At 59.3% G+C, this 53,826-nt stretch carries 47 protein-coding genes, 1 tRNA gene and 1 pseudogene; 23 read left to right on the top strand and 26 right to left on the bottom strand.

What is annotated here, in order from left to right; translation table 11 throughout:
* Positions 1–187: 187 nt before the first annotated feature.
* A complete protein-coding gene (locus AAHA39_RS19365; RefSeq protein ID WP_139396554.1) occupies positions 188–472 on the top strand; it encodes a hypothetical protein in 285 nt (94 codons plus the stop codon).
* Positions 473–481: 9 nt separating this feature from the next.
* On the opposite strand, the gene AAHA39_RS19360 is transcribed toward AAHA39_RS19365, so the two are convergent.
* Positions 482–3,889, bottom strand: coding sequence for an ATP-binding protein (locus AAHA39_RS19360; protein WP_320656654.1), 3,408 nt, complete (start codon positions 3,887–3,889; stop codon positions 482–484).
* 122 nt (positions 3,890–4,011) lie between these two features.
* Here AAHA39_RS19360 and AAHA39_RS19355 point away from each other — a divergent pair, with 122 nt between their 5' ends.
* Positions 4,012–4,650 (top strand): response regulator, encoded by a 639-nt coding sequence (locus AAHA39_RS19355; protein ID WP_041210730.1) that lies wholly within the window; start codon positions 4,012–4,014, stop codon positions 4,648–4,650.
* Between the two features lie 4 nt (positions 4,651–4,654).
* On the opposite strand, the gene AAHA39_RS19350 is transcribed toward AAHA39_RS19355, so the two are convergent.
* The 4 genes from AAHA39_RS19350 to AAHA39_RS19335 all read right to left on the bottom strand — a co-directional run bounded on the left by AAHA39_RS19350 (position 4,655) and on the right by AAHA39_RS19335 (position 9,659).
* Complete coding sequence (locus AAHA39_RS19350; protein WP_320656653.1) at positions 4,655–5,728, bottom strand: hypothetical protein; 1,074 nt, start codon at positions 5,726–5,728, stop codon at positions 4,655–4,657.
* A 220-nt stretch (positions 5,729–5,948) separates the two neighbouring features.
* On the bottom strand, positions 5,949–8,357 hold the full coding sequence (locus AAHA39_RS19345; protein ID WP_320656652.1) for a TcfC E-set like domain-containing protein: 2,409 nt from the start codon (positions 8,355–8,357) through the stop codon (positions 5,949–5,951).
* A 71-nt stretch (positions 8,358–8,428) separates the two neighbouring features.
* On the bottom strand, positions 8,429–8,908 hold the full coding sequence (locus AAHA39_RS19340) for a CS1 type fimbrial major subunit (RefSeq protein ID WP_320656651.1): 480 nt from the start codon (positions 8,906–8,908) through the stop codon (positions 8,429–8,431).
* A gap of 46 nt (positions 8,909–8,954) precedes the next feature.
* Positions 8,955–9,659, bottom strand: a complete 705-nt coding sequence (locus AAHA39_RS19335; protein WP_320656650.1) for a hypothetical protein — start codon at positions 9,657–9,659, stop codon at positions 8,955–8,957.
* Positions 9,660–9,933: 274 nt separating this feature from the next.
* Here AAHA39_RS19335 and AAHA39_RS19330 point away from each other — a divergent pair, with 274 nt between their 5' ends.
* The 3 genes from AAHA39_RS19330 (at position 9,934) to AAHA39_RS19320 (ending at position 12,512) form a co-directional block, all read left to right on the top strand.
* A complete protein-coding gene (locus tag AAHA39_RS19330) occupies positions 9,934–10,671 on the top strand; it encodes an EAL domain-containing protein (RefSeq protein WP_320656649.1) in 738 nt (245 codons plus the stop codon).
* 226 nt (positions 10,672–10,897) lie between these two features.
* Positions 10,898–12,262, top strand: coding sequence for a prephenate-dependent tRNA uridine(34) hydroxylase TrhP (gene trhP / locus AAHA39_RS19325; protein WP_320656648.1), 1,365 nt, complete (start codon positions 10,898–10,900; stop codon positions 12,260–12,262).
* Between the two features lies 1 nt (position 12,263).
* Positions 12,264–12,512: a YfhL family 4Fe-4S dicluster ferredoxin gene (locus AAHA39_RS19320; protein ID WP_041210724.1), complete on the top strand. Its 249-nt coding sequence runs from the start codon at positions 12,264–12,266 to the stop codon at positions 12,510–12,512.
* 54 nt (positions 12,513–12,566) lie between these two features.
* Here AAHA39_RS19320 and AAHA39_RS19315 read toward each other — a convergent pair whose 3' ends face one another.
* The gene (locus tag AAHA39_RS19315; RefSeq protein WP_320656647.1) at positions 12,567–12,962 is read right to left on the bottom strand and encodes a DUF1090 domain-containing protein; all 396 of its coding nucleotides are present in this window, start codon (positions 12,960–12,962) and stop codon (positions 12,567–12,569) included.
* Positions 12,963–13,120: 158 nt separating this feature from the next.
* On the opposite strand from AAHA39_RS19315, the gene AAHA39_RS19310 reads away from it, so the two are divergent.
* Entirely contained in the window at positions 13,121–13,474 is a 354-nt protein-coding gene (locus tag AAHA39_RS19310; protein ID WP_041210722.1) for a DsrE/DsrF/TusD sulfur relay family protein, read from the top strand.
* Between the two features lie 160 nt (positions 13,475–13,634).
* Positions 13,635–14,717 carry a protoglobin domain-containing protein gene (locus tag AAHA39_RS19305; RefSeq protein WP_104014142.1) on the top strand — a complete coding sequence of 361 codons (1,083 nt, stop codon included), beginning with the start codon at positions 13,635–13,637 and terminating at the stop codon, positions 14,715–14,717.
* Positions 14,718–14,721: 4 nt separating this feature from the next.
* Here the strand turns inward: AAHA39_RS19305 and AAHA39_RS19300 are convergent, their stop codons facing one another.
* Both AAHA39_RS19300 and sohB read right to left on the bottom strand, forming a co-directional pair.
* On the bottom strand, positions 14,722–15,945 hold the full coding sequence (locus tag AAHA39_RS19300; RefSeq protein WP_201907321.1) for an MFS transporter: 1,224 nt from the start codon (positions 15,943–15,945) through the stop codon (positions 14,722–14,724).
* 200 nt (positions 15,946–16,145) lie between these two features.
* Entirely contained in the window at positions 16,146–17,153 is a 1,008-nt protein-coding gene (gene sohB, locus AAHA39_RS19295; RefSeq protein ID WP_182926006.1) for a protease SohB, read from the bottom strand.
* A gap of 221 nt (positions 17,154–17,374) precedes the next feature.
* Here sohB and AAHA39_RS19290 point away from each other — a divergent pair, with 221 nt between their 5' ends.
* Both AAHA39_RS19290 and AAHA39_RS19285 read left to right on the top strand, forming a co-directional pair.
* Positions 17,375–18,130, top strand: a complete 756-nt coding sequence (locus tag AAHA39_RS19290) for a YciK family oxidoreductase (protein ID WP_201911353.1) — start codon at positions 17,375–17,377, stop codon at positions 18,128–18,130.
* A gap of 130 nt (positions 18,131–18,260) precedes the next feature.
* The gene (locus AAHA39_RS19285) at positions 18,261–19,160 is read left to right on the top strand and encodes a LysR family transcriptional regulator (protein ID WP_104014138.1); all 900 of its coding nucleotides are present in this window, start codon (positions 18,261–18,263) and stop codon (positions 19,158–19,160) included.
* Between the two features lie 17 nt (positions 19,161–19,177).
* Here AAHA39_RS19285 and AAHA39_RS19280 read toward each other — a convergent pair whose 3' ends face one another.
* Positions 19,178–20,350, bottom strand: a complete 1,173-nt coding sequence (locus AAHA39_RS19280) for an MFS transporter (protein ID WP_042030068.1) — start codon at positions 20,348–20,350, stop codon at positions 19,178–19,180.
* Between the two features lie 186 nt (positions 20,351–20,536).
* Here AAHA39_RS19280 and AAHA39_RS19275 point away from each other — a divergent pair, with 186 nt between their 5' ends.
* Both AAHA39_RS19275 and AAHA39_RS19270 read left to right on the top strand, forming a co-directional pair.
* Positions 20,537–21,682 carry a MalY/PatB family protein gene (locus AAHA39_RS19275; RefSeq protein WP_320656646.1) on the top strand — a complete coding sequence of 382 codons (1,146 nt, stop codon included), beginning with the start codon at positions 20,537–20,539 and terminating at the stop codon, positions 21,680–21,682.
* Positions 21,683–21,742: 60 nt separating this feature from the next.
* Positions 21,743–23,041: a TAXI family TRAP transporter solute-binding subunit gene (locus AAHA39_RS19270; RefSeq protein WP_320656645.1), complete on the top strand. Its 1,299-nt coding sequence runs from the start codon at positions 21,743–21,745 to the stop codon at positions 23,039–23,041.
* Between the two features lie 73 nt (positions 23,042–23,114).
* Here the strand turns inward: AAHA39_RS19270 and AAHA39_RS19265 are convergent, their stop codons facing one another.
* Entirely contained in the window at positions 23,115–24,041 is a 927-nt protein-coding gene (locus tag AAHA39_RS19265) for a LysR family transcriptional regulator (RefSeq protein ID WP_104014134.1), read from the bottom strand.
* A gap of 172 nt (positions 24,042–24,213) precedes the next feature.
* Here AAHA39_RS19265 and AAHA39_RS19260 point away from each other — a divergent pair, with 172 nt between their 5' ends.
* The 4 genes from AAHA39_RS19260 (at position 24,214) to ygjK (ending at position 29,694) form a co-directional block, all read left to right on the top strand.
* Positions 24,214–25,470, top strand: a complete 1,257-nt coding sequence (locus tag AAHA39_RS19260) for an adenylosuccinate synthetase (protein WP_033115332.1) — start codon at positions 24,214–24,216, stop codon at positions 25,468–25,470.
* Between the two features lie 200 nt (positions 25,471–25,670).
* Positions 25,671–26,207, top strand: coding sequence for a YbhB/YbcL family Raf kinase inhibitor-like protein (locus AAHA39_RS19255; RefSeq protein ID WP_208737890.1), 537 nt, complete (start codon positions 25,671–25,673; stop codon positions 26,205–26,207).
* A gap of 10 nt (positions 26,208–26,217) precedes the next feature.
* Positions 26,218–27,018 carry an AraC family transcriptional regulator gene (locus AAHA39_RS19250; RefSeq protein ID WP_320656644.1) on the top strand — a complete coding sequence of 267 codons (801 nt, stop codon included), beginning with the start codon at positions 26,218–26,220 and terminating at the stop codon, positions 27,016–27,018.
* 195 nt (positions 27,019–27,213) lie between these two features.
* The gene (gene ygjK, locus AAHA39_RS19245; RefSeq protein WP_320656643.1) at positions 27,214–29,694 is read left to right on the top strand and encodes an alpha-glucosidase; all 2,481 of its coding nucleotides are present in this window, start codon (positions 27,214–27,216) and stop codon (positions 29,692–29,694) included.
* A gap of 85 nt (positions 29,695–29,779) precedes the next feature.
* On the opposite strand, the gene AAHA39_RS19240 is transcribed toward ygjK, so the two are convergent.
* From AAHA39_RS19240 to AAHA39_RS19230, 3 genes are all read right to left on the bottom strand, one after another.
* Positions 29,780–30,331, bottom strand: a complete 552-nt coding sequence (locus AAHA39_RS19240; RefSeq protein ID WP_033115328.1) for a hemerythrin domain-containing protein — start codon at positions 30,329–30,331, stop codon at positions 29,780–29,782.
* A 72-nt stretch (positions 30,332–30,403) separates the two neighbouring features.
* Complete coding sequence (gene ung, locus AAHA39_RS19235) at positions 30,404–31,081, bottom strand: uracil-DNA glycosylase (RefSeq protein ID WP_320656642.1); 678 nt, start codon at positions 31,079–31,081, stop codon at positions 30,404–30,406.
* Between the two features lie 69 nt (positions 31,082–31,150).
* Complete coding sequence (locus AAHA39_RS19230; RefSeq protein WP_320656641.1) at positions 31,151–31,891, bottom strand: substrate-binding periplasmic protein; 741 nt, start codon at positions 31,889–31,891, stop codon at positions 31,151–31,153.
* A 379-nt stretch (positions 31,892–32,270) separates the two neighbouring features.
* Here AAHA39_RS19230 and grcA point away from each other — a divergent pair, with 379 nt between their 5' ends.
* The gene (gene grcA / locus AAHA39_RS19225) at positions 32,271–32,651 is read left to right on the top strand and encodes an autonomous glycyl radical cofactor GrcA (protein WP_033115325.1); all 381 of its coding nucleotides are present in this window, start codon (positions 32,271–32,273) and stop codon (positions 32,649–32,651) included.
* A gap of 99 nt (positions 32,652–32,750) precedes the next feature.
* Here grcA and AAHA39_RS19220 read toward each other — a convergent pair whose 3' ends face one another.
* From AAHA39_RS19220 to hemA, 7 genes are all read right to left on the bottom strand, one after another.
* Positions 32,751–34,031, bottom strand: coding sequence for a dicarboxylate/amino acid:cation symporter (locus tag AAHA39_RS19220; protein ID WP_139394168.1), 1,281 nt, complete (start codon positions 34,029–34,031; stop codon positions 32,751–32,753).
* A 348-nt stretch (positions 34,032–34,379) separates the two neighbouring features.
* Entirely contained in the window at positions 34,380–35,234 is an 855-nt protein-coding gene (kdsA, locus tag AAHA39_RS19215; protein ID WP_041210704.1) for a 3-deoxy-8-phosphooctulonate synthase, read from the bottom strand.
* Positions 35,235–35,245: 11 nt separating this feature from the next.
* Positions 35,246–36,046 carry a SirB1 family protein gene (locus tag AAHA39_RS19210; RefSeq protein ID WP_033115322.1) on the bottom strand — a complete coding sequence of 267 codons (801 nt, stop codon included), beginning with the start codon at positions 36,044–36,046 and terminating at the stop codon, positions 35,246–35,248.
* Between the two features lie 12 nt (positions 36,047–36,058).
* Positions 36,059–36,448, bottom strand: a complete 390-nt coding sequence (locus AAHA39_RS19205) for a SirB2 family protein (RefSeq protein WP_081849396.1) — start codon at positions 36,446–36,448, stop codon at positions 36,059–36,061.
* 57 nt (positions 36,449–36,505) lie between these two features.
* Positions 36,506–37,345, bottom strand: coding sequence for a peptide chain release factor N(5)-glutamine methyltransferase (gene prmC / locus AAHA39_RS19200; protein ID WP_124241783.1), 840 nt, complete (start codon positions 37,343–37,345; stop codon positions 36,506–36,508).
* A 61-nt stretch (positions 37,346–37,406) separates the two neighbouring features.
* Positions 37,407–38,495 (bottom strand): peptide chain release factor 1, encoded by a 1,089-nt coding sequence (gene prfA / locus AAHA39_RS19195; RefSeq protein WP_033115320.1) that lies wholly within the window; start codon positions 38,493–38,495, stop codon positions 37,407–37,409.
* A gap of 55 nt (positions 38,496–38,550) precedes the next feature.
* Complete coding sequence (gene hemA, locus AAHA39_RS19190; RefSeq protein ID WP_042030053.1) at positions 38,551–39,807, bottom strand: glutamyl-tRNA reductase; 1,257 nt, start codon at positions 39,805–39,807, stop codon at positions 38,551–38,553.
* A 126-nt stretch (positions 39,808–39,933) separates the two neighbouring features.
* Between hemA and lolB the strand changes: the two genes are divergently transcribed.
* The 7 genes and pseudogenes from lolB (at position 39,934) to ychF (ending at position 46,596) form a co-directional block, all read left to right on the top strand.
* Positions 39,934–40,512 carry a lipoprotein insertase outer membrane protein LolB gene (gene lolB, locus AAHA39_RS19185; RefSeq protein ID WP_071913145.1) on the top strand — a complete coding sequence of 193 codons (579 nt, stop codon included), beginning with the start codon at positions 39,934–39,936 and terminating at the stop codon, positions 40,510–40,512.
* Positions 40,512–41,382 (top strand): annotated as a pseudogene (gene ispE / locus AAHA39_RS19180) (4-(cytidine 5'-diphospho)-2-C-methyl-D-erythritol kinase). The gene lolB and the pseudogene ispE overlap by 1 nt, the downstream one beginning before the upstream one ends.
* A tRNA-Gln gene (locus AAHA39_RS19175) sits at positions 41,362–41,436 on the top strand. The pseudogene ispE and the gene AAHA39_RS19175 overlap by 21 nt, the downstream one beginning before the upstream one ends.
* 186 nt (positions 41,437–41,622) lie before the next feature.
* Positions 41,623–42,570 (top strand): ribose-phosphate pyrophosphokinase, encoded by a 948-nt coding sequence (locus tag AAHA39_RS19170; RefSeq protein ID WP_005343846.1) that lies wholly within the window; start codon positions 41,623–41,625, stop codon positions 42,568–42,570.
* A 100-nt stretch (positions 42,571–42,670) separates the two neighbouring features.
* A complete protein-coding gene (locus AAHA39_RS19165; RefSeq protein WP_320656639.1) occupies positions 42,671–44,659 on the top strand; it encodes a bifunctional metallophosphatase/5'-nucleotidase in 1,989 nt (662 codons plus the stop codon).
* Between the two features lie 193 nt (positions 44,660–44,852).
* A complete protein-coding gene (gene pth / locus AAHA39_RS19160) occupies positions 44,853–45,443 on the top strand; it encodes an aminoacyl-tRNA hydrolase (RefSeq protein WP_033115315.1) in 591 nt (196 codons plus the stop codon).
* Between the two features lie 61 nt (positions 45,444–45,504).
* Positions 45,505–46,596, top strand: a complete 1,092-nt coding sequence (ychF, locus tag AAHA39_RS19155) for a redox-regulated ATPase YchF (protein ID WP_033115314.1) — start codon at positions 45,505–45,507, stop codon at positions 46,594–46,596.
* Positions 46,597–46,723: 127 nt separating this feature from the next.
* Here the strand turns inward: ychF and AAHA39_RS19150 are convergent, their stop codons facing one another.
* From AAHA39_RS19150 to AAHA39_RS19125, 6 genes are all read right to left on the bottom strand, one after another.
* Positions 46,724–48,154: a gamma-aminobutyraldehyde dehydrogenase gene (locus AAHA39_RS19150; protein ID WP_320656638.1), complete on the bottom strand. Its 1,431-nt coding sequence runs from the start codon at positions 48,152–48,154 to the stop codon at positions 46,724–46,726.
* A 19-nt stretch (positions 48,155–48,173) separates the two neighbouring features.
* Positions 48,174–48,971, bottom strand: a complete 798-nt coding sequence (locus AAHA39_RS19145; RefSeq protein ID WP_033115312.1) for an ABC transporter permease — start codon at positions 48,969–48,971, stop codon at positions 48,174–48,176.
* A complete protein-coding gene (locus AAHA39_RS19140) occupies positions 48,961–49,914 on the bottom strand; it encodes an ABC transporter permease (RefSeq protein ID WP_041210698.1) in 954 nt (317 codons plus the stop codon). Before AAHA39_RS19140 ends, AAHA39_RS19145 begins: the two co-directional genes overlap by 11 nt.
* Positions 49,911–50,909: an ABC transporter ATP-binding protein gene (locus AAHA39_RS19135; RefSeq protein WP_320656637.1), complete on the bottom strand. Its 999-nt coding sequence runs from the start codon at positions 50,907–50,909 to the stop codon at positions 49,911–49,913. The genes AAHA39_RS19140 and AAHA39_RS19135 overlap by 4 nt, the downstream gene beginning before the upstream one ends.
* 44 nt (positions 50,910–50,953) lie before the next feature.
* Positions 50,954–52,081 carry an ABC transporter substrate-binding protein gene (locus AAHA39_RS19130; protein ID WP_033115309.1) on the bottom strand — a complete coding sequence of 376 codons (1,128 nt, stop codon included), beginning with the start codon at positions 52,079–52,081 and terminating at the stop codon, positions 50,954–50,956.
* A gap of 135 nt (positions 52,082–52,216) precedes the next feature.
* Entirely contained in the window at positions 52,217–53,140 is a 924-nt protein-coding gene (locus AAHA39_RS19125) for a LysR family transcriptional regulator (RefSeq protein ID WP_033115308.1), read from the bottom strand.
* Positions 53,141–53,826 lie beyond the last annotated feature (686 nt).

The raw sequence follows: 53,826 nt of genomic DNA, 5'->3' as shown, positions 1-53,826 counted from the left end.
AATCTGACGGCTCTGCCTTCGAAGGTTCGAATCCTTCTCCCTCCACCATCATTCAAGAAAACCCGGCCTCGCGCCGGGTTTTCGCTTTTCTGGCCCATACGGTTTGCCACCCCTTGTCAGATCTGACAGTTGCATTTGCTGCCGATCTTGTTCACTTTGTCACCACTTCTATCAGAGTATTCACATCATGTTTGAGATCTGGGACGAACATGGCCATGCCACCGGGCTCACCCTGCAAGCCCTGAAAAAGCGCATGGAAGGCTATCAGGGCGACCTGATGGTTCGTTACAGCAACAAACTGGGCCTACCCACGACGCTCTTCGTGACAGTGAAGCAGGGTATTCCCTACCAACGCTTCAAAGCGGGCAGCCCCAGACTTGACTGGGAGTGGCTGGCTGGCGCCACCAATGGCGCCATGCCCCGCACCATTCGCGAACAGCGCTTCGAAATGGCGCTCGCAGCAACCCACTAGATTACTGACTCACACCGCCAACTCATCGACCAGCTGCTGCAACAGCGCACAAAACCGCGCAAGTTCATCGCCACACGCTGCGGCACCTTGTTGACGGATCCGCTCCTCCAGCCGCCAGCCCTGCTCAGCAGCCTCCGGGATCATCATGGCGAGCGTACCCGCCTGACGGTGCACCCACTCGGCCAAGGCGATATCTTCTTGCGGACGCATGCTAAGTCCACGCTCCAGTTCGTGACGACACTGCTGCAACGCCAGTCGCAACGGCTCACCTGCGCCAAATAGCGAGCTCACCACAGCGAGGTCGAATAGCCGCTCGGAGGGGAGGATATGCCACTTCTGCAACATCTGGCGCAATCCAGCCAGCAGTACCGGCTTGCCGAGCAGATCGTCCATCCCGGCGGCAAAGCAGCGTTCGCGCTGTTCCGGCAACACGTTGGCGGTCATGGCGATGATCAGCAACCGCTCATCCTGATCCTCCTGCTCGCGCACCTTGCGGGTAAACTCGTAGCCGTCCATCACCGGCATCTGGCAATCGCACAGCACCAGATCGTAAGGAGTGCGCGCCACCATCTCCAGCGCCTGCCACCCCTGCCCAGCCAGATCACAATGCAAGCCAAGCTGGCCAAGCTGGCGCATCACCAACGACTGGTTTAGCGGGTTATCCTCCACCAGCAGGATCCGGTAGGGCAGCAACTCGCCAGCTTCAGCCAGCTCGCGCAGCGGGGCCGGCAGCAAGGCATCGGCCAATCCCAGCTGGCGATAGCACACCTCGCGTACCGCATGCCAGATCAAGGGATTGCTGTTGAGCAGATACCGCCCCGCTTCGCGCCGATAACCCATGGGCGAATTCAGCTCTACCAACCCAATGGCATCACCGGGAGCCTGTTCGCTGTCGCTAAAGTGCAGCTCCGCCCCACCCGATTGCCCGGTGCAGCTCACCCCCAGCGCACCGAGGTGCAGTAACAGGGTGTGACGCAATTTCTCATCGCGCAGCTCGATGACAGCGCGCATCCCGGCGAGGTGCTGGTCTGGCTCGGAGTGGGCCACAACCGGCAGAGTCACGGTCAACGTGATAAAGGTGCCAAGGCCCGGCGAGCTCTGCAGTCCAATCTCTCCCTGCATCAATCCGGCAAGGGTGTGACAGATGCTGAGCCCCAACCCGCTGCCGCCGTAACTGCGGGTAGTCGAGCTCTCCGCCTGTTCAAAAGCGTTGAAGATCCGGCTTTGCGCCTCGTCACTCATGCCAATCCCGCTATCTCGTACCCCGAACTGCAGCCGCTGTCTCCCCTCTACTTCCTGCAATAGGGCAAGGGAAAGCTCGATAAAACCGCGCTCGGTAAACTTGATGGCATTGCTGACAAAGTTGAAGAGGATCTGGCGCAGCCGCAGCACATCGCCACGCAAACGGGCTGCCACCTCCTGATCCGCCAGCAGATAGACTCGCAGTCCCTTGCGCTGTACCTCGCTGACCGTCATGGTCAGCACGCTATCAATCAGCTCGCGCATCAGGAATGGTACTTCGTCGAGCACCATCTTGCCCGCCTCCAGCTTGGCGTAGTCGAGCACGTTGTCGATCAGCGCATGCAGTCCCTGCGCGCCCCGGTTGATGATCTCCACCATCTGGCGCTGATCTTCGCTCAACCCGGTCAGCGAAAGCTGCTCCGCCATGCCGACGATGCCGTTCATCGGGGTACGGATCTCGTGGCTCATGGTGGCCAGAAATTCACCCTTTATGGTGGCAGCAGACTCGGCCCGCACCTTGGCGCTGGCCAGTGCCAGCTCCACCTGATGCCGGCGGATGATTTCCTGCCGCAAGCGCCAGTAAGCGACCAGCAGCGTCAGGATAAACAAGCTGACGGCCAGTCCGACCGGCAGCAGGGTGCGCACCAGTTTCGCCCTAGGGATCCCTTCGCTGTAATTGAGCGCCAGCCAGCTGTTGCGGATCTGGCGCTGCTCCTTGTCGCTCATGCTGGCCAGCACCCGGTTCACCAAAGGCAACAAGGGGGCGTATGGCTCACGTACCGCCACAGCCAGTTCATCCTTGAAGGGGGTTGGCGCGGCGATATGGAGTCGGTCATCAAACTGCTCGGCGACAAGACGGGAGACCACCACCAGATTGCCAATGTAGGCATCCCCCTGCCCCGCGGCGAGACGGGCGAGCCCATCGCTGGCATCTCGGGTCGTGGTCAGTTTAAGGTCGGGCACCAGCGCCCTGAGCTCGGGGATCAACATGCCATCGGTCAGCAGCAACTGTTTGCCGGCCAGATCGGAGAGATCCCCGATAGGGAGGCTACCGCGTGCCGTCACCAGCACCAACGGGAATGATGCGAAGGGCTCGCTGGCATGCCAACCCACCAACCGCTCGATGATCCTTTTGGGCAGTACTGCCAGATCCTGATCGTGATGCAGCAGCAGTTGTTGCAGTTCGGGCCAGCTCTGTACAGGGATGCTGCTGTATGCCAATCCCAGCTTCTCTTGCAACACGTTCAGATAATCCGCTATCAAGCCGACCGAATTGCCATCCTCATCGTGATAGGAGAAGGGCACCCAGCCGGGGATCACCCCCAGCTTTAGCGGTGGCAGCGTCGAGAGCCAGCCACGCTCATCAGGACGCAGCAAGAAATTGCTGTGCCCCATGAAATTGGGCTCCAGACTCTCCCCCAGCCAGCGTTTCTCCAGTTCACTGCGCGCCTCAACCGTCAGCGCCTGAATGGCGGTATCCAGCCTGATGGCCAGGCTGCGCTTCTGGCTACTCACACCCAGATGAAGGGTTTCCATCAACAGGGGGGATTGAGCCACCACAGCCAGATCGGGATGACGCTGAATGAAGAGATTGGCCACATGGAGATTGCCGATATAGGCATCTGCCCGACCTTGTTCAACCGCCTGCAATGCACGGCTTGTATCGACAAAGAGCCGAGGTGTGACATTGGGATAATGCAGCTTCACCAGTTTCTCGGTCAGAAAGCCTTTTTCGATGGCAATGCTTGCGGACTGCAACCGGCTCACATCCCGAAACAGGGGGCTGTCCTGGCGCACCACCACCACTGTCGGCGAGGTGTAGTAAGGCAGGCTATAGGTGACGCACTGGCGCACTTCAGAGTTAAAGGCATCAAGCAGGATATCCAACTTGCCACGGCAGGCATCGCTATACATGGCTTCCCAGTTCGGATAGATACGCCAGGCAATCCGATAGTCCAGTTTCTTGGCCAACTGCTCCATCAACTCGACACTGAAGCCGGCGGCGGCCTTGCCGTCCCACTGCTGAAAAGGGCCCCATCCTCCGGCCAATATTCCGACTTCAATCGTTGGGACAGAGGGGCCAGATTCCGCCAATACGGCAGGCGTCAAGAAAAAAACAGAGACAATAATTATGAATCGTTTGATTAATGACATAAGCGAACAATATATAGACATAACGATTCAAATATATTTATCAAAAGATATATGCACCTGAAAAAATGGGGTGCGCACGGTAGTATAGAAATGTTAGCTTTGATAGCCTGAATATTATTCACCGTTTTATAAGAGGCTCATCCATGTCCTTCAAGATTATTCTTGCCGATGACCACCCCTTGATTCTGACCGGGATCCGCAGCCTGATTGACCAGATAACCCCCCATTGTGAAGTGATTGCCGAGGCATATCAGGTATCTGACTTGCTGAATTTATTGCAGCAACATCATTGTGATTTGCTGATCACTGATTTCAGCATGCCAGGAGATACCCGTAGCGATGGGCTGGTCATGATCCAGCAGTTGCGCCGGGATTATCCCAATCTTCCCATTATTGTGCTGACCCAAATCCAGAACAGTGCCATCTTGCAATCCCTTATTCAGGCTGGGGTAAAAGGACTGATACTAAAAAAATCGGTTATTAATGAACTTGCCGATGCCATTCGCCAGATACTGCTCGGCCATCGCTATATTGGCCCAACAGTACAAATGCTGCTGGCCAGTGCCGGTATCTCCGGGCAAGGCAACAACAACCCGCTGACGCCCAAGGAGAGTGAAGTAGTGCGCTTGCTGGCCAGCGGCATGTCGGTTACTCAGGTTGCCGACTACCTTCATCGCAGCGTCAAAACCATCAGCACCCAGAAAAAAAGCGCCATGGTACGACTCGGCTTGCAAAGTGATAGCGCTCTATTTCTGTATGCACGGGAGAATGGTCTATATTAACGATTTATTGCGTGACAGGGTCAATAACTGCATCAATAACTATCGTCACATTCCCCTTGTAAGTGCCAGGGGAATCAAGAACACCCTCAACATTTTTACTATTTATCTTGAATAGTAGATAGTCACGTATGGTAGACCCACTCATATTAAATCTTGTGCTTGTTATTGGGCTAAGTAACGTATCTTGACCTTTATTTCTTCTATAAACATCAAGCGCCATTGATTTTTTATTACTATTGTTTTTTAAAAGGCAATTCTTCAAACCTATAAATTCACACTTCAACGTCATTGCTACAGGTACCGAGCTAATAACTTGCATTGGTAGCAATCCGCTGAGTGTCGGCACTCTACTGGAGTGCCATCCTATTCCATCAGGCTGCAAAACTAATCTGTTACCACCGACAGGAAAAATTACCTTAATCTGATTCCTAACAACCAACCTGAATTCTAAATCTATGGACTGTGGTGACGGATTGGGAAGGTCACCATAGTCAAAATCCTTATTGGAACCAACAAGTAACCGTAATCTTCCTTGATAAAGTCCATTCGGTAAGGTTTCAATTCCAATCGGTATCAACTTATAACCAAAGAGAATTTTATTTACATTCGCAACACTTTGACCTCCACCTGATGTAAAAGCACGACTATAGCAGCGACCACCTGTTTTTTGCTCAGCTGGGTTGATCTCATAAAGAAGCGTGTCTGTAGATGAAAGATGAGCATCAACTAGCTTGCAATTAGCAACTGGGTCGGCCTGAGCAATATTATTATCAGCTGACAATGCTCTCTTGGTCATAATAAATCCCGTATGAGTAAAAGAAAACTTCATGTCACGGCTATTCCCCTTTCCATCAGACATAACAACATTTTTCTCCCCAGTGAAGTGGTGATGAAAAAGTCTATGCCAGACATACACATTAGATGATAGAGCCCTATCAATATTCGCATCGATTGCAACGATCCTTGACAATCTATTTTCACATACAAATGAGATAGGCAATGTCACGCATGGATCTGTTATCCTAAAATCTCCACCCACGCCAGAGTTCAATTGCGCATACTCGGCATTAACATACACTGTTATTCCATAGGAAAAAGAACCATAGGTCGATATACACAAAAAAAACAAAACTCTTAGCACTTTGACACCCTATAACAATATGGATAAAAACTGATCGCCAGCACTAATAAAACAATGTACAACATTGCATTGATTAACAGCATGTCATTGAGTTCACCATAAGCTTATTTATAGTTCACCATAAAGTTAACCAAGCGTTACAACAATTTAGTTACTCTTATTTTTGTACGATAACTCTGGGTGAGCATATTAACTCCCCCAACTGAATCACATCAGAATTAACAATTTGTTTCTGTCCCCTTAGTGCACTGTTGCAATTAAGAGTGCCATTATGTTCCACGCTAAATTCTGGCTGTCGTCGACTCGCCTCCAGCGCAAAGAAGCCATCATTTTCGGTAAATGCCCGCCCTATGGGGTTGCTGACCATGGCACCACGCAGCGGCTTGTTTTGCTCGTCCAGCAGGCGACCAATCACAGTAACGGTGCTCACAGCATTCACTTGGCCATAACCCACCCCGCCGCGATTAAGGTGGTAGGGGAGCACGGTCGGCTTGATGGTGAGTGGCATCCCCTCGTGGTCGGCCATCTCCAGTTGCAAGGCACCGCTCTGCAAGGCTGGCACCGAGACCAGATGGCGACCGGGCCCAAGGGTCTGTACGCTGCCCATATCATCGCTGACCCGGATCCGCGCCGCCTCATCATCGGCCGCAATATCGAGGATCATCGCCGCCTCATTGCCCATGCCGCCCATATCGCGGGAACCGAGCGCCAGATCCCCTTCATGCCCCAGCGCCAGCACACTCTCCAGGTTCACGCCTCCGGTCACCTCTGCGTTATAGGAGGAGTGCTGAGCAAACAGGTCGCCGCCCAACCAGGGCGCCGCGAAGCGGCCATAGCCGGATAGGCCGGTACCATAGCTGTCGTGGGTGCTGCCGACGCTGACCTGACGCAACGGGCCCCAATCCACCTCCTGCTGGTAGTTGAGATAGGCGCTGCGCTGGGCACCGCCCGAGCGTGAGGTATTGCTGCCCAGCCCCAGCGACAACTGGCGATCATCTCCCCCCAAGTTGATAGTGAGACTCAGCGTGCTACCGCGATCCCGCTGCTGCGCCGTGCTCTCGCTGCCGGGACGATCGAACAGGGTCACCCCCCAGGTCACCCAACGCCCCCACAACCGATCGCTATAGTGCCACCCCACATCAGCACCATTGCCACGACCAGACTGGTGAGAAACATAGACACCGAGGGAGCCCCACTTTTCCAGCGACTGCTGCAGTGACAGGCTGGACAACGAACTCGCCTCCCCCTGCTTGCGCAGATTGCGTGAATGGCTGGCAACCAGACTGCTGTTGCCATGCCAGTAGATCCCCTGCAAGTCGTAACCCCACCCCATGCCAACACTCTGGTTGAGGGAGGCAAAACCGTGGAGCTGGCTGGTCGCCTCCCAGTCGAGCGAGAGGGAGTGCTGGGCACGCTTGTCCACATACTGGCTACCCGCTCCCACCACCAGCGAGGGGAGCAGCAGATGGTTAACGGCAATACCACCACTGGCGCCTTCCAGATCGCTATCTCCCTGCCGCACCAACCAGCGGGTCTGACGCCCGGCAAAGAGGTTGAAACGCCACGGCTCCTCCGGCGTCTGCCAGTTGGAGGGTTTGTAGATCATCTCGCGCCAACGACGGGTCTCCTGACCATCCTCCAGCAGCCGCAGTTCCACCTCGTAGATACCGCTGGGCAGCGAGCGGGTATCGAGCGCCTGCAGACCGGATATGACCGGCTGGGACTGGATGAGGTTGCCGTCCCGATAGATCTCCACCATACCCGGTCGTGCCGGTGCCACCTGGATTGGCACCAGACTGGGCACCCCGCGCTCCCGGCGCAGCAGATCCGAGCTGCCCCACATCACACCAAGCACTGTGGGCGTCGCACCACTGTAGTAGTTGGGCTGGCGCACCAACCCCTGCGCCGAGGGAAAGAAGAAGCCGAGACGATAAAAATTGGCCTCATGGAGCCGTTCTCCATAGACCTGAGCCATCCCCAGATCAGTTGGCCCCCCCTCTTGCCAAGTGGCATCCCCCTCCATAAAAGGGCTCCACTGTCCCCAGCTGCCCTCCAGCTGCAGGTTGTAGTGCCCATTGCGCTGGCTGCCCTGCACCAGGTTCAACTGGTTCTGGACCAGCAAGCCCTTGCTCTGTTGGGGCAACGCCATAAAACGCTGATCCCGCGCCCCCTGCTCCACTTGACCGGTCAGCACCGAGAGCTGGGACTCCTCCAAGCTGTATTGCAACCCCACTATGCCTTCAGGACAGGCCCGGCCACACTCGCCGAGCGGCAGATGGCTTCCCAGCTTGCTCAACCAGCGTTCACGCGCCCCCTCGTCAAACTCGCTATCCTGCACATCCATCAGTGAGAGAAGTTGTACCGAGTTATCCCGCCCGAGCAGCACCTCCCCATCCCCCAGCAGGCGACCGTCAACGGTGACTCGCACCATCAGCGGGACACCAAAAAAGTGCTCTTCAAACCCTTCGGGCAACTGCCGCGCCTGCTGCAACAGCAGTGCCGGATCTGCCGCTACCAACGGGGCAGAGAGCAACAGCCCGAGCAAGAGAAGAAGAGAACGAACCATGAAGTGCAACCTGAATGCCTGAAATCTTAATTAAAGGGGGCCTGATGGCCCCCGCGTGTTTATGTCAACGGCTACACTTTCGGCGCTTCGGATTCAAACATCATGCTGACAATCCCCTGATAGTTGCCGGGTTTGTAGCCACCGTTTGGTGCCACGGCCGGAACAATCTCCAGCCCAACCTTTTTACCGGTATTGGCATCCGCCTGGTTCAGCAAGTCGGCGGATGTGGTGGTCAGTGCGACTCCCGCCACCTTGACCGTCAATCCGATGCTCTCCTTGCCACTGATAATGGTGGCGGGATAGAGCAGATAACCCTTGATGGGGCCAATGGTGCTCCTCATCTCCAACTGCTTGGTTAATGGCTCCAACTGCTGACTAAAAGAGTTAAAGGCCAGTTTTTGCGGAGTACTCATCCAATCCCCTACGGGCTGCACATAAAAGTTTTCGGTCGGGATCTGCGCCGTTACCGTCACCGTATGCTCTACTCGCTCGGCCGCCATCAGCGTATTGCTCGCTAACAGCAAGGCCGGGATGATCGATAACTTCTTCATAACTACTCCTTCAGGTGTGATTACCTGTCTTGTGATAGATCGGGATTCAGAGCTTTAGCTCCCGGAATACCGACTTTTTCCCTTCAATCAGTTCAAAACGAACCATTCGGGTTGCCTCTTCACTGACCCGCTTTTTAACGCCAGGCAGCAGATGCATCTTCTCCGGCTGACTGCATGACCTCTCTTTTTCGCCACACAGCTCCAGATAATCGAGAATAACGGTGGCATTGCCCCGGTTCTCCACATAAAGGGCCCCGGTTTCACGTTCAATCCGGGTGTCATAACGGGTCTCTTTGGGTGCCACAAACAGAATGGTGCCAAAACCGGTCATGATGCTGACACCGGCACTTATTTGCTGTTGTGGTGGTAATTCAGTTATTTCATCATCCTGTGGCTTGACCGGTACAAAACGCACCCGAAAATAACGTTCCCGCTCCCGCTCTCCCATATAGATAAAGCGGGTGGCCTGCATGCTGCTTGCGGGAACAATCAACCTTGATGGGCTGGTCACCAGCTGACGAACGCCCTCCTCAGGTAACTCCCGCTCCTGTGGCACACCATCAGCACCATATACAATCTCGGCCAGCGTTATTTTGACAAAGGCCGTCTCATCACCAATATTTCTAACCCGCTTTAGCAGGGTGCTTTTCTCTGCCGGCATATAGTCATATAAAGTACCAACGCTGATATCCGGTGATGCCAATGCGTTACTGCCCAATATAAACAGCAACAAAATAGAAAGTTTATTCATGGGTGTTATCACACTGCTAAAATAGAAAGAGGATCTGTCACACCAGAGCTCTAATAAATATTTACTTGCAAACAGCCTAATCAGTATATTTTGTTTGGTTGTTCATCATTAAGGCCAGTCTAGATAATGCTCACACCAAACTCAATCGGAATAATCTGATATTGCCAAACCACTTCCCTCTCTATTTCCCTCTCAATAATCGGACAATTCCTACAGCCAGACTTCCGTTGCCTCTCGTATTATTCACAGCTATATCCGTCAACAGGTGAGTGCCATGTTTGCGTTCAAAGAAGAGTTTCCGGTCAGTGGCGTGGCATCCCTGACGACAGCGGACATTGCCGTACCCTTTTATCAGCCAATCGTTGACCGGGATCGCCAGATCATCGGCTTTGAAGCGCTGGCCAGACGCTGGGATCCCGCCCGGCAGGGCTACCAGGGCATCGACTTCCTGACTCTGAGCCAGGGTGAAGCTCTGGACATCGATATAGTGATACTGAGAGCGATTTGGCGTGACCTGCCCGAACTGGCACGCCATGCGCCCTGCTCTCTCTCCATCAACTTGAATCCTGCACTTGAGAGCTCGACATACCAGAACCTGCTGTTGCTGGTGATCCTGCAGGCTCGCAAGCTGGGGATAGCGATCTGGTTCGAGGTGCTGGAACATGCGCCGCTCTATCGCAAACATCGGGAGCTGATCGAAGTGCTGCGTAGCCACGGCGCTCATATCGCCTGCGATGATTTCGGCACCCAGGAGTGCAATTTTCAGCGGGTGATGGCACTCCCCTACGAGATCATCAAGCTGGATCGCTCCCTGCTGCTGCAGGCGAGCAAGAGTAGCCATGCTTTGCGGATGCTGAGCGGTCTGGTGGAGTATCTGCAGCGCTTTGGCATGAAGGTGGTGTGCGAAGGGGTCGAGACCCTGACTCACATCGAGATTGCCAACCAGCTCGGTTGCGACTATCAGCAGGGCTATGCCCACGCCATGCCCGCCCCCCTGTCTCGCTTGGCCTGACAGCGATACACCCCGTCCCTCTTTATCCCTGCCAAATTGCATGATGGCGTGGGGGCGAGTACAATCTCGCACCCCGAATATCTGGCGCATATTTTATAAGCGTGCAGGCTGGATATGCCGTTATCGGGTGGCAGAGCACCATGTAATGGCTCGCACTGCTGCTCAACCCATACGGCGCCATCAGGTGGCGTCGTCCTGATTTGCAATCAGATACGAAGAGTCCGACATGTTTAAACCAGAATTGCTCTCCCCCGCAGGTTCCCTCAAGAACATGCGTTACGCCTACGCCTATGGCGCCGATGCCGTCTATGCCGGCCAGCCCCGTTACAGCCTGCGGGTGCGTAACAACGAATTCGATCACGAGAACCTTCAGCTCGGTATCAACGAAGCCCATGCCCTCGGCAAGCAGTTCTACGTGGTGGCCAACATCCAGCCCCACAACTCCAAGCTCAAGACCTTTATCCGCGACATGCGTCCGGTGGTGGAGATGAAGCCGGATGCGCTGATCATGTCCGACCCCGGTCTCATCATGATGATGCGCGAAGCTTTCCCTGATATGCCCATTCACCTGTCGGTGCAGGCCAACGCGGTCAACTGGGCCACGGTGAAGTTCTGGCATCAGATGGGCCTGACTCGGGTCATCCTCTCCCGCGAGCTGTCGCTGGACGAGATCGAAGAGATCCGCATGCAGGTGCCGGAGATGGAGCTGGAAGTGTTCGTTCACGGGGCGCTGTGCATGGCCTACTCCGGCCGTTGCCTGCTCTCCGGCTACATCAACAAGCGCGACCCCAATCAGGGCACCTGCACCAACTCCTGCCGCTGGGAGTACAAGGTACACGAGGGCAAGGAAGACGAAGTGGGCCAGATAGTCCATCGTCAGGAGCCTATCGCCGTGCAGAAAGTTGACCCGACTTTGGGCCTCGGCAAGCCGAGCGATGCACTGGTGCTGCTGGAGGAGTCCAACCGTCCGGGCGAGTACATGAGCGCGTTTGAGGACGAGCACGGCACCTACATCATGAACTCCAAGGATCTGCGCGCCATCGAGCACGTTGAGCGCCTGACCAAGATGGGCGTTCATTCGCTGAAAATCGAAGGCCGCACCAAGTCCTTCTACTACTGCGCCCGCACCGCTCAGGTCTACCGCAAGGCCATCGACGATGCAGTGGCGGGTCGTCCGTTCGATCGCAGCCTGATGGGCACCCTCGAAAACCTGGCTCACCGCGGCTATACCGAGGGCTTCCTGCGCCGTCACAACCACAGCGAATACCAGAACTACGACTACGGCTACTCCGTCTCCGACACCCAGCAGTTTGTCGGCGAGATCACCGGTCGTCGTGGCGACATGGTGGAAGTGGAAGTGAAGAACAAGTTCCTGGTGGGCAACAGCCTCGAGCTGATGACCCCGCAGGGCAACGTCCGCTTTAATCTGGAGCAGATGGAGAACCGCAAGGGCGAGCTCATCGACACCGCGCCGGGCAACGGTCACGTGGTCTATGTGCCGGTTCCCAAGGATCTGGATGTGAACTTCGGTATCCTGCTGCGCAACCTCGGGGATCGCGAAGACACGCGCAACCCCCATACGGCGGTTTGAGATGGCGCTGCTCATCACCGACAAGTGCATCAACTGTGACATGTGCGATCCCGAGTGCCCCAACCAGGCAATCAGCTTAGGGGAAGAGATCTACGAGATCGATCCCGGTCGCTGCACCGAGTGCGTCGGTCACTACGAGAAGCCGACCTGTATCAGTGTCTGCCCCATCGACTGCATCATCTGGGATCCCGCCCATGTGGAGACCGAAGATCAGCTGATGGAGAAGTTTGTGCGGATGCACAGGCAATAAATGCAAAAGGCCGGGTTATCCCGGCCTTTTTGATCCCCGCTCATCGAATGGGCACTACTTTTTGTTGACCAACCGGTTCAGCTCACCCAGCTCCCGCTGAGCCTCCAGCAAGTCGGTCTGAGCCTGCTCCAGCTTGCTCTGCTTGTCGGCCACCTTGCCCGGTTTGCCGGACACTCTGGCCTCCTGCAGTTCAATCAGGCGCTCATTGACCTCTCCCCGCAGCTTGCTTACCCGTTGTTTCTGCTCCTTGAGGAGCCCTTCGTCGGTACAGTAGGCCTTGATATTGCGCGCGGCCTGTTCCAGCCCGGCAATCTGCCCGGCATTGTTGTGTGCTTTGGCAAACACCAGCTGCTCGTTGACCGCCTGCAGGCGGGCCTTGCAACCGACAGGCTGACTGGCGCAGGCCGAACCTGCCAACAGCAGCAAGCCGGCTCCCAATACTTTCCACATCTCGATTCATCCGGTCTTGTTTGCGAGCTGACCATAAAAACCTCGATCGGCAGCAGGGTCAAGCACGCGGGAAAAAGGTGCGACAGAAGTTGTGTCACATCACGCAATTGCCACCTTATTGGTTCTACAATGGCGCTCTTTCCAATCGGGAGTCTCTTATGAATCAACAAATTGTGGTGATTGCCAACGGTGCCCCCTATGGCAGCGAATCCCTGTTCAATGCCTTGCGTCTGGCCATTGCCCTCAACGAACAGGGCGGTGCCAGCCTCAAGCTGTTCCTGATGTCCGATGCGGTGAGCGCAGCGCTGGCCGGTCAGGCGCCTGCCGAAGGGTACAACCTGCGCCAGATGCTGGAGATCCTGCTGGCTCAAGGGGTCACCATTCGCCTGTGCAAAACCTGCACCGATGCTCGTGGCATCACTGCCCTGCCGCTGATTGAGGGCATCGAGATCGGCACCCTGCCGATGCTGGCCCAGTGGACCCTCGCCGCTGACAAGGTACTGACCTTCTAATACCGCTCGCCTTACTATCCAGCCCGATGAAATGGCTCTGTCGACAAGAGCCATTTCAGTCTCCACCCCGCAAGTGTCTACACTATCAATTGCAAATTATTTCCAATAAGGCTACGGCAGCGACACGGAGTCCTGCCGGCCCCCTTGATAGAGAGCGGCGATGAAACCCACGGAACAGACCCTGCTGGAGCAGATGCGGATCACCGAATTTGAAATTGCCCATCGCAAAGAGCTGCTTTTGCTGAACGAACAGGATGTCGCTCTGCTGGCAAGTTACAGCGGCAAGATCGAGCCCCATATCGATGAGCTGGTCGACAAGTTTTATCAGCAGCAGACCGCCATCACCGAGATTGCCCTGCTGATAGGTGATGCCGATACCCTCAACCGGCTGAGAGCCGCACAGCGGCGCTACATTCTCGATCTGTTCAGCGGTCTCTACGATCTGGAGTACGTCAACAACCGGCTGCGGATCGGGCTGGTGCACAAGCGGATCGGCGTCGAACCCAAGCTCTATCTGGCCGCCATCAACACCCTCAAAGCGCTGCTGATCGAAAACATCTTTGACCAAATCGGCAACGAGAGCGAGCGGATCGCCATGCTGGCGGCGCTGGACAAGCTGATCCTGTTCGACATCACGCTGGTCTTCGAGACCTATATCCGCAGCCTGGTGTCAGAGATCGAGTCGTCCAGAGAGAAATCGGAGAACTATGCGAAAAGCCTCGAACAGAAGGTTCGCGAGCGCACCCATCAGCTGGAGGAGCTCAACCGCACCGATGCGCTGACGGGATTGCTCAACGTTCGCCACCTCAATGATCAGCTGCAGCTGACACTGCGCTCCTGCCAGCGACGGGCCGAACCGGTGGCCATCGCCTACCTCGATATCGACAACTTCAAGCAGATCAACGACAGCGAGGGGCACCAGCGCGGGGACGAGATCCTGCGCACCGTCGGTACCTGCATCCGTCAGGTCTTTCGCACCGAGGACAGCTGCTTTCGCTATGGCGGGGATGAGTTCTGCCTGATCCTGCCCAACTGCAACGAGGCGCAGGCGCGGGATATCTATCTCAAGCGGCTGACCCAGGCGATCAAAGATCAACTGGCCGGGATCACCCTCAGTATCGGTATAGTGCAGACCGGCCCCGAGCACTACGACGAGGGGTTAAACCTGATCCGGCTGGCAGACGAGCGGATGTATGCCGCCAAGCGAGCCCTCAAGACTGTTTCCCCCAAAGAGCGCCATTGAGCACTCAGTTGCTGCCGGGCTTCGACACGGCTGCCGCAGGGTGCCGCACGCGGGCTCCCCGTTCATAGAGCCAGAAGATGGCCACGCAGAGCAGCGCCATCAGCAGGAATAGCAGCTGCCCACTCCACTGCTCCAGGATCCAGCCCCCCAGCAGAGCCCCGACGGCGCTACCCAAGCCTGCCAGCGCACTGGCACCAAAATAGCTCCCCTTGAGATGGCCGGGCGCCATCTGGTCGATCAGCACGTTGAGCAGTGGAAAGAGGATGGTCTCGCCGATGCTGAGAAGTAGCACAGCGGCAAACCAGTGGCTGCGCACCAGCGGATCCCCTGCGGCAAACAGCAGCTGGGCCGCCAGAAACAGAGCCATGCCGATATGAAGCCGCACCCGCACCGGCCAGCGCGAGAGCAGCCGCAGCAGCGGGAACTGCAGCAACACCACCGTCAGGGCATTGGTCGCCACCAGCAAGGCAACCAGCTCGGCTACCTGCGGCATGCCGGCGCGGGTCAGGTACTGAACCAGTGGCGAGTGAAACTGGGAGTAGACCAGCACCATCAGCAGATTGGCCATCACCAGCAGCAGGAAGGCACGATCTGCCAGCAACACCTGGATGGCGTCGCGCAAGCCGGGACCGGCTGCGCTATTCCTGTCAGAGGAACCCGCCCGACGAAAGCCCCAGCCAAAGGCGACCCCCAGCAGCAGATAGCTCGTGGCCAGAAAGAGGAAGGTCTCCTGCTGGGCATTGATCCCGAGCGTCACCCCGAGCAGTGGCCCCAGCGCGGCACCGAGGTTGAGCAGGAAATAGCGCAGGTGCAGAGCCAGCTCCCGCGCCTTGGCCGACGCCAGACTGTCAGCCATCAGCGCCTTGCCGGGCGCATCGATCAGCCCGGAGGCAAGCCCGCTCCCCATCACTCCGACGCCAAGCCAGAGCACGGAGTGGGAAAAGCCGAGCAAGCCAAAACAGAGCATCGCCACCAGACAACCGCCAAGCAAAATGTTGCGCCGCCCGAAGCGATCAGAAAGCCAACCACCGTAGAAACTCACCAGGGTGGAGAGCGCTGCCGAGCCCCCCAGCAGCAGGCCGATGAGGGTTGCCGAGAGGTCATACTCCCGATAGAGCAGGATGGAGAGAAAGGGCCACACCATGTAGTAGCTGGTGCGCACCATGAAAGTGCCCAGAATGACGATCCAGACCAGCGGGGTAAATTGCCTGAAGGTGCTCCATGGCATTGGCATGCTCCCTGGCCCGTAGGCCCTGCATTGAAAGGGGAAAGCCTTCAGTTGTAACAGAGGAGTTGAATGGAGACAACCTTCCTCGCCACAGTGTTGCAATCGGCAACACAGCCTGCAACGTGGCCAAAAAACGAGGCCAGCCGGATTACCCCGACTGGCCTCGCTCACCACTTGTCACGCCCGTTGCGGGTCGCGACTCAGCGCCAGGGGCTCTGCTGCCACAGGCGGCCAAGCCCGGCTTCCAGCGCCTGTGCGCCCTGCTGCCCCAATTTCTGGGTCAGGCTCTTGGGCCGGCTGTAGCGAATGCCTACCACCTTGTGCTGGCTGGCCTGCGCCAGCAGGTAGTCATCACTGGTACAGAGGCTATCCACCAGCCCCAACCCCTTGGCCTGACTCGCCAGCCAGTGCTCGCCGGTAGTGACCAGATCGATATCGAGCTGCGGCCGGTGCTCGGCAACAAACTGCTTGAAGCGCTCGTGGATGGCGGCCAGCTCCTCGCGAAACTTCTCGCGCCCAAGATCGTCGTTCTCGCCAAACATGGTGATGGTGCGTTTGTACTGACCTGCGGTGTGCATCTCGAACTCGATGTCGTGCTTTTTCAGCAGCTTGTTGAAGTTCGGCATCTGGGCGATCACCCCGATGGAGCCCACGATGGCAAACGGCGCCGCCAGGATCTGATCCGCCACGCAGGCCATCATGTAGCCGCCGCTCGCAGCCACCTTGTCGATGGCCACGGTAAGTTTGATCCCCTTGTCACGCAGCCGCTGCAATTGGGAAGCTGCAAGACCGTAGCCATGCACCACACCGCCACCGGACTCAAGGCGCAGCAGCACCTCGTCGCCCGGCTGCGCTACGCCGATCACCGCGCTCACCTCTTCGCGCAGTGATGCAACCTCTTTGGCATCCATGCTGCCATTGAAATCGATGACGAACAGCCTGCTGCGCTCGTCACCCGCCTTGGCGCGCTTTTTCTGCTCCTCTTTCTGCTGCTTCTCCAGCACTTTGCGCTCGGCCTTGCTGGCCAGTGCGCTCTTGAGTGCAAACTGCCCCTGCTCCAGCTCGTTAGAAAGATCGGTCACCACCAGCTCGCCCTTGCGCGCCTTGGGTTGACGACTGCTGACCACCATCAGGACGATGGCGCCGATGGCCAGCAAAAAGGTCACGGTTTTGGCCAGAAACAGGCCATATTCGGTCAAAAATGTCACGGTGGACTCCAGAGAGGATCGGTTTTGTCACATTCTAGGGAGTTTGCCGGACGCGCGCAAAAACTCTGCATCAAGCCGTTAAAAATCCAACCTGATACTCACAACCCCTCTATTTTCTTCACATTTTTTCGGCGATGAGCTGGTCAAACCGAGGCGCGGATCAGTACACTTGCCCTCGATTGCCATGCACTTATGGCCGGAATTTGTTAACAGGAGTTGCCATGCTCGATTATCAGGCCCCCCGCGATCTGCTCAGGGAGAAGGTCATTCTGGTCACCGGTGCCGGAGACGGGATCGGCCGCGAAGCCGCCCTCACCTATGCCGCCCACGGCGCCACCGTGATCCTGCTCGGCCGCACCAGCGCCAAACTTGAAGCCGTCTATGACCAGATTGAGGCTGCCGGTCACCCGCTGCCCGCCATCGTCCCGCTCGATCTGAAAACCGCAACCGCCGCCGATTATCGTGGACTGGCCACCACCTTCACCCGCCAGTTTGGCCGCCTCGACGGCATTCTGTTCAATGCCGGACTGCTCGGCACCCTCTCCCCCTTGGAGCACATTCAGGAGAAGGAGTGGGACGAGGTGATGCAGGTCAACGTCAAATCGGAATTTCTGCTGACCCAGGCGCTGCTGCCGCTGGTTCGCCAGAGCGCCAAAGAGCACGGCGATGCCTCCATCGTCTACACCTCCTCAAGTGTGGGCCGCAAAGGACGGGCTTACTGGGGCACTTACGCCATCTCCAAATTTGCCATCGAGGGGATGATGGAAGTGCTGGCCGACGAGCTGGAAAACACCGGCGTGCGGGTCAATACCCTCAACCCGGGCGGCACCCGGACCAAGATGCGGGCCAGCGCCTTCCCGGCGGAAGATCCGATGAACCTCAAGACTCCGGCCGACCTGATGCCGCTCTACCTCTATCTGATGGGAAGCGACAGCCGGGGCAAAACCGGCCAGACCTTTGTGGCGCAGCCCAAATAAGCCAGGAAAGCGGCGCAGCCCAAATAAATCAACAAAATAACCGGGTTATTGCAAGACAGGGATTAAATTGAATAGGGAGCCTCGGCTCCCTGCATCTCCCTGACTCCCCCCTCTCCAATCAGGTTGAACTATGTTTCGTCCCAAAAGCACGTTTGAGCAATGGCGGATCTTTCAGGCAGTGGTCGACTGTGGCGGCTACGCCCAGGCGGCCGAGGCGCTGAACAAGAGCCAGTCCTCCCTCAACCATGCGGTTGCGAAGTTGCAGCAGAGTCTGGGGGTGCCCCTGCTGGAGGTGCGTGGCCGCAAGGCGGTGCTGACCCCAGCGGGGGAGATCTTCCTCAAGCGGGCGCGCCAGTTGAGCCAGCAAGTGGAGGAGCTGGAGAATCTGGCCAATAACCTGGAACGGCAGTGGGAACCGCAGATCAACCTCTATGTCTCGGCCCTGCAGCCGAGGGAGCGCCTCTACCGTGCGCTGGCCCACTTCTACCCCCGCAGCCGTGGCTGCCGGGTCAATCTGCACGAGCGTATTCACTGCCATTTCAACGCGTTGCAGCCGGGGGATCTGATGCTCTCGGAACATCTGCCGGGGGATCGCACCGGGCTGGTGCTGGATGAGGTGTGCCTGCGCCCGCTCTGCGCCGCCAGCCACCCACTGGCCCAGCTGGAGGGGCCCATCAGCCTCGATGACCTCACCAGCCACAACCAGATCAGCCTTCATCCCCCCATTCACCGCTCGGTGGACTGGAACGACGCGGATGATACCGGCTGGAAGGCGACGCACTACCACGAGGTGATCAGCATGATCCTGCAGGGGCTCGGCTACGCCTGGTTGCCACGCCATCTGGTGGAAGCGGAGCTGGCCTCCGGCGCGCTGGTACAACTCGATCTGGAGAGCGGCAACGAACGCCACCTCTACACCTATCTGCTCACCCTCTCCCCCGAGTCACTTGGCCCCGCCACCGAGCTGCTGTTGCGCTGCCTGCGTAACGAGTATCAGGGCGAGCAGAGCCTCTCCGCACAGGGTAAATAAGCCGCTGCCCTTTTCTCCTAGACATTGGGCACCCGCCAGCAGGCGGCCAGCGCCACCATTGCCAGCACCAGTGCCACCATGAAGACACCGTGAAAGCTCCACACCTCCGCCACAATGCCGGCAATGGCCCCCGCCATGATGGAGCCGGTGCGGATGCTGTTCGAGAAGAGCGTGGTGGCAACCCCTGCCCGACCCGGCATCAAATCCTGAAAATAGGACATGCCGATCCCTGCAACGATACCGATGAAGATGGCGTTGAAGAGCTGCAGCGCGATCAGCGCATAGTGACTGGTGAAGCTCACCAGCCCGCCATAGAAGATGACGCCGGCCAGCACCGCCAGCAGCATCATGGGCCGCTTGCCAAACCGCGCCGTGTAGTAGCCCGCCAACAGCATGAAGGGGATCTCGAGGGCCGCAGCCGTCCCCATCAGCACCCCGGCCAGCTTCTCGTCCATTCCCAGCTCGCGGGTGATGTAGAGCGGCATATTGATGAGGTACATGCTGTTGCAGGTCCACATCAGGGTGGACGCGATAAACAGCGCCCGCACCGAAGGATCCCGCCAGCTACTGACCCGCTCGCTCTCCTCGGCCATCTTGGGCAGCGGCAGAGAGGGGAGCCAGCGCCAGACCACCAAGGTACAGAGCAGATAAGCAACTGCGGAGGCGAGATACATCACCTCGAAGCCGTAGCCGATGGCCAGCGCAAAGGCGATGGGTGGGCCGATCACCCAGGCCAGCGAGAACTGGGCACGCATCACCGAGCTGAACATGTCAGCCCGCTTGTTGCGGCTGTCGGAATACTCCCGCGCCAGCGCAAACAGCTGGGGGCTGGCCGTGGCCGCCAGACTGGCCAGCAAAACTCCCAGGCTCACCAGCAGCCAGTAGTTGCGGTTCCAGGCAAACAGCAGGGAGAGAGCGATGCCGGCAAAACAGCAGCGCAGGATGAGGCGCTTGCGATCCCCCCGGTTGTCGGAGCGATGGCCCAGCCACTGGCTGATCAGGATCCCGACCACGGCATTGATGGTGTAAAAGAAGCCCACCAGAAAGGGGCGCACCTGAACCTCTTGTGCAAGAAAGAGGCTCAAGGTTGGCACCTGAAGCGCCACCGCCACACCGGTCATGAAGGTGACAGCAAGAAAGGAGAGGGATACGGGATCGGGGCGTCTTGTTACCGCCGTCAGCAAGGCCATAGGATTACCATTCGTCGCGAAGCAGAAAATACGGAAGGTCAGCGCAGCAACCGCATGAAAAAACCGCACTTATCTTATGTCATTATCAAGAGTCGGCTCAAGGCTGCTCACCCCGGGGTTGTCGCTTGCGGGGCAGGCCGCGACCCCGTAGAGTGAAAGCCCATCTGGCCAGCACAAGGAGTTCGCATGTTTGATTTTGATCGGGAAGTTGACCGCAGTGGCACCATGAGTCTGAAGTGGGACAAGTACAAGGGCCAGGATGTGCTGCCCATGTGGGTTGCCGACACCGACTTTGTCTCTCCACCATCCGTGATCGAGGCGCTCACCCAACGGGTTGCTCACGGCATTTTCGGCTACTCTCGCCCCTCCCCCCGTCTGATCGAACTCATCATCGAACGGCTGGCCACCCGCTATGGCTGGGCCATCCAGCCGGAGTGGCTGGTCTTCCTGCCCGGCGTGGTACCAGGGCTCAACCTCGCCTGCAAGGCGTGGAGCCAGCATGGCCGCGGCATCATCACCCCCAAGCCGGTCTACTACCCCTTCCTGCAGGCGCCGGGCTTCAACGACCGTCCCCTGCTCACCGTTCCCATGGTGGAAGAGGCCGGTCGCTGGGTGCTGGATCTTGTGGAACTGGAGCGCCAGGCCCCCTCGGCCGACCTGCTGCTGCTCTGCAACCCCCACAACCCGGGCGGCACCGTCTTTACCCGCGAGGAGCTGCTGGCCATCGACGCCATCGCCGAGCGCCACAATCTGGTGATCTGCTCAGACGAGATCCACTGCGACCTGCTGCTGGACAAGTCTGCCCGCCACATCCCCTACGGCGCCATCAGCCAGGAGGCAGCCGAACGCTGTGCCGTGATGATGGCACCGAGCAAAACCTTCAACATCGCCGGCCTCTGCTGCTCCTTTGCCGTGGTGCCCAATGCCCGTCTGCGCTTCCGTTTGCAACAGGCGATGCGCGGCATCAGCGCCGACGTCAACCTGCTCGGCTTTGTGGCGGCTGAAGCGGCCTATGAGGGCGGCGAACAGTGGCTCTGCGAGCAACTCGACTATCTGGCGGCCAATCTGGCCCTGATCCAGCAGGCCATCGCCCGCTGGCCCGGTGTCGAGCTGGCCAGCCATCAGGCGACTTATCTGGCCTGGATCGATGTAAGCGCGCTCGGGCTGGACGATCCCGTCGCCTTCTTTGAACAGGCAGGGGTCGGTCTCTCACCGGGAGCCCAGTTTGGCAATGGCCAGTTTGTGCGCCTCAACTTCGGCTGCACCAAAGCGCGTCTGGTCGAGGCTCTGGCGCGGATGGAACGGGCTATCCTGAGCCACGGCAAACAGTAACAACTGACAGGACGGGCAGTGCCCGTCCCCTTTTCCTGCACCACCAGCCAGCGGTTAACTATGTACCCACGGATTTTACGTCACCTCCTGCTCTCACTCGGCATCCTGCTCCCCTTCGGCAGTCAGGCGCTGACCATCGGCACGGGCCCTCTCAATGGCGTCTACTACCCCACGGGAGGCGCCATCTGCCGGGTGCTCAATGTCGATCACGCCCTGCATGGCGACAGTTGTACGGTGCAGAGCACCCGCGGCTCTCTGGCCAATCTCAAGGCGCTGAACAAGGGCGAGGTGCAGCTGGCACTGGTGCAGTCCGACGTGCTCCACCACGCACTCCATGGCACCGGCCCCTTCAGCGGACAGGGAGCCAATCACAAGCTGCGCAGCCTGTTTCGCCTCTATCAGGAGTCGCTGACCCTGCTGGCCAGTGCCAACAGCAATATCACCACCTTGGCCGATATCGAGGGCAAGCGGGTCTACCCGGGCAATGCCGGGGCCGGCGACATGGTGACCAGTCAGGCCCTGATGGGCGCCATGGGGTGGCATCCCAAGCAGTTTGCCGCCTACAAGCTCAAATCACCGCAAACCCCGCTGGAGGGACTCTGTGACGGCACTCTGGACGCAGCCTTCGTGGTGGTGGGCCACCCGAGCCAGGCGATCGGCGATCTGATTAGCCGCTGCCAGGTACGCCTCATCCCTATCGAAGGGGACCAGATCGACAAACTGCTTAAGCAGCATCCCTACTACCAGCGCAGCCAGATCGCCGCCAACCTCTATCCGGGACAGCTCACTGCCATCAACAATATCGGGATGAGCGCCGAGCTGGTGGCGCTGGCCAGCCTGCCGGATCCCATCGTTCGCACTGTGCGCGACACCCTGCTGGCGCGGGTCAGGCAGTTCAGCCGCCTCCACCCGGCCCTGAGTACCGTGACGCCGGAACAGCTGCAGGCGCAGACCGAGCTGCCGCTGCACCCGGGCATGTCGGATGACGTGCCCGAACCGCTGCCGCTCGCCCCCGAGCAGCTGACAGAGGGGGAAGCGCCCTCTGCAGCCACCAGTGCAGCCATCTCGACAGGGGTCGCCTCTGACGTGGCTTCCGGTGCTGTCTCCAGCGCTGAACCGACCACCAGCAGCGCGGCGGTCGCGACGCAGCCAGCCTCCGAGCCACAACCGACCCAGCTCGAACCTGCCACTTCCGCAGCGGCACCTGCGGCTGCCCCCTCTGACGCGGTACCGACAAGCGAGGAAGTGGCGGCACCAGCCATTCAAGCCAGTGCAGCAGCAGAGACCATGCCAGCAACCGAGCCTGTAGCAGCCAGCAGCAGCGCCGTTGCCACCAGCAGCGCTGCCGCGACGCAATAAAGCGACGCCGCGCTGGTATATCAAACAAACAGAGCAGCCTTGGCTGCTCTGTTTGTTTATCTCGGTTTCTTCCCTATCTCTGCTCGGGCTGTTTATCAGCCCCTGCCAGATAGGGGTTGGGTTTGTGGATCTCCTCCTCCACCCAGACAAGCAGTTGCTTGATGGCGCGCGACAGCACCTGATTCTGGCGCACCACATAACCCAGGCTGGTGCCCGGGAAATCGGTCAGGCTTGCAACCGGCGCGGTCAGGTTGAGGCGAGGATGCAGGGAGAAGTCCGGCACGATGGCGACGCCAAACCCGGCCTCGGCCCAGTCCAGCTGGGCATCCACGCTGCCCACCTCCATGATGCGGCAAGGGGGGAGCGCCAGCAGCGGCAAGGAGGGATCAATAAGGGCCCGGGTGCGGGTGTCATGACCAAGCAGGATCAGGGTCGGCTCATCGAGGGGATCGCTCTCCCCCGCTCTGGCCCGAGCCTGCCAACGGGCGAGACCGTGGCCCAGCGCGCACCATGTCACCTGCTGCAGTTCGGTGTAGAAGAGCGGTTCACTGCGCTTTTGAGCCATCACAAACCCCAGATCCGCCTTGCCGCTTTTGACCAGCTCCGCCGCCTGATCCGAGGTGGTGTTGAAGAGGGTGAGGTCGATGCCGGGAAACTCCCGCTTGAAGCGCTGAAACGGCTGAATGAGCAACAGGCGCGAGATGATGTCGCTGGCGGCGATGGCCAGCGTCCCCTGACTCAACTGGTTGAGGGCATTGAGATCGGATTGGCAAAGCTGGAGTTCGGCGATGGCCCGCTCGGCGCTTTGCAACAGCCGCTCGCCAGCCTGAGTCAGACGAAAAGGGCTGCGCTCGATAAGCCGCACCCGGGTCGCCTGTTCCAACCGCTTGATATGCAGACTCACGTTGGGCTGGGTCATGTGCAGTTCGGTGGCGGTCTGGCCAAAGTGCTGCAACCGGGCCAGGGTGACGAAGGTTTGCAGCCAGTGGATGTCCAGCATAAGACTCCCTCAACTCACTGTTCATTGGGCTCTGCGCGGCAATCTTGCGGCCACATGCCGATAAATTGGCCATCATTATATGGTTTTATTATCGGAACTATAAAGATAATTAATTTTTCTAATCCGCAGCAGGCTCCTAGGATGAACGCCTAACGTCTTAGGAGAAAGAGTCATGTCGTCTATCGTAGTCGTAGGTGCCAACTGGGGTGATGAAGGCAAAGGCCGCATCGTGGATTATCTGGCAGGCCAAGCTGGCGCCAGCATTCGCTTCCAGGGCGGCAACAACGCCGGCCATACTGTCGTCAACGACCTTGGCACCTTCAAGCTGCACCAGGTTCCGAGCGGTGTCTTCAACCCGAACTGCCTGGTCGTGCTGGGCCCGGGCATGGTGATCAGCCCCGAGAAGCTCACTGTCGAACTCGACGAAGTGAAAGCCTCCGGTGTCGTTCCCAAGCTGGCCATCTCTGACCGCGCTACCCTCTGCCTGCCGCTGCACGCCATGGAAGACACCCTGGAAGAGCAGCGTCTGGGTGACGGTGCCTACGGTTCCACCCGTCAGGGCATTGCGCCGGCCTACGGCGATCGCGTCATGAAGAAAGCGATCCTGGTTGGCTGGCTGAAGCAGCCGGAAGTACTGGTCGAGCGCATTCAATTCTTCCTCGACTGGAAACTGCCGCAACTTAAAGCGCTCTATCCGACCTTCGAATTCAACCAGACTGCCCAGGAGATGGCTGACTGGCTGCTGGAAGTGTCCGCTCCCTGGATCGACTCTGTCTGCAACGTCAGCATGCCGCTCAAAGAGCTGCAGGCCGAAGGCAAGACCCTGCTGTTCGAAGCTCAGCTGGGCGCCGGCCGTGACCTGATCTACGGCGAGTACCCCTGGGTAACCTCCTCCCACGTATCCGGTGCCTACGCCGGCATCGGTGGCGGTCTGCCGGGCCTGCGTCCCGAGCGCGTCATCGCTGTTGCCAAGGCATTCAGCACCTCCGTCGGTACCGGCACCCTGCTGACCGCCATGGAAAACCAGGACGAATTCCGCAAGATCGCCAACGAATTCGGCGCCACCACAGGTCGTCCCCGTGACGTCGGCTACTTCGATGCCGTTGCCACCAAGAACGGTGTCGAGCTGCAGGCTGCGACCGAAGTCGCCCTGACCAAGCTGGACTGCCTGACCGGTCTGCCGGATCTGAAGATCTGCGTGGCCTACGAAGGTGCCCACACTGAAAACCCGATTTGGCCGCAAACCGCTGCCCTGAAGCCGGTTTACGAGCAGATGGAAAGCTGGAGCGAAGACATCACCGGCTGCCGCACCTTCGAAGAGCTGCCCAAAGCGGCCCAGCAGTACGTACTGCGTATCGAAGAGCTGCTGGGCGTACCGGTTCCGATGGTCTCCGTCGGCCCGGGCCGTGACGAGATGATCCTGCGTTAAGCCGCGCGATCAGCTGCCAGCACTGTGAAAAACCGGCATCCATGATGCCGGTTTTTTTATGGCTGCGATTTACCCTCTCACCATAAAACAACTAAAGGGCTCAATTAACTCACTAATCGACAGCACATTGAGTTGTTCTGCAACAGCATCCTGCGCCACCCTCGCTAAAGTGAACCCGTTACCACACGAGGAGTCACCCGATGAAATTGCTCAAACACAGTGCCCTGTTGCCACTACTCTGCCTGACGGCCATGCCAGCCTTTGCCATGACCCTGAAAAGCAGCGATATCCACGAAGGTCAGCTGATGGACAAAGCCTTCAGCTTCAACGGCTTTGGCTGCAGCGGCGACAACCGTTCACCCCAACTGAGCTGGCAGGATCTGCCGGCCGGCACCAACAGCGTTGCCATCACAGCCTATGACCCCGATGCCCCCACCGGCAGCGGCTGGTGGCACTGGCTGGTGGTGAACCTGCCGGCTACCCAGAGCGAGCTCGCCAGCGATGCCTCCGGCAAGCTCAAGCAGGGACTGGAGCTTAAGACCGACTTCGGCAGCCAGGGCTACGGCGGCCCCTGCCCGCCCGCTGGCCACGGCATGCATCGCTATCAGTTCACCGCCTGGGCCCTGCCCCAGAATCTGGAGGTAAAAGCAGACACCCCGCCAGCCATGGTAGGCTACATGCTCAACAGCATGGCCCTCGGCAAAGCCACCCTGACCGCCACTTTCGTCACCCCCTAGGAGCAACCGGATGAGCACGCCTCTGCTGCAACAGCACCACTATCTCGGGATCCGCCAGCAGCCGCTGCACCGGGTGCTCATCTATGCGCCGACCATCATCTGGGTCAAACAGGGCAGGAAGCTGCTCTGGTGGCAGGAGCGACGTCTCTCGTTTGGCAAGGAGAGCTGGCTGCTGATCCCGGCGGGTCACCAGCTCACCTTCGTCAACCAGCCGGAGCAGGAGAAGTTTCGCTCCCATGCCCTTACCCTGCTGACGCCGCCACCCACCGAGTGGCTGCCCGATACGCCCTCCGCCACTCAGGCGATGGCAAATCCCGCGATAAAGGTGACGGCAAACCTCGCCTACTGCTTCGAGATGGTCTGTACCATGACTGAGCGGGGGCTGAGTGAGGCGACCCAGACCGAGCTGCTGCGGGCCTTCTATGCGGAGTTGAGGGCTGCTGGCGCTCTTCATCTGCTCTTTCCCGCCAGCACCATGACCCTCGGCGAGCGGCTGGCCCGTTACCTTGGCGTTGAGCCCGGTGCCGATCACACGCTGGAAACTGTTGCCCCTCACTTCTCGATGAGCCGCGCCTCGCTGGTTCGCAAACTGACAGCCGAAGGGCGCACCTTCCGTCACCTGCTGGCTCAGGTACGGATGAGCCATGCACTCACTCTGTTGCAACAATCACTCTCCCTGCAAGAGGTAGCCATCGCCTGCGGTTATGACTCCCTCAGCCGCTTTGCAGCACGCTTCAAACAGGAGTTCGGCCTGACCCCTTACCAATACCTGCAAACCTGCCCTGCCGTACGACTCGGTAACACAAAGTAAAATATTACTAAATAAACCCATTGTGTAACCTGATGTAACCAGGTGATCGTGCTCACATTGCCACCTCTTCAGAATGTGATCTCGCGCCAACGCTCCCTTTTCCCTTGCCATACAATGGCTACCGAAAACCTTTTCACTAAAAATAAGCGTAAAAAACCTTCCTCTTAACCTACATAAACGGAATTGGAGCGAGAAATGTTTCGTAAAACTTTACTCTCGGTAGCCCTCGGCACCGCCCTGTTCGGACTGACTGCCTGCAACGATAACCAGACAGAGAGCAGCACCGTCGCCAAACCGGAGCAGGCCATCCATTACAAGGACGTGATCGACCGCCGGGGAACACCGACCCAATTCCGCGACTTTGACAGCTACTCCAACCTCAAATACAACCCGCTGCTCGATCTGGGCGCCTGGCACGGCTTCCTGCTGCCAGCCAGCGACAAGGAGTGGGGTGGATTCACCGGCCCCATGGTCATCTCGGAGGAGTACAGCCTCTTCTTCGCAAGCGAGCTGGACAAGCTCACCCTGAGCAATGCGAGCGGTCGGGCTTTCCCGCTCACCAGCGCCAGCAAGCAGGAGGTGTACGCCATTCCCGGTGCGTTGGTACAACGCTTCGAGTTCGAGCCCTTCACACTGGAGCTGGAGCTGCGCTACGGCGATGCCCGCACCGCACTGATCCGCACTCGCCTGCAAAACCACACCGATGCCCCACTCACCCTCAACCTCAACTGGCAGGGGGAGCTACTCAACCAGTGGGATGCCAAGAAGACGATCGCCGAGCAGTATCCTGACTGGACCCGCACCATCAGCCAGAACGAGCAGGGGGTCGAGTTCCAGTTCGGCAAGCTGCGCAGTACCTGGAACATCATGCAGAGCGGCAGTGCTCGCTACCGCATCGAACGTACCCTGCCAAGCCGCACCACCATCGACGAAAAGGCACTGGGCTACCAAAGCGAAGCCACCATACAGCTGGCGGCCAAGGGGAGTGAGGATATCTATACCCTGCAGAGTTACCTCCACTCCACTGAGGATGCCAACCGCCACCAGCAGAGCCGTCAGGCCTTGCTGGCCGACCCGGCGACCTACTTCGCCGACTCCATCCGCCGCTGGGAAGGCTATCTTGCCAGGGGCCTCTCCAATCAGGGGATCCCGGAATCGGAACGACGCATCGCGGTCAAGGCGATGGAGACCCTCAACGGCAACTGGCGCTCGCCGGCTGGCGCCATCCTGCACGACGGGGTGACCCCTTCCAATACCGCTCGCTGGTTCGACGGCGTCTGGGCTTGGGACAGCTGGAAGCACGCCTACGCCATGGCTCACTTCAACCCGGAAGTAGCCAAAAACAACGTTCGCGCCATGTATGACTATCAGGTGCAGCCGGATGATCCGGTTCGCCCGCAGGATGCCGGCATGGTGATCGACGCCGTCTTCTACAACAAGCAATCGGATCGCGGTGGCGATGGCGGCAACTGGAACGAGCGCGACACCAAGCCGCCCCTCTCCGCATGGGCCATCTGGGAGATCTATAGCGCCACCAAAGACAAGGCATTCATTGCCGAGATGTATCCCAAGCTGCAGGCCTACCACGACTGGTGGTACCGCGCACGTGACAACAACCGCAACGGCATCATCGAATATGGCGCCACCAAGCACGTCGAACATAACGACGAGTACGGCAATATCACCTTCAAGGTGCAGTATGCCAACGGCGTGCCAGGGGGCATCTCACTCTCAGGTTGCAGTAACGAGGGAGATAACTGGTATGGCTGCACCGGCATGGCGCTCTACCAGCAGGTATTGAGTGTTGGCGGCTACAGCGATATGGATATCGGCGCTCAGCATGGCGCCGGCTGGGAGTCCGGTATGGACAACGCCGCCCGCTTCGGCTTTATCGAGCCGGATCAGCTCAAGCGATATGCCGACAAGACCTATGGCGGCGATATCGCCAAGGCACGCAAGGACTGGAACGTATTCTTCTTTGAAAACCATCAGGACAATGGCGATCTTATCGGCTTCTCCATCGATCAGGAGTCGGTAGAGCTCAACGCCTTCCTCGCCAAGGAGAAACGCATTCTGGCAGATATGGCCGACCTGCTCGGCAAGCCGGGCGATGCGATCCGCTACCGCGATGGCGCGACCCAGCTGGCTGGTTACATCAACAGTTGCATGTTCGATGAGGCGTCAGGCTTCTATTACGATCGCCAGATTGCTCAGGGGGATGTGGCTGACGGCAACGGCTGCGTCGGCAAATTGCTGACCGCCCGCGGCCGTGGCCCCGAGGGGTGGAGCCCGCTCTGGGCCGAAGTCGCCGACCAGGAAAAAGCAGCACGAGTGCGCGAAGTGATGCTTAATTCTCAGGAATTCAATACCAAGGTACCGCTCGGCACGGCAGCGCTGACCAACCCGGCCTACGACCCCAACATCTACTGGCGCGGCCGGGTCTGGCTGGATCAGTTCTACTTCGGGGTGAAGGGGCTGGAGAACTACGGTTATCGCAGCGATGCCCAGATGCTGGTCAACAAGCTGTTTGCCAACGCCGAAGGGCTGGCTGGCAGCGGCCCCATCCGCGAGAACTACAACCCGGAGAGCGGTGCTATGCAGGGAGCCAGCAACTTCAGCTGGAGTTCGGCCCACCTCTATATGCTCTATCGCAACTTTCTCAAGCCGCAGGAGTAAAGCTGCGCATATGCAAAAGGCCTCCATAGGGAGGCCTTTCTTATGCTTGGCTGACAGGCGACATTGCTGGCCGCAAGAGTTTCTGTCAGTGAGTGGTAAGCGGCAGAGAGAGGCGTTTGGCCAGTGCCTGGAAGTTCTGGCTCACTTCGGCCCCGAACAGGGGGTCACCGATGGCACGGTTTTGCCAGTTTTGCTCCAGATGACGCCAGTCATCCTCGGTCAGAGAATCGCGCAGATGGGGGAAGATGATTCCCTCCTCGTAATTCATGTGCGCCTCCTGCAGCTCTACAAAACGCTCCAGCTTGGCGGTGAACTGGTCGAGCGGGATCACTGCATCCATCAGGATCATCTCCACCATCTCCTTGAGCTCGCCACCTGCCTCCAGCAGCTTGACGTGCTCCTCCTGCAACCGGTTGGCAACCTCCCCCTCTACCACCCGGTATTTCAGGTAGTAGTCATAGATAAGATCTTCCTTGGGATGGTGGTACTTGTCAGAAACCTCCCGCAGATAGTCGATGACATCGCGCACCAGAAAATAGCTGATGGGCTGCTCGGCGTGAATGGCTGCCAGCTTCTGCTTGAGCAGCTCCAGCAGTCGGGCGATGTTGAGGTGATCCTTGTGCAGACTCGATAACATGGGCACTCCTTGGCGCTGAAATAAGATGTTATTTTCCTGAGTATACGGTCATTTGTCGCCCGAACTTTGCACTCAATCAAGTGTGCGGCAGACAGATTGCCACTCTATGGGACTCTTGCCCTGCTGCTCCAGCAGCTGGTTGGTTTGCGAAAAATGACCGCAACCGATGAAACCGCGATGGGCGGAAAGTGGGCTGGGATGGGGGGCCGTCAGCACATGGTGGCGCTGCCGGTCGATAAAACGCCCCTTCTTCTGGGCATGAGAACCCCACAACAGGAACACCACCCCGTTGCAGCTGGCATTGATCTGCTCGATAACCCTGTCGGTAAAGGTCTCCCACCCCAGATGGGCATGAGAGTGAGCCTGACCGGCCTGCACCGTCAGCACGGTATTGAGCAACAATACCCCCTGCTTGGCCCAGGATTCGAGGAAACCGTGGTTGGGTGTGACGAAACCTGGCAGGTCTCGCTGCATCTCTTTATAGATGTTGACCAGAGAGGGGGGCGTGCGCACGCCGGGCAGGACGGAGAAGCAGAGACCATGCGCCTGATTGGGGCCGTGGTAGGGATCCTGCCCCAGGATGACGACCTTGATCTGATCCAGCTCGGTCAGTTTGAAGGCATTGAACACATCGGCCGCAGGGGGATAGATCACCTTGCCCGCTTCCCGCTCTGCCCTGACAGTCGCCAGCGTACTCTTGAAATAGTCCTGCTCTTTTTCAGAGCCAATCACATCACTCCAGGTCAGCACCCCGAACTCCTCACTTGATACGGCGAAGGAGTCAGGATAGGGGCGCCGCCCGCAAGACGCAACCGTGACTCACACTTTCCAGAGCCTGGCGAGCCGCCCGGAGCGCTCCAGTTTGTGCAGACCCGCATTGAACAGCAGCATCAGACGACGCGCATCGGGATCCGCCTTGCGCATCAGCAGATAACCGGGTTGAGACCAGATAGGGTCGGGCGAGCTGGTCAACGACAGCGCCCCCAGATGGCGGGATTGCATCTGCAGGAAGAGGGCCTTGGCCACCTGCTCATCCATTACCAGATAGCGAATACGGCCAGAGACGAGCTTCTCAAGGCTCTCCTGATCAGAATCAGACCACTCAAGAGCCAATTCGGATTGACGGGCGGCAAAACCATCTCCGTAAAAATAGCCGCGGGTCACCCCCACCGGCTCGTGCTTGATCTCCCCGAGATTGACGACCGGCGAACCGGACAAGGTAAAAAGACGGGTCGTGAACTGGCCAAGGGATGCGGAGAGATAGAAGCTCTGTTCACGTTCGCGGGAACGAAACCAGGGCATGGTCACAACATAATCCCCGGCAAGAGTGAGCTTGTAGGCTTCAGCCCAGGGGTAAAAGTGAAAGCTGACATCAAGCCCCTCGGCGGCAAAGGCTTCGCGCACCACCTGACAGAGGAACCCCTGCTCGGGCAGAGACTCGCTGATATAGGGCGGCCACTCGCCCACGGCAATCCGGACTGTTTCGGCCCGCACCATTCCAGCCACAACCAGGCAACAGGCCACTATCAGCCAGCGCCATTTTTGCCACCCACTCTTCACCCGTGACTCTCCTCTTTATTTTCCATCAAGTGTAGTTCTCTCGAGTCACCCTTCCCTGATACGCACCACAAACACCATAAGGTGTAGTTAAATTACTAGATTTAAAAGATAAAAGATGCATAATTTGGATATCTTACAAAATCAGAAAAATGACCTATTTTTGATTCAACTCAAGAATTTAATCCCATTGAAATGGCGATTTGTTGATTTTTATTGATCTAGATCAATTTTGGTAATATTACCACCGTGGTATATATGACCCCAACAAAGTAAAGGTGTAAGGCAAGGGCCCTTTAAGTCGTCGATATCCTCGGTAGCTTAAATACATCAGGGTAATTTCCTTACAGTTGGATTCGCGTTCCCATTGAGGAGTCATACCATGATCAAAGGCATTCAAATCACCCAGGCCGCCAACACCGCTCTGCTGAACTCTTTCTGGCTGCTGGACGAAGAGAAGCAACAGGCTCGCTGCATCTGTGTCAAAGGCGATGCCTTTGCTGCCGATCAGGAAGTTCAACTTGCTGATCTGGGTCAGTTCGAATACCGCGAGCTGCCTGTTCAAGCTGAACCTGCCGTTGAAGGTGGCCAGCACCTGAACGTCAACGTGCTGCGTCGCGAAACTCTGGAAGATGCCATCGCCAACCCGGAGAAGTACCCGCAGCTGACCATCCGCGTTTCCGGCTATGCAGTGCGTTTCAACGCCCTGACCCCGGAACAGCAGCGTGACGTTGTTACCCGTACCTTCACCCAGAGCCTGTAATTCCAGCTCTGTCATGAAGTGATGACATCCATGGATGTCACTAAAAAACGGCCCGAGGGCCGTTTTTTTATTGCGTTGCATTCAGTCTGACAAGCTCCGTTACACCTTTTCGGTTTCCAGAACCCCGCCCTTGCGGCCCAGCACGCCTTCCATCTTCTTCACATCCAGCTGCTTGCAATATTTTGCCACCACCACGGTCGCAACCCCGTTGCCAATCAGGTTGGTCAGCGCCCGCGCTTCCGACATGAAGCGGTCAATCCCCAGGATCAGCGCCAGACCGGCCAGCGGCAGGTGGCCAACCGCGGAGATGGTCGCTGCCAGCACAATGAAGCCACTCCCGGTGACCCCGGCCGCCCCTTTCGAGGAGATAAGCAGCACCACCAGCAGCGTGATCTGATGGAACAGATCGAGCGGGGTGTTGGTCGCTTGGGCGATGAAGATGGCAGCCATGGTCAGATAGATGGAGGTGCCATCCAGGTTGAAGGAGTAACCGGTCGGAATAACCAGCCCTACTACCGATTTCTGGCAACCCAGCTTCTCCATCTTGTCCAGCATGCGCGGCAGAGCCGACTCGGAGGAGGAGGTGCCCAGCACGATAAGCAGCTCCTCGCGGATGTAAGAGATGAAACGCAGGATGCTGAAACCGGAGGCTTTGGCGATGCTGCCCAGCACGATAAAGATGAAGAAGAGGCAAGTGAGATAGAAGCAGGCGATAAGCTGGCCCAGTTGCACCAGAGAACCCACCCCGTATTTGCCGATGGTAAACGCCATGGCACCGAATGCCCCTACCGGCGCCAGCTTCATGATCATGTTGATGATGCCGAAGATGACGGTGGAGAAGCTCTCGATGACCCCGAAAATAATTTTCCCCTTCTCGCCGATATGGTGCAGGGAGAAGCCAAACAGCACGGCAAAGAGCAGCACCTGCAGGATGTTGCCGCTGGCAAAGGCACCGATCACGCTACCCGGAATGATGTCGAGCAGGAATGGAATGATCCCCTGTGACTTGGCCTGCTCGGCATAGACGGCGATGGCGCTGGCATCCAGTGCGGCCGGATCAACGTTCATGCCGGCCCCCGGCTGCAGCAGGTTCACCACGCACAACCCGATGATCAGGGCGATGGTGCTGACCACCTCGAAATAGACGAGGGCGATGGCACCGGTCTTGCCAACGGCCTTCATGCTCTCCATACCGGCAATCCCTGTTACCACGGTACAGAAGATGACGGGGGCGATAATCATCTTGATCAGTTTGACGAAACCATCGCCAAGGGGTTTCATGTCGGCCCCCAATTGGGGATAGAGGTGGCCAAGACATACCCCGAGGGTTATGGCGAGCAATACCTGAAAATAGAGGCTGCCCATAATCTTTTTACTCATGCTGCTTCATCCCTTCCGTTGTCGGTGTGTTGTTCTGTTTTATTGGTATGCAGCCCCGATGCATCAGACAAAAGCAACCCGCAGGAGACGTAACGAATCCTGGATCGGCTGATGCCGCGCTCTGGTGACTGTAGCGCCATCATCTCATGTTAAAAAATGGAGTTAAGCGACACCGATCACGCAACATTAGTAACCATTTATAAATATTTATTCACTGATTATTAATTGATGGGTGGCACGCAATGAGGGGGAAGCAGTCTGACATGAGGGGAAAACAGCGGGGATTGAACCAATGACAAGGCCCCGCATGCGGGGCCTTGTCAGTCTTAACCAGCGTTATGGAGCCAATCAGACAGAGGTATCTAGCGGCTCGAAGCCCTTGACCAGATCGTCGATCGCTTTCATCTGCTTGAGGAAGCCTTCCAGCTTGTCGAGCGGCAGCGCGCTCGGGCCATCGCAGCGGGCAATTTTCGGATCCGGGTGGGATTCGATAAAGAGACCGGCCAGACCAACCGCCATACCGGCACGCGCCAGCTCGGTGACCTGCTCGCGGCGACCGCCGGACGCAGCACCCAGCGGGTCGCGGCACTGCAGGGAGTGAGTCACGTCGAAGATAACCGGATAGCCACCGGTGCTCTTCTTCATGACGCCCAGACCCAGCATGTCTACCACCAGGTTGTCATAACCGAAGTTGACGCCGCGCTCGCACAGGATCAGGCGATCGTTGCCGCACTCCTCGAACTTGTCGGTGATGTTCTTCATCTGGCTTGGGCTCAGGAACTGCGGCTTCTTGATGTTGATAACGTTGCCGGTACGGGCCATCGCCTCTACCAGATCGGTCTGGCGCGCCAGGAAGGCGGGCAGCTGGATAACGTCAACCACCTCGGCGACCGGCTTGGCCTGATGGGGCTCGTGCAGATCGGAGATCACCGGCATGCCGAAAGTCGCTTTCAGCTCCTGGAAAATCTTCATCCCCTCTTCCAGACCCGGTCCACGATAGGAGTGGATGGAGGAGCGGTTCGCCTTGTCCCAGCTCGCCTTGAAGACAAACGGGATGCCCAGCTTGCTGGTCACTTCCACGTACTTCTCGCACACCGCCATCGCCATGTCGCGAGACTCGAGCACATTCATGCCGCCAAACAGCACGAACGGTTTGTCATTGGCAACGTTGATCTCGTTGATCTTGATATTCTTCTGTTCCATCTAAGACATCCTTAATGGAGGGGCTTGGGGGTCAAATCCAGCGCAGCCAGCTGCACTTTCAGCACGTCGGCGACCGGATCGTCCGGGCATTGTTCAATAAAGTATTCAAAGTCGTCGGCAGCCTGACGGGGACAATCGAGCTGCTCGTAGATAAAGCCGCGATCCCGCGTCTCCAGCGGATCGCCCGGCTTCATCCGCAGCAATAACTCGCTGCAGCGTAGCGCCTCGGACATGCGGTCTTCCCGCAGCAGGGCGCCCTTGCTGACATTGAGCAGCCGCTCGATGATCTCCCACTGGCCAGAGGGCTGCAGGTAATCCGGGGTCAGGGTGGCCAGATCGCCGAGCGCACCGCGCAGCAGCAGTTCGATACGGGCCAGGCTCAGCTCATCGCCGGTGAAGGGATCGACATAAACCTCCCCCTCGCCGCCGGCAAAGCTCACCAGGAAGTGGCCCGGGAAGCAGATCCCCTCTACATCGAGCCCGAGCTTGCGTCCCAGCTGGATGATGAGGATGCCGAGACTGACCGGGATCCCCTTGCGCTGCAGCAATACCTGATTGATGTCACAGTTGTCGGCCGAGAAGTAATCCTGCCAGTCGCCGTAAAACCCGAGGCTCTGATAGAAACCGCGCAGCAGTTGCTGGCGCACCTCGTCGCAGGTGCCCTCTTCGATCTGCTCGTCCAGCCACTCGTCCAGCAGCTGCAGCTCGCGGATCCCCTGCTCGGCCGAGCCATAGATTTCGTCGCTGACCGCCAGAGCCAGCTCGGTCAGCTCATGGGCTTCAAAATCGGTCCATTCGTCTATACGTAACATGCTCTTCATGCCTTAACCGAACAAACTCGCCTGTTTGAGCACTGCCAACTTGGCAATAAAGTAGATCCAGCCGAGCGCCCCCAGAAAAGAGCACCAGCGCACCAGATTGCTTTTGGCCAGCCGCAACGCCATCGCCGCCAGAAAGACCAATACCAGGATCCCCGTCAGCTTCTCGCTGAGCCAGGGAATGCCGTTATTGAGCGGGTTGAGACCCAGCACCACGCAGAGCAGTATGCCGGAGAGCACCACCAGTCCGTTGAGCAGACCGCTGGTTTTCAGCACGGGTGCGCTGAACGCCCGGCCAGAGCCGGCCTGAACCCAGTAAAAACGCAGCATAAACATCAGCACGGCCCCGCCAATCAGGGTGAGATGCAGATGCTTGAGCACAAGATAACTATTCAATATCAATCCTCGATGCAGAGGCCGCGCCCCTGCCCGTCAAACCGGTAGTTAAGAGATTCAGCAGGCCGGGCACATGCCCAGAGTGACCCGCTCGTTCTCCCCGTAATCGCGCACCGTGGTTACGCTGCGATAGCCGAGATCCTGCAACAGCTGGCGAACCGCCATCCCCTGATCCCAGCCATGTTCCAGCAGCAGCCACCCTTCGCTGTGCAGATGGGCCGGGGCATGGGTCGCGATATGGCGGATATCCGCCAGCCCCGCGTCGTCCGCCACCAGCGCCGAGCGCGGTTCAAAGCGTACATCACCCTGCTCGAGATGGGGATCGGCGCCATCAATATAGGGGGGATTGGAGACAATCACCGCAAAGCGGGGTGCCTGCTCATCGAGCGGGGCAAACCAGCTGCCGTCACGCACCTCGATGGGCAACCCCAGCGCCGCGCTGTTCTCGCGTGCCAGTGCGGCAGCGTCCGCCATGCGATCCACCGCCCACACATCGAGCTCGGGTCGCTCGGACTTGATGGCCAGCGCGATGGCGCCGGTGCCGGTACCGAGATCCAGCACGGCGCAGGGCCCTTGCGGGATCTTCGCCAGTGCCTGCTCCACCAGCACCTCGGTATCGGGGCGCGGGATCAGGGTCGCCGGGCTTACTTTCAGCGGCAGCGACCAGAACTCCCGCTCACCAACGAGATGAGCGATGGGCTCGCCGTTGAGACGACGGGCCAGCCACGTCTGCAGGGTGGCCTGCTGGGCGGCATCCAGCTCGCGCTCGGGCCAGGTCATCAGATAGCTGCGCCGGCAGTCGAGCAGATGACAGAGCAGCACATCGGCATCGGCGCGAGGGGACTCCCCCTCAGCCAGTACGGTCATGATATGGGCACGAGCCTGCTGGATCTGCATCAGTGCCGTCCCACCTTAATCAGGCAGTTCTGAATGCGAGCTTGCCGGTTCCGCATTTGCATCAATTGCTCTCGGCCAGCGAGGCGAGCTGGTCGGCCTGATACTCCTGCACCAGCGGGGTGATAACGCAGTCCAGATCCCCTTCCAAAATTTCGGAGAGGCGGTACAGGGTCAGGTTAATACGGTGCTCGGAGAGACGGCCCTGCGGATAGTTGTAGGTCCGGATGCGCTCGGAACGATCACCGGAGCCCACCAGATTGCGGCGGGTGCTCTGCTCGGCGGCGCGATGGCGCTCATCCTCAGCCGCCTGCAGGCGGGCAGAGAGTACCGACATCGCCTTGGCGCGGTTCTTGTGCTGGGAGCGCTCGTCCTGACACTCCACCACCAGACCGGTCGGCAGGTGGGTGATGCGGATGGCCGAGTCAGTCTTGTTGACGTGCTGACCACCGGCACCGGAGGCGCGGAAGGTGTCGATCTTCAGATCGGAGGGGTTGATCTCGATCTGCTCGGCTTCCGGCACTTCCGGCAGCACTGCGACGGTACAGGCGGAGGTGTGCACCCGACCCTGAGATTCGGTCTCCGGCACCCGCTGTACCCGGTGACCACCGGATTCAAACTTGAGACGGCCATAGACACGCTCGCCGTCGATCTTGGCGATGACCTCCTTGTAACCGCCATATTCCCCGTCGTTGCAGCTGACGATGGAGACGCGCCAGCCCTGACGCTCGGCAAAGCGGGAGTACATGCGGAACAGGTCGCCCGCGAAGATGGCCGCTTCATCACCGCCGGCCCCGGCCCGGATCTCCAGATAGCAGTTGTTGTCATCCTTGGGATCCTTGGGCAGCAGCATCACTTGCAGCTCCTGCTCCAGCGCCTCCAGATTGGCCTTGGCGAGCGGCAGCTCCTCCTGCGCCATCTCGCGCAGGTCGGCATCATCCTCTTCCAGCATCATCTGGGTCGTCTCCAGATCATCCTGCGCCTGACGGAAACGCTGGAAGGCGTGAACGATATCTTCCAGCTGGGCATATTCGCGGGTCAGGGCGCGATAGCGCTCCTGATCCGAGACCACGTCGGGCTCGCCGAGCATGGCCTGAACTTCTTCGTGGCGCTCGATGAGGCCTTCCAGCTTTCTGATTAGTGACGGATTCATAACTCTTGCAATCTCAAATGGAGGACGGGACCACCAGCATGGTAGCCCCGAAAAATTACTCTTGTGACAACCCCAGTGCCTGCCGCAGACGGGACAGCGCACTCTCGTCGCCCTGGGAGGCCGCTTGGCGCAGGGCCTGGGTCGGCGCATGGATCAACTTGTTGGTGAGGCGATGGGCCATCGCCTTGAGCGCCTGCTCGGCACTCTCGCCCTGGGCCAGTGCCAACAGGGCACGTTGCAACTCTTCGTCAGCGACCTGCTGGGACTGCTGACGGTAGTCGCGAATGAGATCAACCGAGCTCTGGCCGCGATACCAGCCCATGAACTCGTCGCGCTCCTCCTGCACGATTACCTCGGCTTGTGCCGCGGCCCGTTTGCGGGTCTCCAGGTTCTGCTCGATGATCCCCTGCAGATCGTCCACCGTGTAGAGGTAGGCGTCGGAGAGCTCATCCACTTCCGCCTCGATGTCGCGCGGTACGGCGATATCGACCAGAAACATCGGCTTGAAGCGGCGGGCCTTGAGGGCCCGCTCCACCATCCCCTTGCCGATGATGGGCAACGGGCTTGCGGTCGAGCTGATGACGATATCCGCCTCGTGCAGATAATCGGGGATCTCTTCGAGCGTCATCACCTGGGCGCCAAATTCGGCAGCCAGGGTCTGGGCCCGTTGCAGCGTCCGGTTGGCCACCATCATCTGGGTCACGTTCTGTTCGCGCAGATGGCGGGCCACCAGCTCGATGGTTTCGCCAGCACCGACCAGCAATACCTTGGTCTGGGAGAGATCGGCAAAGATACGGCGGCCAAGGCTGACAGCAGCAAAAGCCACCGATACGGCGCTCGCGCCAATCTCGGTATCAGTACGCACCCGTTTGGCCACCGAGAAGGATTTCTGGAACAGCCGCTCCAGCGCCCCCTTCACCGACTCCGCCTGCTGGGCATGGGCGTAGGATTGCTTGATCTGGCCGAGGATCTGCGGCTCTCCCAGCACCAGCGAGTCGAGCCCGCACGCCACCCGCATCAGGTGGCGCACCGCCTCTTCGTCATGGTGCTGGTAGATGGCGCTGACCAGTTCGGCCGCATCCAGCCCGTGGAACTGCTGCAGCCAGCGCAGCACCTCGCCCTGCTGTTCACCGGCCAGATTGCAGTAAAGCTCGGTCCGGTTGCAGGTGGAGACGATCACCGCCTCGTTGATGCCGGGTTGGTTCACCAGCTCACGCAAGGCGCGATCGATGCAGTCCGGGCCAAAGGCGACCCGCTCCCGCAAGGCGACACTGGCGGTGTTGTGGTTGATTCCGAGGGCAAGCAAACTCATGAGTGGGCGACGATCATTTCATACGCTGGGTGCAAAGGCTGCCAATTGTACGAGAAAGGGTAAGTCTTTAAAAGCAATACGGCCGCCCCGTATACTGTGGCAAATTCCTCTCTCTGGAGCCTTCTCTTGCTGCTACGTATTTTTACCCTCGCCTGCCTGCTGATCCTTGGCGGTTGTGCCACCACCCAGCCCCAGCGGGCCCAGGTCAACTGGGATCAGGAACGAACCCGCCTCGAACAGCTCACCCAGTGGGAGCTTTCCGGCAAGATGGCCATCATCACCCCCCAGCAAAAGGGCAGCGCCCGCCTCAACTGGCAGCAGGATGGCGATGATTATCGGCTCAACCTCACCAGCCTGATCGGCACCAGCATTCTCGAGCTCTCCCGCAGCAAGGGCGAAATCACCCTGATCGACAGCGAGGGCAAGCGTCACCAGAGCCAGGATGCCGAAGGGCTTATCTATCAGCTCACCGGCTGGAACATTCCGGTCGCCGGTCTGCCGGAGTGGATCAAGGGGCTACCGGGCGAGGCCGACTTCGAGCTCAACCCCGACAGCAGTCTGGCCCGCGTCCGCGATGGCCAGTGGCAGATCGTCTATGGCGACTACCGGGATCAGGATGGCTACCGCCTGCCCCACCAGCTGACCATGACCGGTCAGGGCAGCCGCCTCAAGCTTCAGATCAACCAATGGACTCTTGCACGCTAATGGCTTCCATACGCTGGCCAGCACCGGCCAAACTCAACCTGTTCCTGCACGTCAATGGCCGTCGTCCGGATGGCTACCACGAGCTGCAAACCCTGTTCATCTTCCTCAACCACGGTGACTGGCTCGAATTCGAGGTGATTCCAGATAGCGACACCCTCACCCTGAGCCCGGCCATTCCCGGCGTACCTGATGAACAGAACCTCATCATCCGTGCCGCCCGCCTGCTGCAGGCAAAGCTGCCGAGCCCGCAGGGAGCCCATATCCGGCTGGAGAAGGTGCTGCCCATGGGTGGCGGCATCGGCGGCGGCTCGTCCGATGCGGCCACCACGCTGGTGGCGCTTAACCACCTCTGGCAGGCTGGTCTTGACGAAGATGAACTGGCAGCGCTTGGCGTGCAGCTGGGGGCCGATGTGCCGGTCTTTGTCCGTGGCCGGGCGGCCTTTGCCGAGGGGGTGGGCGAGCGGCTGCAACCGGTCGAATTGCCCGAGTCATGGTATCTGGTGCTCAAGCCGGATTGCCATGTGGCAACCGCTGTCGTGTTCCAGGATCCGGACCTGCCCAGGGCCACTCCGAAGATGGCTTTGCACAACCTGATGGAGGGGGAGTGGAAAAACGATTGCGAAGCACTCGTGAAAAAGCGCCACCCCGAGGTTGCCAATGCGCTCGGCTGGTTGCTAGAATACGCGCCGTCAAGAATGACGGGCACAGGAGCCTGCGTCTTTGCTCAGTTTGAAGACGAAGTGACTGCTCGGGAAGTGTTGGCCAGAGTGCCGAAGGGGCTGGATGGGTTTGTCGCCAAGGGCGAGAACATATCACCACTCCTCGCTACTTTGCAACAATTCAAATGATTGGGGTATCGCCAAGCGGTAAGGCAGCGGGTTTTGATCTCGCCATCCCTAGGTTCGAATCCTAGTACCCCAGCCAATTTGATCTGATGGCAGTGACGCGGGCGATGTCGTGCTCGCCCACGTCGCAGGGCTCACCCCCCTTCTGCCATCCCGATGCGGCTAATCCCTTGCTCGTTGTCTGGCTAAATCGTTTGCCCCAAAACGATAAGGGTCTGATTTCAGACTCCCCCACATACTGGATGCAACCCCGAGGTTTCAAACCGTGCCTGACATGAAGCTGTTTGCTGGTAACGCAACGCCGGAACTAGCCCAGAAGATCGCAGATCGCCTGTTTATCAAACTCGGCAATGCTGCCGTAGGTCGCTTTAGCGACGGCGAGATCAGCGTACAGATCAACGAGAATGTACGTGGTGGCGATATCTTCATCATTCAATCCACCTGTGCCCCGACCAACGACAATTTGATGGAATTGATCGTCATGGTGGATGCACTGCGTCGTGCTTCAGCTGGCCGTATCACTGCCGTAATCCCCTATTTTGGTTATGCCCGTCAGGACCGTCGTGTCCGCTCCGCCCGTGTGCCCATCACCGCCAAGGTTGTCGCTGACTTCCTCTCCAGCGTGGGTGTGGATCGCGTGCTGACCGTTGACCTGCATGCCGAGCAAATCCAGGGCTTCTTCGACGTTCCGGTAGACAACGTATTCGGTAGCCCGGTGCTGCTCGAAGACATGAAGTCCAAGAACCTCGAGTCCCCTGTCGTCGTATCGCCGGACATCGGCGGCGTAGTGCGCGCCCGCGCCATCGCCAAGCTGCTGGACGATACCGACATCGCCATCATCGACAAGCGTCGTCCCCGCCCGAACGTCTCCCAGGTCATGCACCTGATCGGTGACGTTGCCGGCCGCGACTGCATCATCGTTGACGACATGATCGATACCGGCGGCACTCTGTGCAAAGCAGCAGAAGCCCTGAAAGAGCGCGGTGCCAAGCGTGTATTCGCCTACGCTACCCACCCGGTCTTCTCCGGTTCTGCCGTCGAGAACATCAAGAACTCCGTGATCGACGAACTGATCATCACTGACTCCATCCCGCTCACCGCGGAGATGAAGGCAGTTGGCAAAGTCAAACAGCTGACCCTCTCGACTGTTCTGGCAGAAGCCATTCGTCGCATCAGCAACGAAGAGTCCATCTCTGCCATGTTTGAGCATTGATAGATTCAGCAATAACGAAAACCGCCATCAGGCGGTTTTCGTCTTTCTAGACCCGGCTATATGTACGACCCTGCCTGTGGCAGGTGTTAAGGATTTACCCATGAATGGCTTGCGCCCCCTCCTGCTTGCGACCCTGACCTCCGCCCTCTTCGCCTGTCAGCCTGCCAAAGAAAATCAGCCCTTCGTGCTGACACTGGCTCACATGAACGATACCCACTCCCAGTTTGACCCGGTCAACGCCGAGCTGAAGGGGCATATCTTTGCCCAGGAGGGAGAGACCGATACCCTCTACACCCGTTTTGGCGGCTACCCGCGGCTGCTGACCATGGCCAAGGCCTATCAGGCCGATGCACTGGCCCAGAACCACGCCATGCTGCTGCTGCACGGCGGCGATGCCTGGCAGGGCAGCGGCTACTTCAAGCTCAACGAGGGGATGGCCAACGCCGAGCTGCTCAACCAGTTCGGCCTCGATGCCATGGCCCTTGGCAACCACGAATTCGATCTCGACAACCAGAAGCTGGCCCGCTTCATCAAGGGGGTCAACTTCCCGGTGCTGGCCGCCAATCTCGATACCAAGGCCGATCCCGCCCTCAGCAAGGTGGCCAATCTCAAGCCTTTCACTGTCTACGCCTTTGATGGCAACCAGAAGAGCCCGGTCACCGACATCAACAACCTGCCGCAAGGCAAACAGCTGGTCGCCGTCATCGGTCTGGTGCTGGAAGATATGGGCAACATAGCGCCCAACGTCGGCAAGCTGCGCTTTGCCAAAGAGGTTGAATCGGCCCAGGCCACGGTGGATATGCTGCAAGCCAAGGGGATCCACCAGATCGTGGCGCTCACCCACATCGGCAACGAGCGGGATCTGGCGCTGGCCGCCAAGGTAAATGGCATTGATGCCATCGTCGGCGGTCACTCCCACAGCCTGCTCGGCGATTTTCGCAATATCGGCTGGGGCAACACCGGCGAATACGCCAAGCTGGTGACCAACCCGGACGGCATCGGCAAGACCTGCGTGGTGCAAGCTGGCTCCTACGCCCAGGCCATTGGTCTGGCTCAGGTGAGCTTTGATGGTCAGGGTCATGTGACCGACTGTCAGGGCCACAACAGCCTGCTGGCCAGCCGCGACTTTTTCGCCGATGCGGCGCGCAAGCAGCCCCTCGACGAAAACCGCAGCAAGGAGGCGAGCCAGTTCGTCGACAACCAGCCCAATCTGGTTACCGTGGATGAAGATCCCCGCCTGCGCGGCATCATCGACAGCCACTACAAACCGGCGCTGGAAAAGGCCTATGGCCCGGTGATCGGCACTATCCCCGAGCAGTTGCAAAATGCCCGTCGCCCCGGCGACAACGGCAGCGACAACCACGGCTCCGACGTGGCACCGCTGGTTGCCGAAGGGGAGTTCTACTGGGCCAATACTCCGGCCGTTCAGGCCCTGACCGGTGGTCCGGTCGACTTCGCCCTGGTAGCGGTGGGTGGCGTGCGCGCCGAGCTGCCGGCCGGCGAGTGGCGCGAGGGGGACAGCGCCCTCACCCTGCTGCCGTTCAAGAACCAGCTCGCGGTGCTGACCCTGACCGGCGCCGAGGTGCGTGCCCTGCTGACCGAGACCATCACCGCCACCTTGCCCGCCAGCGCCCATGCCGGCAAGTTCCCCTATGGTGGCCACCTGCGCTACACCTTCCAGGAGACCAACCCAGGCAAGGCGGGCACCCTGACCCAGTTGCAGCACAAGACGGCTAGCGGCGAGTGGCAGGATCTGGTGGATAGCCAGCGCTATCGCGTGGTGATGAACGCCTACAGCGCCAACGGCAACGACGGCTGGCAGGCGCTGGCCAATGCCCAACGTCAGAAGAGCGAGCGGGTCGACATCGCCAGCGTCAGCGGCAAGCTGACCGCCTTCCCGGTGCTCAAAGTGGCACAAAACGGCGAGTTGCTCGGCGCCGTCTATGCCCCGGGCAAATCCCTCGACTGCAAGGCTGCTGGGGTCGATTGCGGCACCGACGCCGTCTCCTTCGTCGAGTATGTGCGCGATGCCCGCCCCACCCTGACCGCGCTGGATGAGGAAACTGTCACCCTGCTGCGCGCCAAATAACCGGGTCATCAGCAAATCGACAGAGAACGGGCCTCTCGCAAGAGGCCCGTTTGTCATCCATTGGCCGCCAAAATCGCTCAAATCCCGCCATAACATGCACATTGGTTGAGTGATCGCCACTCGGCGGCTAGAATATTGCGTCCTATTGCCCTGGGTAGTGTGCCCATGGCAGCTGCGAGTGAAGACATCAAGCGTGACAAGCCAAATCAAACTGATCGTCGGACTGGGCAATCCCGGCCCGGAATATGCCAAAACCCGCCACAATGCGGGCGCCTGGTATGTGGAGCAACTGGCCCGCTGGCACAATGTCAGCCTGCGCGAAGAGCCCAAGTTCTTCGGCCACACGGCCCGCATTCTGGTTGATGGGCAGGATGTGCGACTGCTCATCCCGAACACCTACATGAACCTCTCCGGCAAGGCGGTCGCCGCTCTGGCACGTTTTTATCAGATTGAGCCGGAAGCGATTCTGGTGGCCCATGATGAACTGGATCTGCCCCCGGGTATCGCCAAGTTCAAGCAGGGCGGTGGTCACGGCGGCCATAACGGCCTCAAGGACATCATCGCCAAGATGGGCAACAACAATAACTTCTTCCGGCTGCGCCTCGGGATCGGCCATCCCGGAGCCAAGGAGCTGGTCGCCGGCTTCGTACTGACCAAGGCGCCCAGCAGTGAACAGAACCTGATCGATGCCGCACTGGACGAGTCCCTGCGTGCCACCGACATCCTGTTCAAACAAGATATGACCAAGGCCATGAACCGGCTGCACAGCTTCAAGGCCGAATAAAGCATGACACGGGCCGCCTGCGGGCGAGCCTCACAGCATCCATCAAGTAAGGTAACAATCCATGGGTTTTAAATGCGGTATCGTGGGCCTGCCCAATGTAGGCAAATCCACCCTGTTCAACGCGCTGACCAAGGCCGGTATCGAAGCCGCCAACTTCCCGTTCTGCACCATCGAGCCGAACACAGGTGTAGTACCGATGCCGGACCCGCGCCTCGATCAGCTGGCGGCCATCATCAATCCGCAGCGCGTTGTGCCTACCACCATGGAATTTGTGGACATCGCCGGTCTGGTAGCCGGTGCCTCCAAGGGTGAAGGTCTGGGCAACCAGTTCCTGGCCAACATCCGTGAAACCGAAGCGATCGGCCACGTTGTGCGCTGCTTCGACGACGAAAACATCATCCACGTTGCCGGCAAGGTCTCCCCTGCCGACGACATCGAAGTGATCAACACCGAGCTGGCCCTGTCGGATCTGGACGCCTGCGAGCGCGCCATTCACCGCCAGTCCAAGCGCGCCAAGGGCGGCGACAAGGATGCCAAGCTGGAAGTCGAAACCCTGGAGAAGATCAAGGTCGCGCTGGAAAACGGCCAGATGATCCGCGGCATGAAGCTGGACAAGGAAGAGCTGGCCGCTGTCAGCCACCTCAACTTCCTGACCCTCAAACCCACCATGTACATCGCCAACGTGGCGGAAGATGGTTTCGAGAACAACCCCTATCTGGACAAGGTGCGCGAGATCGCTGCCGCCGAGAACGCGGTTGTCGTGGTCGTCTGTTGCGCCATCGAAGCTGACATCGCCGAGCTGGACGACGAAGATCGCGCCGAGTTCATGGCCGACCTTGGCATCGAAGAGCCGGGTCTGAACCGTGTTATCCGCTCCGGCTACCAGCTGCTGAACCTGCAGACCTACTTCACCGCAGGCGTGAAAGAGGTGCGAGCATGGACCATTCCGGTCGGCGCTACTGCCCCGCAAGCGGCTGGCAAGATCCACACCGACTTCGAGAAGGGCTTTATCCGTGCCCAGACCATCGCCTTTGAAGACTTCATCACCTACAAGGGTGAGCAGGGCGCCAAAGAAGCGGGCAAGATGCGCGCCGAAGGCAAGGACTACATCGTCAAAGATGGCGATATCATGAACTTCCTGTTCAACGTGTAATCCTGCACTGGCCGCAGTTTGCGGCCCGGGACGACAAAAAGCCCATCCGGCAACGGATGGGCTTTTTCTTTTGCGCATTGCAACGCGGCCTTGCCACTTTCACCAGGCCGTGGCTCAGAGCCGATTGCTAGAGCTTGACCATGATGTGGCGCGGTACCGTGTAATCCTCCAGCGCATAGAGGGAGAGGTCCTTGCCGTAACCGGACATCTTCATCCCGCCGTGAGGCATCTCGGTGGCCAGCATGAAGTGGGTGTTGATCCAGGTGCAGCCATACTGAAGCCCCGCCGCCACCTTGTGGGCCAGCCCCAGATCCCGGGTCCAGACCGAGGAGGCCAAGCCATAGTCGGAGTCGTTGGCCCACTGCACGACCTGCTCGGCATCGCTGAAACGGGTCACCGACACCACGGGGCCGAACACTTCGCGGCGCACGATCTCGTCTTCCTGACGGGCCCCCACAATCAGGGTCGGCTCGTAGAAGAAGCCGCTGCCGGGGCGCATCCGCCCGCCGGTAGTCACCTCCATATGGCCGCTGGTGACGGCCCGTTCGACAAAGCTCGCCACCCGATGGCGCTGGCGATCGGAGATAAGCGGCCCCATCTCGACCCCCTCTTCATGCTGGGTACCCACCTTGATGGAGGAGACGGCATCGGTCAGGGCGGCGACGAAGCGGTCGTGCAACTTGTTCTGCACATAGATGCGGCAGGCGGCGGTGCAATCCTGTCCGGCATTGTAGAAACCGAAGGTGCGAATGCCAGCCACCACCGCATCGAGATCCGCATCGTCAAAGATGATGACCGGCGCCTTGCCACCCAGTTCGAGATGGGTGCGCTTCATGGTGCGCGCCGCGCTCTGCAGGATCTTCTGGCCGGTGGCGATATCGCCGGTGAGCGACACCATCCGCACCAGCGGATGCTCCACCATCGGCGCCCCCACACTCTCGCCACGGCCGCAGATGATGTTGATCACCCCGCGCGGGAAGATCTCGCTGGCAATCTCCGCCAGCAGCAGGGCGCTCAGCGGGGTCTGCTCCGATGGCTTGAGCACCACCGTATTGCCGGCCGCCAGCACGGGGGCAATCTTCCAGGCGGCCATCATCAGCGGATAGTTCCAGGGGGCGATGCTGCCCACCACCCCGATGGGATCGCGGCGGATCATGCTGGTGTGACCGTCGAGGTATTCGCCTGCCAGCGGGCCGTGCAGACAGCGGGCCGCTCCGGCAAAGAATCGGAAGCAGTCGACCACCGCCGGCAGCTCGTCACCCAGCACGGCGGCATAAGGCTTGCCGCAGTTGAGGGACTCGATGGCTGCGAAGGCCTCGGCCCGCTCCTCGATGGCGGCAGCAAGGCGCAGCAGCAGGTTGCTGCGGGTCGCCGGCGTGGTGTGACGCCAGGAGCCAAAAGCACGCTGGGCGGCGTTGACGGCGCGGCTCACCTGCTCGAAGGAGGCCTCCGGCAGCTGGACAATCAGCTCACCGGTCGCGGGGTTGAGTACCGGTTCGCTCGGGCCCTCCCCTGTTACAAACTGGCCGTCGATAAGTTGCTGGGTCGAAATGTTCATGAATAACCTTCCTTGGTAATTAGCGCACGGCGTCGTTGCCATCGCGGGTCAGGTAATAGGCGAGCAGGATCGGCACCGTGGTGACGGCGACGATGATAAGGGCAACCACGTTGGTGACCGGGCGATCTCGCGGCCGGATCAGCTCCTGATACATCCAGATGGGCAGCGTGGTCTGCTGGCCGGCGGTAAAGGTGGTGACGATCACCTCGTCAAAACTGAGGGCAAAGGCCAGCATGCCCCCCGCCAGCAGCGCTGTGGCGATGTTGGGCAGAATGACGTATCGCACGGTCTGGAAACCGTCGGCCCCGAGATCCATCGATGCCTCGATAAGCGAGCGGTTGGTTCGGCGAAAACGGGCCAGCGCATTGTTGTAGACCACCACCACGCAGAAGGTGGCGTGGCCGATGACGATGGTCCAGAAGCTGAAGGGGATCTCCAGCGCACCGTAGGCCGAACGCAGCGCCAGACCGGTCACTATCCCCGGCAGGGCGATAGGCAGGATCAGCATCAGCGAGACCATCTCCTGACCGAAGAAGCGGCTGCGGGCGATGGCGGCGGCTGCCAGCGTCCCCAACAGCAGGGCAACCAGAGTGGCAAGGCTCGCCACCTCCAGCGAGAGCTGGATGGCGCGCCAGACATCGGGCCGTTCGAAGGTCACCGCAACCCAGTGGAGGGTAAAGCCCGGCGGCGGGAACTGGTAACTCTTGCTCTCGGTGGTGAAGGCATAGAGAAAGATAAAGAGGATCGGAAAGTGCAGGAAGGCGAGCCCGCCGTAAGCGGCTACCCGCAGGGTACGACCCGGTTGATCAAAGCGCATCGAAAGCCCCCAGACGTTTTGCCACCATCAGATAGACGGCGATGATGAGGATGGGCACCAGCGAAAAGGCCGCAGCGAAAGGCAGGTTGCCCGCCGTTCCCTGCTGCATGTAGACCACCTGACCGATGTAGAGGGTGGAGTTGCCGATAATGCCCGGGATGATGTAGTCGCCAAGGGTCAGCGAGAAGGTGAAGATGGAGCCGGCCACTACCCCCGGCAGCGCCAGCGGCAGCAGCAGGGTACGAAAGGTCTGCCCGGGAGTGGCCCCGAGATCGGCGCTCGCCTCGATGAGGGAGAGAGGGATCCGCTCCACGGCCGCCTGAATGGGCAGGATCATGAAGGGGAGCCAGACATAGACGAAGACGATAAAGGTGCCGATCCGTGAGAATGACAACGAGGGGCCGCCAATTTCCGGCAGGCTGAGCAGCGCCTGCAACACCCCGTCCAGCCCCAGCTGACCCGCCAGCCAGTTCACCGCCCCCTCCTTGGCGAGGATCAGCTTCCAGGCGTAGACCCGCACCAGATAGCTCGACCAGAGCGGCAGCATGATGGCGATATAGAAAAAAGCCCGCTGCCGCCCTCTGGTGTAGCGCGCCATGTAATAGGCAATCGGAAAGGCGATCAGGGCGCAGGCCAGCGTCACCAGCAAGGACATGACCACGGTACGCAGGATCACATCCCGGTTTTCGGGGCGCGCCAGATCGATAAAGTTCTGCCAGGTGAACTCGTGGCGGATCTGGCCGCTGAACTCGTCGAGCCCGAAGAAGGAGTTGGAGAGCAGCATCAGCAGGGAGCCGGCATAGATAAGGCCAAGCCAGATGAGCGGCGGCCCGAGCAGGATCCCCAGCAGCAGACCGGAGCGGCCATAAAGCAGGTTCGAGAGACGCCGACGCAGCGGCGCACGGGGAAGCACGGTTGGCATGGTCAGACTCGCACTGTTCATGGGGTCGCTCCCAGAGCATGCACAGCAGGCGCCGCCCAGCTCAGCGAGACCCGCTCCCCGAGCGGCAGGCGTGCCTGTCCCTCGTTGGGGTGGTTGACGATGAGTTCGATATCACTGTCGATGCGCACCCGGTAGCGCACATAGGGGCCGAGATACTCCACCTCGCGCACCTCGCCGGACCAGCCGGGCACTCCGGCCGTGGCGAGGCGGATCCGCTCCGGGCGCACCATCACCTGACCGCTCTGGCCGGTGAGACGACGGGCGGCCTCCCCTTCGAACAGGTTGACGCTGCCGACAAAGCGGGCCACAAAGGGGGTCTCTGGCGTGTCGTAGATGGTCTCGGGAGAGGCGACCTGCTCGATGCGACCCTGATTGAAAATACAGATGCGATCGCTCATGGAGAGCGCCTCCTGCTGATCGTGGGTCACGAAGATAAAGGTGATGCCGAGCTGGCGCTGCAGCGCCTTGAGTTCGAGCTGCATCTGCTCGCGCAGCTTGAGATCGAGGGCGCCGAGCGGTTCATCCAGCAGCAGCACCCGCGGCTGGTTGATGAGGGCCCGCGCGATGGCGATGCGCTGGCGCTGACCACCGGAGAGCTGGCCCGGCCGGCGATCCCCCACCCCGGGCAGGCGCACCAGTTCGAGCATCTCGTCGGCGCGGCGGTGGCGGGTGACCTTGTCGATCCCCTTGATCATCAGCCCGTAGGCGATGTTGTCCCGCACATTCATGTTGGGAAAGAGGGCGTAATCCTGAAAAACGGTATTGAGTGGGCGCTCGTAAGGTGGACGCGTCGAGCACTCCTCGCCAAAGAGGCGGATGGTGCCACCGGTCGGGTACTCGAACCCGGCCAGCATCCGCAGACAGGTGGTCTTGCCGGAACCGCTCGGCCCTAGCAGGGAGAAGAACTCCCCCGGCGCAATGGCCAGCGACACCTCGTCCACCGCCTTGACGGCGCCATAGTGACGGCTCACCCGTTCAAACTGAACTGCGTGCATGAATTGACTCCAGAGTGAGGGGCCGGCAAGCCGGCCCGGACGTGTCAGCGGCCGCCAAGAATGGCGATGTAATCGGAGACCCAGCGGTAATAAGGGACGCAGGTACCCTGGCTCTTGCACTGGCTGACCGGGGTACGCCAGAAGTGCACCCGGGCGAAGTTGTCAGCCCCGTTGGTCTTGCACCCTTCGGCGCCGAGCAGGGCATTACCCTGACAAGCCGCAGGAACCACAGGCACGGAACCAAACCAGGAGGCGAGATCTCCCTGCAGCTTGTTGTCGAGGGAGTGTTCGAGCCACTGATAGGCACAAACCGGGTGTTTGGCTTCGGCGTGCAGCATGGTGGTATCGGCCCAGCCGGTGACCCCCTCTTTGGGCACCACGGTGGCGACCGGCTGCTTGTCCGCGGCCAGCGTATTGGCCTGAAACGGCCAGGAACTCGACGCCACCACCCCTTCATTCTTGAAGTCGTCGATCTGCACGAAGGCGTCGTGCCAGTAGCGACCGACCAGCTGCCGTTGCTGGCGCAGCAACTCCAGCGCAGCCTTGTACTGATCCTCGTTCAGCTCATAGGGATCCTTGATCCCCAGCTCCGGCTTGTGCGTCATCAGATAGAGAGCGGCGTCGGCAATATAGATGGGGCCATCAAAGGCCTGAATGCGCCCCTTGTTGGGCTTGCCATCGGGCAGAGTCTGGGCTTCGAACACCACGGACCAGGAGTCGGGCGCCTTGGGGAATACCTTTGTGTTGTACATCAGGACGTTGGAGCCCCACTGGTAGGGCACGCCGTAGTGCTTGCCGTTCACCGTGTGCCAGGGGGCATTTTGCAGACGGGGATCCACCTTGCTCCAGCTGGGGATGCGCGACAGATCGAGGGGTTGCACCTTGCCACCGGCGATGAGCCGCAGACTGGCATCTCCCGAGGCGGTCACCAGATCGAAGCCCCCTTCATTCATCAGGGCGACCATCTCGTCCGACGTGGCGGCGGTCTTGACCGTCACCTTGCAGCCGGTAGCCTGCTCGAAACCGGTCACCCAGTCGTAGTTCTTGTCGGTTTCGCCCCGCTCCACGTAGCCGGCCCAGGCGACGATGTCGACCTGTCCCTCCCCTTTCTGCGCTGCGTGCAGCGGCAGGGACGACGCCAGCAATCCGAGACAGAGTGCGGTCAGTCTCATGGTGATCTCCTTCTCCAGTAGTGAATTAACATCCTGTTAACGCTTGAGTGAGCGTAGGGGAAGGAGAGAGCAATGAGAATTTCAATTTTCAGGGGCCAAGCTATCAGTAAAAGTGATAGCGACGTCGTATGAACCCTATCTGGCCGGCCCGAGCCGGGCGCGCAGCCGCCCCTGCTCCTTGGCTATTTCAATAAACTCGCGCGCCGCCCACGGCAGACGCGAGCCACGTCGCCACACCAGCCCGATATCGATGGCGGGGATCGGCTCCTTGATCTCCCGCGCCTCCACCCGCTCCTGCTCCAGCGACCAGGGGCGATAGGCAAAATCCGGCAGCAGGGCCAGACCAAGATGGCTGGTCACCAGACTGCGTACCGCCTCCACCGAACCGGTGCGCAGCACGATGCGCGGCCGCAAGCCATAACGACGCAGTCCAGCCTGAATCACCTGCTCCATCTGGTCGGCAGTGAGGGCGATGAGCGGCTCGTTGGCCAGTTCGGTCAACGAGATGGAGGGCTGGGCGCAGAGAGGATGGTTGACCGGCAGCCAGAGCCGCAGCGGTGAGCGGGTCAGCAGCTCGGTATCGAACGCCTCGTGGCGGATGGTGCGGTTGGTCATCAAGAGCCCCACATCGATCTCGCCATTGACCAGCTGGTGCTCGAGAAACGCCTGCTCATCCTCTTTCACTTCTATATGCACAGCCGGAAAGAGGCGGCGAAAGCGGCCGAGGGCATCGGAGAGGTAGTAACCCGCCACCAGACTGGTGACACCAATGGTGAGACTACCCTCCTCTTCCCGTGCGGTTCCTTTGAGAGAATGGGCCGCATCGCTCATGGCGCCAAGGATGCGCCGGGCATGGAGCAGAAACTGGTGACCCTGAGGGGTGAGCGTCACCCCGCGCGGGCCACGCTCGAACAGGGTGGCGCCAACCCCCTCCTCCAGCTCGCGAATGGCGCCGGTGACGGCGGACTGGGAGATGTGCAGCTCCTGGGCTGCGCGGCTGACCGACAGACTGTCGGCAACGGCCACGAAATAGCGGATCTGGCGAAAAGTGAAGTTCATCGGGCGTCCTTGCCTTTGGTAACTCTGCCAAGCTTACCGACTTGACCGGGTTGCGTCAGGGGAAAGAGGGGTGAGACAGCTCGCAAAAATGACGTTCACTCCCGGCTTGTCGGCCAGAACCCCTTATATAGAACTCAAATGACAACAACCCATATTGCAATCGGGGAGCGCGGCTACGCTGGCAGCACTCAAAACCGCAAAAAGCGCCTTTGAAATGTCAGTGGCATGTCAAAAATCTCCCTATTGACCCGTTTGTAGCGGCAAATCCCCACAAGACAACGCTGCCGTGAGTGACCATCGAATAACATATTGATTTAAAAAGTAGCAGCTGGACGACATAGAAAGGAGCCAAACACTCTTCTCTCCCAGTGGCAGCCCCCTTTCCTCTCCTCTCTCCCCTATGACAAGGCAACCCTCACGAGCCTCCCTTTTTATCTTTTGCCGTTACACCAAAGCAGGAGATGACGTAAAAAAATGCAGATTGTTGGGCTTTTGCGCAACAGAGACCAATAACTGGCCAAACGCACTCAAATTGAGTTTTTCTGGCAAAAAAATGGTTGACGCCCCAGAGCCAGATACGCATAATTCGGCCCGCACGGTGACGAGGTGACGACTCACCGGAAGCAAGGTTGGCTATGTAGCTCAGTTGGTTAGAGCATCGCACTCATAATGCGGGGGTCACAGGT

The sequence above is a fragment of the Aeromonas sp. SE22 genome (assembly GCF_038739755.1).
Taxonomy (GTDB): Bacteria; Pseudomonadota; Gammaproteobacteria; order Enterobacterales; family Aeromonadaceae; genus Aeromonas; species Aeromonas jandaei.
This window is presented reverse-complemented; position numbering and strand designations above follow the sequence as displayed.

Excerpts from the sequence above, each read along its gene's own strand:
- kdsA (WP_041210704.1), bottom strand. The coding sequence starts at position 35,234 with ATGGAACAGAAGAATATCAAGATCAACGAGATCAACGTTGCCAATGAC.
- AAHA39_RS19315 (WP_320656647.1), bottom strand. The coding sequence starts at position 12,962 with ATGTGGAAAGTATTGGGAGCCGGCTTGCTGCTGTTGGCAGGTTCGGCC.
- prmC (WP_124241783.1), bottom strand. The coding sequence starts at position 37,345 with ATGCAGATCCAGCAGGCTCGTGCCCATATCATGACCGTACTGGCTGAG.
- AAHA39_RS19335 (WP_320656650.1), bottom strand. The coding sequence starts at position 9,659 with ATGAATAAACTTTCTATTTTGTTGCTGTTTATATTGGGCAGTAACGCA.
- ygjK (WP_320656643.1), top strand. The coding sequence starts at position 27,214 with ATGTTTCGTAAAACTTTACTCTCGGTAGCCCTCGGCACCGCCCTGTTC.
- AAHA39_RS19320 (WP_041210724.1), top strand. The coding sequence starts at position 12,264 with ATGGCGCTGCTCATCACCGACAAGTGCATCAACTGTGACATGTGCGAT.
- AAHA39_RS19210 (WP_033115322.1), bottom strand. The coding sequence starts at position 36,046 with ATGTTACGTATAGACGAATGGACCGATTTTGAAGCCCATGAGCTGACC.
- AAHA39_RS19355 (WP_041210730.1), top strand. The coding sequence starts at position 4,012 with ATGTCCTTCAAGATTATTCTTGCCGATGACCACCCCTTGATTCTGACC.
- AAHA39_RS19140 (WP_041210698.1), bottom strand. The coding sequence starts at position 49,914 with ATGAACAGTGCGAGTCTGACCATGCCAACCGTGCTTCCCCGTGCGCCG.
- hemA (WP_042030053.1), bottom strand. The coding sequence starts at position 39,807 with ATGAGTTTGCTTGCCCTCGGAATCAACCACAACACCGCCAGTGTCGCC.
- AAHA39_RS19280 (WP_042030068.1), bottom strand. The coding sequence starts at position 20,350 with ATGGCCTTGCTGACGGCGGTAACAAGACGCCCCGATCCCGTATCCCTC.
- AAHA39_RS19250 (WP_320656644.1), top strand. The coding sequence starts at position 26,218 with ATGAGCACGCCTCTGCTGCAACAGCACCACTATCTCGGGATCCGCCAG.
- AAHA39_RS19260 (WP_033115332.1), top strand. The coding sequence starts at position 24,214 with ATGTCGTCTATCGTAGTCGTAGGTGCCAACTGGGGTGATGAAGGCAAA.
- AAHA39_RS19275 (WP_320656646.1), top strand. The coding sequence starts at position 20,537 with ATGTTTGATTTTGATCGGGAAGTTGACCGCAGTGGCACCATGAGTCTG.
- AAHA39_RS19220 (WP_139394168.1), bottom strand. The coding sequence starts at position 34,031 with ATGAGTAAAAAGATTATGGGCAGCCTCTATTTTCAGGTATTGCTCGCC.
- AAHA39_RS19255 (WP_208737890.1), top strand. The coding sequence starts at position 25,671 with ATGAAATTGCTCAAACACAGTGCCCTGTTGCCACTACTCTGCCTGACG.
- AAHA39_RS19265 (WP_104014134.1), bottom strand. The coding sequence starts at position 24,041 with ATGCTGGACATCCACTGGCTGCAAACCTTCGTCACCCTGGCCCGGTTG.
- grcA (WP_033115325.1), top strand. The coding sequence starts at position 32,271 with ATGATCAAAGGCATTCAAATCACCCAGGCCGCCAACACCGCTCTGCTG.
- AAHA39_RS19365 (WP_139396554.1), top strand. The coding sequence starts at position 188 with ATGTTTGAGATCTGGGACGAACATGGCCATGCCACCGGGCTCACCCTG.
- trhP (WP_320656648.1), top strand. The coding sequence starts at position 10,898 with ATGTTTAAACCAGAATTGCTCTCCCCCGCAGGTTCCCTCAAGAACATG.
- AAHA39_RS19290 (WP_201911353.1), top strand. The coding sequence starts at position 17,375 with ATGCTCGATTATCAGGCCCCCCGCGATCTGCTCAGGGAGAAGGTCATT.
- AAHA39_RS19340 (WP_320656651.1), bottom strand. The coding sequence starts at position 8,908 with ATGAAGAAGTTATCGATCATCCCGGCCTTGCTGTTAGCGAGCAATACG.
- AAHA39_RS19345 (WP_320656652.1), bottom strand. The coding sequence starts at position 8,357 with ATGGTTCGTTCTCTTCTTCTCTTGCTCGGGCTGTTGCTCTCTGCCCCG.
- AAHA39_RS19130 (WP_033115309.1), bottom strand. The coding sequence starts at position 52,081 with ATGAGACTGACCGCACTCTGTCTCGGATTGCTGGCGTCGTCCCTGCCG.
- AAHA39_RS19240 (WP_033115328.1), bottom strand. The coding sequence starts at position 30,331 with ATGTTATCGAGTCTGCACAAGGATCACCTCAACATCGCCCGACTGCTG.
- AAHA39_RS19135 (WP_320656637.1), bottom strand. The coding sequence starts at position 50,909 with ATGCACGCAGTTCAGTTTGAACGGGTGAGCCGTCACTATGGCGCCGTC.
- AAHA39_RS19360 (WP_320656654.1), bottom strand. The coding sequence starts at position 3,889 with ATGTCTATATATTGTTCGCTTATGTCATTAATCAAACGATTCATAATT.
- AAHA39_RS19145 (WP_033115312.1), bottom strand. The coding sequence starts at position 48,971 with ATGCGCTTTGATCAACCGGGTCGTACCCTGCGGGTAGCCGCTTACGGC.
- prfA (WP_033115320.1), bottom strand. The coding sequence starts at position 38,495 with ATGAATCCGTCACTAATCAGAAAGCTGGAAGGCCTCATCGAGCGCCAC.
- AAHA39_RS19300 (WP_201907321.1), bottom strand. The coding sequence starts at position 15,945 with ATGCCATGGAGCACCTTCAGGCAATTTACCCCGCTGGTCTGGATCGTC.
- AAHA39_RS19165 (WP_320656639.1), top strand. The coding sequence starts at position 42,671 with ATGAATGGCTTGCGCCCCCTCCTGCTTGCGACCCTGACCTCCGCCCTC.
- AAHA39_RS19270 (WP_320656645.1), top strand. The coding sequence starts at position 21,743 with ATGTACCCACGGATTTTACGTCACCTCCTGCTCTCACTCGGCATCCTG.
- AAHA39_RS19310 (WP_041210722.1), top strand. The coding sequence starts at position 13,121 with ATGAATCAACAAATTGTGGTGATTGCCAACGGTGCCCCCTATGGCAGC.
- AAHA39_RS19305 (WP_104014142.1), top strand. The coding sequence starts at position 13,635 with ATGAAACCCACGGAACAGACCCTGCTGGAGCAGATGCGGATCACCGAA.
- AAHA39_RS19150 (WP_320656638.1), bottom strand. The coding sequence starts at position 48,154 with ATGAACATTTCGACCCAGCAACTTATCGACGGCCAGTTTGTAACAGGG.
- AAHA39_RS19330 (WP_320656649.1), top strand. The coding sequence starts at position 9,934 with ATGTTTGCGTTCAAAGAAGAGTTTCCGGTCAGTGGCGTGGCATCCCTG.
- AAHA39_RS19285 (WP_104014138.1), top strand. The coding sequence starts at position 18,261 with ATGTTTCGTCCCAAAAGCACGTTTGAGCAATGGCGGATCTTTCAGGCA.
- AAHA39_RS19125 (WP_033115308.1), bottom strand. The coding sequence starts at position 53,140 with ATGAACTTCACTTTTCGCCAGATCCGCTATTTCGTGGCCGTTGCCGAC.
- ychF (WP_033115314.1), top strand. The coding sequence starts at position 45,505 with ATGGGTTTTAAATGCGGTATCGTGGGCCTGCCCAATGTAGGCAAATCC.